We start from the raw sequence: 57,671 nt of genomic DNA on the forward strand, positions 1-57,671 counted from the left end.
ATGTGCTTCTCCGGTTAAAAATTTCCCCGTTAAAGTTCCAAATGCCAAAGGAGAATACGCCAATAATCCAACATTTTCGTGTTTAGAAACTTCAGCCGAATTCACTTCAAATAATCGGTTTAATAAATTATACGGATTTTGAACGGTTTTAATTCTTGGCAGGTTTTGATATTTACTTTCTTCTAAAAGACGCATCATTCCCCATGAATTTTCGTTTGAAACTCCAACATGTTTGATCTTTCCTTCTTTAATTAATCCGTCGAATGTTTCCAGAATTTCTCTAAAGTTGTCTTCCCAGGCATCTTCATAACCCGTAAAAGCACGGTGTCCGAAATTGTTTGTTTTACGTTCCGGCCAATGCATTTGATACAAATCGATATAATCTGTTTGAAGACGTTTTAAACTGTTTTCTAAAGCATATTTAATACTTGCCGGAGAGAAATCTCCTTTTTCACGCATATAGGTAAAATTCGGGTTTGGACCTGCGATTTTAGACGCTAAAACTACTTTGTCGCGATTTCCTGATTTTTTAAACCAGGTTCCAATAATTTTTTCTGTGCTTCCGTACGTTTCTTCACGTGCTGGAACCGAATACATTTCGGCCGTGTCAAAAAAGTTCACACCTTGATCAAGTGCATAATCCATTTGTTCGTGACCTTCAGCCTCAGTATTCTGCTGACCAAAAGTCATCGTTCCAAGATTGATTTTACTAACTTTTATATCTGTGTGGGGAATTGTAGTGTATTTCATTTTTTTCTTTAAGGTTCAAAGTTGCAAAGTGACAAAGGTACAAAGGGATTCTGCAAATCTAAATCTGACAAAGGTTAAAAAAATTACAAGATTTTCTTTTGAGGTACTAAGGTTCTAAGTTGCTAAGATTCTAAGTTAAATTACAGATAATAAAAAAGGCTCAAAGCATAAACTTTGAACCTTTCCTATATTTAAAAAATCTCAGTACCTTAGTTCCTCAGAACCTCAGCCCCTTAATTAATACTATTAAGCATTTCAGCGATTTCATCTAATCTTGGTGTTAAGATGATTTCTATTCTACGGTTTTTCGCTTTTCCTTCCGGAGTAGCGTTGCTTGCTAAAGGAGAAAACTCGCTTCGGCCAGCTGCAGTAAGTTTTTGTTTGTTGATTTTACTGTTTTCACTCAAAATAGCTACAATTGCTGTTGCTCTTTTAGTCGATAAATCCCAGTTGTTTGCAATTGGTCCAGAACCTGCATACGGATCATCATCAGTATGTCCTTCAATTAGAACCGAAAGATCCGGATTGTCGCCTAAAACTTTTCCAAGTTCTACAACCGCTCTTCTACCTTCTGTTCCAACAGCCCAGCTTCCAGAATTGAAAAGTAATTTGTTTTCCATAGAAACATATACTTTTCCGTTTTTCTGTTCTACCGTTAAACCTTTGCCTTCAAAACCATTTAAAGCTTTAGATAAAGTTTCTTTAAGCTTAAGCATTGCAGCTTCTTTGGCAGCAATCATATCTTCAAGTTCTTTTAAACGATTGGCTGTTTTGTCTAAACGTGCTTGTTCGTCGGCTAACTTTTTAGATTTGGCTTCTAATTGTGCCAATAAATCACGATTTTTGGCCATATTACTTTCTAATGCATCGTTGCTGTTTTTCTCTAATGCATTATAAGAATCTTGAAGCACTTTGTATTTCTTTTGCTCCGCAGCTAAATCGGCTTTTTGTTTTGTAAGTTCGTCTTTAGTTGCTGATAAATCTTTCGTTAATTTATCACGATCTAATTCTAACTGATTTTTTGACTTTTTCAAGTCGGCATTTTCATCAGCTATTGAACGGTTTTCTTTTTTAAGATCTGAATATTTAGTTTCAAGATCGTTGTAAATCTTTTTGGATACACATGAAGTTGCAGACAATGCTAAAACTACTAATCCAATGGAGGCTTTTTTAATCATTTTACTTTTTGCTTTTTATTTGGGAGCGATTAATAAATTTAAATTCCAAAACTTAAAATTCCAAAATCGTTTCATAGTTTTAATCGGAATGTATATTTAAATTTTCGAACCGCTTTTTTCTCAACAAGAACAATACCAAACTTTATTCTATTTCGACTAAAACAGGGCAGTGATCTGAATGAACAGCATCTGGAAGGATTACGGCACGTTTTAATCTGTGCTGCAGTGAATCGCTTACCAAATTATAATCAATACGCCAGCCTTTGTTATTTCCTCTTGCTCCGGCGCGGTAACTCCACCACGAATAATGATGCGGATCTTTATTAAAATGACGGAAACTGTCGATAAAACCAGATTTCATAAATCCATCAAGCCAGGCACGTTCTGCCGGTAAAAAACCCGAAACAGTTTTGTTACGAACAGGATCGTGAATATCAATTGCTTCGTGGCAAATATTATAATCTCCGCAAATAATCAAATTTGGGATCGTAAGTTTCAACTCATTAATATAAGTTTGAAAATCATCCATAAACATAAATTTATGATCTAATCTGTCAATATTAGTTCCAGACGGAAGGTATAAACTCATTACAGAACAATCTTCAAAATCAACACGAAGATTACGTCCTTCAAAATCCATATGGTGAATTCCAGTACCGTATACTACTTTTTGAGGTTCAATTTTAGATAATATTGCAACACCGCTATATCCTTTTTTTGTTGCCGGATAATAATATTGATACGGATAGCCGGCTGCAGTTATAGCTTCTACAGGAATTTGATCCTGAGTCGCTTTGATTTCCTGAAGGCAGATAACATCCGGACTCGCCGCTTGCAGCCATTCTATAAAACCTTTAGTAATTGCAGCACGAATTCCGTTTACATTATAAGAAATAATTTTCATCGAGGTAATTTTTTTAGGATTCCAAATGTAATAAAAAAGTGGAAAGTTTGTGATTGAAACAACGAAAAGTAGAGTTTTTTGTTATCTTTGTTCGCTGCTCTAATAATTTAACAATAGTACATGGGTTTAGTTACCGCGAAAGAAGTTGCAAAGGCAATAAATGTTGAGAAGTACGGGGTTCTTGGTACTTTTTCAGGCTGGATTCTTATGAAGGTTCTTAAGATCTCTACCCTTAATAAAATTTACGATCATAATAAACATTTAGAGGATGTTGCGTTTTTAAATGGAATTTTGGATGAAATGGAAATCAAATTCGAAATTCCGGAAGAAGATTTAAAACGTCTGCCTAAAGAAGGTCCGTATATTACCATTTCAAATCATCCTCTTGGAGGAATTGATGGCATTTTGCTTTTGAAATTAATGCTTGAAAGAGAGCCAAATTTCAAAATCATTGCCAATTTCTTATTACACAGAATTGTACCGCTTAAAAAATACATCATGCCGGTTAATCCTTTTGAAAATCATAAGGATGCTAAATCGAGCGTGGTAGGAATTAAAGAAACGTTACGTCATTTAAGCGACGGAAAACCACTAGGTATTTTCCCTGCCGGGGAAGTTTCGACTTATAAAGACGGAAAATTAGTAGTTGATAAACCTTGGGAAGAAGGCGCTCTGAAATTAATCAGAAAAGCAAAAGTTCCGGTTGTACCTATTTATTTTCACGCCAAAAACAGTAAATTATTCTATTGGCTTTCTAAAATTGACGATACTTTACGTACTGCCAAATTACCATCTGAACTGCTTACGCAAAAAGACCGTGTAATTAAAGTTCGTATTGGTAAACCAATTTCGGTTAACGAACAAAACGAAATCGAATCGTTTGAAGAATATTCAGAGTTTTTAAGAAAGAAAACGTACATGCTGGCCAATCCGTTTGAGAAAGACACCAAATTGATTGACACTGCAAGTCTTAAAATACCAAAAGCGCCTAAAAAAATCGTAACGCCGGCCAACGAATCAAAAATGATTGATGAAGTTCAGGCGTTAAGAAACAATGACAGCAGATTGCTGCAAAGTAAAAACTACGAAGTATTTTTTGCCAGAGCAAAATCAATTCCGAATATTATTCATGAAATAGGACGTCTTCGCGAAATCACTTTCCGTGAAGTTGGAGAAGGAACTAATGAATCTATAGACTTAGACGAATACGATCAATATTATCACCATATGTTTTTATGGGATGATGAAACCAAAAAAATCGCCGGAGCTTATAGAATGGGATTAGGTTCTGAGATTTATCCGAAATACGGCATCGAAGGCTTCTACCTAACAGATTTGTTTAGATTCGAGCCGGAATTGCACGATATGATGCATAAATCGATCGAAATGGGACGTGCCTTTATCATTCGCGAATATCAGCAAAAACCAATGCCTTTATTCTTGCTTTGGAAAGGGATTATTCACACCACATTACGTCATCCGGAACACAAATATTTATTGGGCGGCGTAAGTATCAGTAATCAGTTCTCCGATTTCTCTAAATCGTTAATGATTGAGTTTATGAAATCGAACTATTACGATCCGTATATTGCACAATACATTCATCCGAAAAAAGCATACAAAGTAAAACTGAAAGATGCCGATAAAGATTTTATCTTCGATGAAGCCGAATCTGATTTGAACAAATTCGACAAAATTATTGATGAACTGGAACCAGGAAATTTACGTCTGCCTGTTTTAATTAAAAAGTACATCAAACAAAATGCACGCGTAGTTGCTTTTAACGTCGATCCTTTGTTTAATAATGCCGTAGACGGTTTAATGTACATTAGAATCGCCGATATTCCAGAAAGCACCATGAAACCCGTTATCGAAGAGTTTCAAATAGAATTGGAGCGTAAATTATCTGAAAAAGAAGATTAATACTAATCTCTCGAAATAAAGAAATCCCATTCGCCGCGGCGAATGGGATTTTTTAGTTTCAACGTTTAGATATTAAAACCAAGGTTTTCTGCCAACCTGATATGTTTGATAAAAATCTTCGTCGGTTTTAGTTAGGTAGATTATTCCTTCTATAAGTCCTATTAAACTGCCAAGTCCACACAAAAGATTAAGAAGTATTTGAATGATTCCTTCTTTTGTGTAACCCAAATAGAATTTATGAATTCCTAAAGCTCCAATTAAAATTCCTAAAATTCCAGCAACAACTTTTTTGTTCTCTGGTCTAGGACCTCCAAACTCTGATTGTGTATTTTCCATATTGTTATTTTTAAAAAATTAAATTTGTTAATGTAATGGGCAAAAAAAATCCCATTCGTTTATACAAATGGGACTAAATATGTTTTTTTTTAGAACCAGCCCTTTTTACCTACTTGGTACGTTTGGTAGAATTCTTCGTCTGTTTTAGTCAGGTAAATAATTCCTTCTATAAGACCTATTAAGCTTCCAGCTCCACAAGTAACTATAGTGATTACAATTTGAATGATTCCTTCCTGAGTATATCCTAAGATAAACTTATGAATTCCAAATCCTCCTAATAAGATCCCTAGAATTCCGGCAACAACTTTTTTGTTTTCTGGTCTAGGCTCTGATGGCGTATTCCATGATTCTGGTTTTGTAGTCTCCATTTTTATATATTTAGTTAATTATTGTAATTCAACGTTACCAATTTGATTGATTTCTTCTACTTCATTTTTCGGGTCATTACCGTATTGGTTTGGTCCGTAGTTACCTTCTGTACAGAACAAAATCAAAATCCAGATTGGGCCAACAAATGGAATAAGAGCAACAAAATAAAACCACCCGCTTTTTCCAACATCATGTAATCTTCTAACTACTACCCCTAATCCTGGAAGAAGTGTTGCAAGTGAATAAAGCATCACAAGACCATATCCGATAATTACTCCTGTAACAACATCACCAAGTATTGCCCCAACTATTAATCCAATAATTATTAATAAAAATGAAATTATACCATTTGCAAGTGCAAAATACCAATATTCACTTCTTCTTGCACGACCTTTAAAGTTTGCATAGTTTTCAAAAACCACTTTCTTGTAATATTCAATCATAATTAATAATTAGTTACTGTTAATACCTACTCTTTTTTAGGATTTTCGGTTTCTCCAAAAAAATTAAGAAAAAGTTATTTAGACTGATTCTTTAAAATTCGGAAACAATATTATTAAAAATTAACAAATAAAACTAATTGGCAGCAAAAAATTTACAAGAAAAGACTCGTTATTTAAGATTAAGGAAATAAAACCCGCTCTAAGCGTATACTGCCTTAATTTTATCTACAATAACTTGAGCCAAACGCTCGTGGCTTTCAAAAGTCCAGCCGGCAATATGAGGCGTTAAAAGTGCATTTTTAGCTTCGAGTAAATACTGAAATGCTTCGGGCGTGTTTTTATCCTGAAAAAGCGTTTCAAACGATAATTTTTCATATTCCAGAACATCAAGCCCGGCCCCTAAAACTTTTTTAGTTTTCATTGCCTCTACTAAATCTGCTGTTACTATATTTTTTCCTCTCGAAGTATTGATAACCCAAAATGGTTTTTCGAAAGCATTTATAAAAGCGGTATCCACCATTTTATCCGTTTCTGGAGTCCACGGAAGATGAAGGCTCAATACATCTGCTCTTTTTTGTAATTCCTGTAACGAAACCTGTTTAGCACTTTCATCACCAATATTCTCTAAAATATCATGAAAGATAACATCGACTTCAAAACCGCGAAGTTTTTTTGCAAAAGCCTTGCCCATATTTCCGTAGCCAATAATTCCCACCGTTTTTCCATCAAGTTCATGACCACGATTACTTTCACGATTCCATTGTCCGGCTTTCACTTCGGCGTCGGCCTTATTTAAATTATTAAAAAGAGATAAAATTACGCCAAGCGAATGTTCTGCCACTGCATTTCTATTTCCTTCGGGCGCGGCAATTAAATGAATTCCTTTAGTTTCGGCATAATCGCAGTCGATACTTTCTAAACCTGCACCAACTCTGGCAATAAACTGAAGATTAGCTGCTTTGTCCAGGAAGGTTTTATCGATTTTAAATCGGCTTCGAATTACGATTCCGTTATAATCCTGAATTTTAGCTTCAATTTCTTCTTTAGAAGATTTAAAATCGGCATGGTTTTCGAAACCTGCTTCTTCCAGCTGATTCCAAAGCACCGGATGATTGCTGTCGATATGTAGAATTTTTATGCTCATTATTTATTGAATTTTATTAAAACAAAAATACAGTAATTCTTTAAAAGTTACTTTAAATATTAATCTTGCCGCAACTTGCCTTTTGCTTATTTCGGGCAACAGATTAAACAATTAAAAATGACAAAGCAAATCGTCAATATAGCACACAGATGACACAGATTCGCTTCGCGAAACCACGGATTAAAACGGATTTTTCTCATTTTGTCATTTCGACCGAAGGGAGAAATGACATAAACTTTGTCCCTTTGTCCCTTTGCACCTTTGTCCCTTTGCACCTCTTACTCCCCCTAAACTTTTTTATTGGGCAGATTTTTTTTAACTTTGAAAATATAAGCTTCAAAGAAATTCTGTTTCTTCTAAATCATTACAAAAATTCCAAAATGAAATTAACCAAGACTTTTAAAGCCTTTTTTGAAAACGAAAAATCAGGCGGATTACTTTTATTATTCGTCACTATAATTTCGTTATATGCTGCAAACTCGGCTTACTCGGCTGAGTATATTTCTTTTTGGGAAAAAGATTTAGGAGGACATTCTATTACACACTGGATCAATGACGGATTAATGACCATTTTCTTTTTGCTGATTGGTTTAGAATTAGAACGCGAAATTTATCATGGCGAATTATCGAATATAAAAAATGCTTCGCTCCCAATTATGGCCGCTTTTGGCGGCATGCTGGTTCCGGCTGCAGTCTTTTTGGCTTTAAATTTTGGAACAACCACTCAAAATGGAGCAGGAATTCCGATGGCTACAGATATTGCTTTTGCGATTGGAATTTTATCGCTTTTAGGCAGTAAAGTTCCTTCTTCGCTGAAAGTCTTTTTAACCGCACTGGCCGTTATTGACGATCTTGGCGCTATTATCGTTATTGCGATATTTTACACCACGTCAATTTCGTTTGTAAATCTGGGAATTGCTTTAGGAATCTGGGGGCTTTTATTTGTTTTAAACCGAATGAAGGTTTATAACCTCATTCCGTATTTAATTGGGGGTATCATAATGTGGTATTTTATGCTGAACTCTGGTGTTCATGCTACCATTACTGGTGTTATTCTGGCTTTTGTAATTCCGTTTGGCGATGGCGGAGAAAAGTCTACTTCATACAAATTGCAGCATTTTCTTCATCAACCTGTTGCCTTTTTCATTTTGCCTTTGTTTGCTATTGCAAATACATGTATTGCCATAGAATCAAATTGGCATGAGGGTTTAAATCATCCCAATGCATTCGGAATTATTTTAGGACTGGTAGTGGGAAAACCTTTAGGAATTGCGCTATTTTCTTCTATTGGAGTTAGTGCCGGTTTATGCGCCTTACCTAAGAATCTAAAATGGGCTCATATTTTAGGTGCGGGAATGCTGGGCGGTATTGGTTTTACAATGTCTATATTCATTACACTTTTAGCTTTTAATGATCCCGAAACTATTCTTTATTCTAAAATATCAATTCTAATAGCGTCTGTACTTTCCGGAGTTTTTGGTTTTGCTTATCTAAAGTATATTTTGACGAAAAAGCAAGAGGTTTGATTTTGAAAGTTGCTCTAATAGCACGCAGATGACGCAGATTAAATAGATTTTTTTATTTTATAATTGTCCAAAGATGCAGTTCGTCATTGCGAGGAATGACGCTGAAAATGTAAATATTTAAAAACAAAAAATCCCAAACCCCAACAAAAATTGGAATTTGGAATTTTAATATTTGAAATTTAAAAAACTTTAACCTTTGATTTGTTTCAAAGAAGTTTTGATTCCTTTTATTAAAGACGAACTGAAACCGTTGTGTTCCATTTCATTTAAACCGACAATTGTACAGCCTTGTGGCGTGGTTACACGATCGATTAATTGTTCCGGATGTACTTTTTCTTCTAACAACATTTTTGCTGCTCCTTTTACTGTTTGTGCGGCAATTGCAAGAGCGGTGTTTGAATCAAACCCAATTTCGATTCCTGCCTGCATAGAAGCACGAATATAACGTAAAGCATACGCAGTACCACATGCGCCTAAAACGGTCGCTGCATCCATTAATTTTTCGTCGATAACCGGAGCGGTTCCTAAATCCTGGAATAGATCTACAATTGGCAGTGCTTTTTCGCGATCTTTCTCCGGAAAAGAAATACAGGTTGCCGATTCTCCAAACTGCGCTGCAATATTGGGCATAATGCGCACTACCGGAAATTCGTTATTTGTTTTAGATTGAAGAACATCCAAAGACAAACCGCTTACTGCCGAAGCAATGGTTTTATTTTGAATAACCGGCAGAATCTCGGCCAAAACAGTATCAACCTGATACGGTTTTATGGTTAAGATCACCACATCGGCTTCCTGAATATTGTGTTTATTGTCGTTAGAAACGGTAATTCCGTATTCCGTTAAATACTGAATACTGCCAATGTTTCTTCTTGTTACGGTAACTTGATTGTTTTTCGAAAATTTTGCAATTCCCAAGGCAATAGAAACTCCAAGGTTTCCTCCCCCTATAATGTGTACTTTCATCCTGCTTGGTTTTAATTTATTTTTGGCTGCTGAACAGCAGATTTTTCAGCGTGTAAATTACGCAGATTTTAAGGATTTTAAATCACTGTAATCTATTAATTTGTGGCAAAAATTAAAACCCAAGAATCAGTTTGGCAACTCCAAAATAGAGCATAATTCCAAATACATCATTGGTTGTAGTGATAAACGGACCTGTTGCAATTGCGGGGTCTATTTTATTTTTATGCAGAAAAAGCGGCACTAAAGTTCCTAAAGTTGCGGCAAACATAATAACCACAATCATAGAAATCGAAATGGCTATTCCCACTAAATATTGTCCGTACATAAGAGAATGATACCCTAGTAAAAGCAGGGAAATGATGCTTCCGGAAATCATCGAAACGGTAATTTCTTTGCTGAAATAGCTTCGGCTGAATTCTTTCAAAGTTCCGTTTGCTAAACCCTGCACCACAATCGCCGATGCCTGAACTCCAATATTTCCGGCTGTAGCCGAAAGCAAAGGAACGAAAATAATTAAGGTTGAATATTTTTGGAAAGCGGTTTCATTGTCTTTTAAAACAAAAGAAGCCACAATCTCGATCACCATCCCTATTAAAAGCCAAGGCAAACGTGCTTTTGTTAGTTCCAAAACGCTGTCATTCGTTTCGATATCTTGTGTAATACCCGCTGCTAATTGGTAATCTTTGTCGGCTTCTTCCTTGATTACGTCTACGATATCATCAATAGTAATTCTTCCAACCAAACGACCTAATTCATCCACAACCGGAATTGCCTCTAAGTCGTACTTCTGCATGATACGGGCAACCTCAACATCTTCGGTATCGACTCTTACGAAATTTAATTTTCGGATATAAACATCGCCAATTTGCGTTTTGGTAGAAGAAGTCAATAAATCTTTAAGGGATAATCGGCCTTTCAAACGGTTTTCATCGTCAACAACGTAAATAGAATGTACCCTTGAAACATTTTCTGCCTGAATTCGCATTTCTTTTACGCAGGTTAAAACGTTCCAGTTTTCATTGACTTTTACAAGCTCTTTTCCCATCAAACCACCCGCCGTGTTTTCGTCGTAACGAAGTAACTCGACAATGTCTTTTGCGTGCTCAACATCGACTAATTCCGAGATAACTTCTGCTTTGATTTCCTGCGAAAGTTCTGCGATAATATCGGCCGCATCATTGGTTTCCAGCTCGTCAAGCTCCTCTGCAATCTCTTTAGGCGATAGTCGGCTTAAGATATTCTCACGAAGATCTTCTTCTAATTCAAGAAGAATTTCGGCTGTTTTATCACTATCTAAAACTTTGAAAATGTAGGTTGCTTCGTCGAAATCTAATTCATCTAAGATTTCGGCGATATCGGCGTGATGCAGGTCGTTAAGTAAAACTTCAAGTTCATTGTCATTTTTATTAACGATATGCTCCTCTAATTGGTGGATAAATTCTTTGCTAACTTTGAACTCCATCGGCTTCTATTTTTTGAGTCAAAACAATAAATTCGTCAACGCTAAGCTGTTCCGGACGTTTATCAAAGATAGTGTCTTCTCGCAGTTTATCTGATAAATTTAATGTTTTCAAACTGTTACGTAATGTTTTTCGTCTTTGCTGAAAAGCCGTTTTTACAACCGTAAAAAACAACTTCTCACCACACGGAAGGCTGTAATCTTCCTTTCGGGTCATTTTCATCACACCCGACTTGACCTTGGGCGGAGGAATGAAAACATTTTCGTCTACAGTAAACAAATACTCAGTATCATAGAAGGCCTGGGCTAATACGGATAAGATTCCGTAAGCTTTTGATCCTTTTTTCTCGCAGATTCGCTCTGCAACTTCTTTTTGAAACATTCCGGAAAATTCCGGAATCTGATCTCTAAACTCTAATGTTCTAAAAACAATTTGAGTCGAAATATTGTAGGGGAAATTTCCAATTATAGCAAATTGCTTGTCTTTGTAAACTTCATTAATATTGTATTTCAGAAAATCCTGAGAGATAATCTGGTCTTTTAATTTTGGATAATTTTCGCCTAAATACACCACAGATTCTGTGTCAATTTCAATAACGTGTGTATTTATCGGCTTCTCAAGCAAATACTTAGTCAACACACCCATCCCTGGTCCTATTTCTAAAACCTCATCATATCCCTCTAAGCTTAAAGTATCTGCAATTGCTTTGGCGATACTTTCGTCTTTAAGAAAATGTTGTCCTAAATGTTTTTTGGCTTTTACTTTTTCCATTTTATCTTTCTTGTTTTGCCGCGAGGGCGCAAAAGTATTCTTTTTGCTGTGAAGGGTCAAAGACTCAAGGATTTATTTTTGCTTTTTATGCTTTTTTTTGCCACAAAGGCGCAAAGACACAATGCTTATTTTTTTCTTGGCTCAATGACAATCTGGAAATTATCCTTATTTTTATCTATTTTGTTCTTTACTGGAAACCTGCTGATACGTTCGCTTAAGCGCAAAAAACTATAAAATCTTTCCACTTTTGACAACTTCAGAAAATCTTCCTGCTGTTGTTTATTGCTTTCTTCTTTAGTTTGAAATCGAATTTCCATAATAGCCTTTTTAAGTAAAAACTGAGACTGAAAACCGAGACTGGAAACTAATTAATGATCTGAAATAACCTCCAGTTCGGTTCTAAAAGAAAGCATTTTATCAGCAAATAATTCCAATGCTTCTCTGTCAAACTGCGGCTGGTCTTCGATGTAATATTTTTCTAAAGTCTCTTTGCTGTCGGTTGTATATTGAACAGAATAAGTAATTCCGCCCATTTCTTCCTCTATCAAAACTTTTACAATTCGTGCCGAAGAAAATTTCTGCGTAGACAAAATTTCCGGAATATGTTTTTCCTGCATCCATTTTAACCATTGATCATGAACGCTTTCGTGTATATTGGTAGTAATATTGTAAATAATCATTTTTTTCTAAGCTTCTAAGATGCTGAGATTCTAAGGTTCTGAGTTTTATTTACTAGACTCTTAAAAGCAACATCGTATTATTAATTCTTTGTTTACTCGTTAATTCGGTTAAACGGTTAAACAAATAACCAGTTAAACCAAACTACAAATTCTTATCTCCTCTCAATTCCCGGTATTTTTTTCTGGCATCAACAAAGTAAATACTATCCTGATGGTTAAAAATTACCTTTTCATATAAAGGCTTGGCCTTTTCTACGTCTTTTAATTCGTCGTTGTAAATTTCTGCCGAAAAAAACAGCGCTTCATCTATATAAATTCCATCGCTGTGATTGTCGATGATTTGCTGGTATTGGCTTAAAGCCGAAGCAAAATCCTTCTGACTTTCATATATTTTACCTAAACGCAACAATGTTACAGCTTCAATTTCCTGCCCTTTGAAGGTCTTTAAAACATACTGAAACTGTGTAATGGCTTCTTGTTTTTTATTTTGATAAAGTAAAAAATCGCCTTTTGCAAATTGCTTCAATGCAGTTTGTGTCGAATCGGCAGCCGTATTATCATTTATTAGTAAAAAGTATTCAAGAGCGTCGTTGGCAATTAATTGCGTGTTTGCCGATTTTAATTCTTTAAATTGTTTTAAAGCCCATTCAAAATCACCTTTGTAATAGCTTGTTTTTGCGGCTTTTAAACTGGCTTCATGTGCCATGACATCATTTTTTAAATCCAGCTGAATCTGCGAATAATAAATCAGTGCCTGGTTGAATTTTTCTTCTAAAAGTAAAATATCGGCCAGTTCCATCTTTGCATCGGCTTGCTGATAGGCATTTAAATTTAATTCTAATGCTCTTTTTACAACTGCCTTGCCTTCTTCTGTCTTTTTTAAATTAAAGGCCAGAAAATGTGCCTGAATTAATTGCAAAGATAAGGTAAAAGGATTGATTTCGTAAGTAACCAGTAACTGCTGCAATTCATTTGCAATGGCTGGATAATCTTTTTCCTGCGCTTTATCAATTTTAATCTGCATTAAACTGGCGTTGCTGTGAATCAGCAAATCAACATCTTTCGTATTTTGAAGAATGAAGTTTAAAATCTCGGCTGCAGTTTCAGTATCATCTTCGTTTAAAGCAAACTGACTTAGATTTACAATACTGATTAAAGATTCTGGTTCGCGTTTATAAATGGCTTTTTCCTGAATGAATGCTTTTCCAAATTCTTTTTGCTGTACATAAAACCAGCTCAGATAATGGTTCCAAAAAACGTCCTGATCTTTCTGGGTTCTTAAAATCAATGCTTTTCGCATCGCATCTTTAAAAGCCGTATTGTCTGTTTCGCCGTTCATGAAACGAGCAAGCTGCATCTGGATTAAATTGGCATTCTGCTGATTGTTATAGGATTCTGTCAGCAAAAGATCGATCATTAAATCGGTTTTTCCTAATTGACCGTACAACATTCCAACTTGGAAATTGAAATTGTAATTCGGCTGTACCTGCATTGCAGTCTGATAAGATTTTAAGGCATATTCCAGTAAAACCTTTTTTTCGAAAGCATTTCCAACTCCGTAAACATCATTTGGATTGGTTTTGATTTTTTCGATTGCCTGTTCGTAGTAACTTTTGGCTTTCGATTCGTTTTTCTGTAATTGATAATTGTATCCCAATTCAACTAAAAAAACGCCTTGTTTGTAGCGATTGTAACGTTCCAGAATTGTTTTTTCGGCAATATCAAATTGCTGTAACTGCTGATAACAATCTATAGTTCGTAAAAAATATTGTGTATTAGACGGTGAACCTTTTAAAAGGTCTTCGTAAATGATTTTAGCTTTTTCGAAATCGCCTTTATCGTAGTAATTATTCGCTAACTGCTCGTTTTGCGAGAACGCAAGACCAGACCACAACAAAACGATATAGATAAAGATATTTTTCATATTTCTGTTTTTAGCGTGGTATTATTTAGTCTCAGTGTTCAGTATTCAGTCACAGTTTACAGTCGCAGTATGCAGTCTCTGTCAAACTGAATACTGCGACTGAACACTGTAAACTATATACTAAAGTTAGTCAATTATATCAAATCCGCAGTAAGGACGTAAAACTTCTGGAATTACGATTCCTTCCGGCGTTTGGTAATTTTCTAAAATTCCGGCTAAAACTCTAGGCAATGCTAATGAACTTCCGTTTAATGTATGTGCCAGTTGGTTTTTTCCGTCTTTGTCTTTGAAACGTAATTTCAATCGGTTTGCCTGAAAAGTTTCGAAGTTAGATACAGAACTAATTTCTAACCAACGATCCTGCGCTGTTGAAAACACTTCAAAATCGTAAGTCAAAGCCGATGTGAAACCCATATCGCCACCACAAAGACGTAAAATTCTGTATGGTAATTTTAATTCCTGCAGAATGTTTTTAACATGTTCTACCATTCCGTCAAGCGCTTCGTATGATTTATCAGGATGCTCAACACGTACGATTTCTACTTTGTCAAACTGATGCAAACGATTTAATCCGCGAACGTGTGCTCCGTAAGATCCCGCTTCACGACGGAAACATGGTGTATAAGCTGTATGTAAAACCGGTAAGTCGCTTTCGTTTAAAATAACATCGCGGAACAAATTTGTAACTGGAACCTCAGCAGTTGGAATCAGATATAAATCGTCAACTCCTGCGTGGTACATCTGTCCTTCTTTATCCGGCAATTGTCCTGTTCCGTAACCTGAAGCTTCGTTTACCAAATGAGGCACCTGAACTTCGTTGTATCCTGCTGCTGCATTTTTATCTAAAAAATAATTGATTAAGGCACGTTGTAAACGAGCTCCTTTTCCTTTATAAACAGGGAAACCGGCACCCGTAATTTTTACACCCAATTCAAAATCGATAATATCGTATTTCTTTACCAATTCCCAGTGAGGCTCTGCACCTTCGTGTAAAACCGGAATATCTCCTTCTTCAAAAACATTCAAATTGTCGTCTGGTGTTTTTCCTTCAGGAACAATATCAGCCGGAAGATTTGGAAGCGTGTATAATTTATTCGTTAACTCAACAGCCAAAGCTTCTGCTTTTTCTCCAAGTTCTTTGCTTTTTTCTTTTAATGAAACCGTTTTTTCTTTTAAGATTGCTGCTTTAGCTTTCTCTCCCGCTTTCATTAACTCGCCTATATCTTTGGACAATTTATTAGATTCGGCTAAAGTATTATCTAATTCCACCTGAGCTGCACGACGGTTTTCGTCTAATTGCACCACCTCTTCAACAACGCTTTTAGCATCGATATTTCGTTTTGCTAAAGCCTTGATTACTTTCTCCTGATTTTCTCTAATAAATGCGATTTGTAACATAGCTTGATTTTTATAACTATTGTATTTTTTTATAACGGAAGCAAATTTAAGGAAATGTTTGCTAAGATTACCTACAAATTGTTACCAACATTTTGCTGATGCGGAGCATTTACCTGCTTTTATCTATTCTTTTATAATTTTAAAAGTTTCTGCCCTTTCGCCAATAGTAGTTTTTAAAATATAAAATCCCGAATCTAATCTAATGATGTTTATGGTTCCGTCGCTTGTTTTTCCTTTTAAAACGGACTTCGATTCGAAATTGAACAACTCAAAATCAAAGTTTTTTGAACCAATGTTTTCTACCGAAACACTTTCTTTTGCTGGATTTGGGAAAACGAAAGGCTTGTTTTTAAGTACTTTTTCAGGCTGATGTTTGCTGCAGGCATCTTCTAAAAGTGAATCTAAATCGAATTCATCGTACACTAAGGTATAATTGAGTTCTTTTGCTTTTTGAAACAGCTGGCAGGCGTCGTCATATTTTTTCTGATCGAGATAAATAATTCCGAGATTTTTCATTGCATACGAATTGTTTTTATCCATTTCTAATGCTGCTTTCAAATCGGCGATTCCTTTTTTAGATTCGCCCATTTTATGATAAATTAATCCACGGGTTGTTCTTAAATCTCGTCCGCCATAAGCGGTTATTTTTTCTATTTGTTTCTCGTATTGAAAAGCTTTCTGAATATTTTCGAATGCTTTTTCATATTCGCCCATATCACTCAATAACCTGGCGAGTGCCCAGTATGCTTGGGCATGATCTGGTTTTTCGATTACAATTTTCTCTAAATAATAACGCGCCAAATCATACACTTTTCTTTGTTGCAACAAAGTTGCAAAATTAAATAAAATGCGATAATCATTGGGCGCGTTCTTAATTGCTTTATAATAATAGTTCATAGCAAAAGCTTCCATTTCAAGTGAAGCATAAATGCTTGCCAAACGATCATAAAGCTTACTTCTAAAAACAGCCGTTTTCCTTTTTACCGAATCCGACAAAACCAAATCTTTGTTTTTTGGATCTTTATCAATCGAATATTCAACCTTTTTTAAATCCTCAATCGCCAATGTATTATTGCCAAGGCTGACACTTAAAACACCACGATTATAGAGATCATTAATTTTGGTTGGATTATAATTGGTTCTTGTGTTGATATCCGTCAGCATTTTTAATGCTTTTTTGACGGTTTCTTCGCGATCTTTATTAAACGGAAGTTTATAATCTGTCCTTCCGGTCATTTTTCCGTGGGCAAAATTCCAGGTTACCAGTTTTTCACCTTGTCTATTGTACTGAAAACCATCACCGTCTTTCAACCCATCTTTATCAAAGTAGAAAACTTCGTTTAGTTTTCCGTTAGAATAATAGGTTTTAGAACTATCCGGCTTTTTATCTGCGCTGTACCAAATGGCAACCGAAACAACCTGATTATCATAAAAATATCGGGTCACATTATCAGATACTTCTTTTTCTTTTTCCTGAGCCAGCAAGAAAACAGGCAAAATCAATAAAACAAAAAGTATCTTTTTATGCATTTTTTTAAGTTTCAATTAGCCGCGAAATTATAAAAATCGGTTACGATCGTCTTTTTTAAACGAATAGGTTTTTCCGTCGAACCTTAATCTTTGGAATTCTTTTTTGACTTTTAAATCGTTTTTTTGCTGAATATTATTTTCTAAATCTTCTTCGGCTGATTCTTCATAAGAGAAAATTTTAGAAACCAGTAAATCATTAAAACCGTTTGTCTGCATATCCGAAATGCTGATTCCGGTTTCTAAAGTTTCTATTTGATAGGTTCCGCCTCCGTTCGAATCTCCATTTGAAGATCGAATTGGATATTCGTATAAAATTTTATTCATTTTATTTCCGTCAAAAGTCACAATCGTAAATTTTTCTTCGGAATACATTACCACTCTGCTGCTCGAATATACTTCTGTACTAAAAGCAATGGCAGGAGTTTTATCGTTTAACTGAAGTAGATCTTTTAAAATATAAGTCTTTGCAACTCTTAAACCGTCATTTTCGTAATAACCAAGACTGGCATCTGTTTCTTCTGCCAGAATTTTTCCGTCTTCATTATTTACAAAAACGTATTTCCTTTCATAATAATTGCCTAAATCTTCTTCCGTAGATTTTGTTTTGGGCTTTTTGTTAGTAACCGAAATCACGAAAAAAGTTACTTTGTTATTGTACCGAATCGAACTTACATCTTCGGTTTTAATCGCACTATATTTGATTTTGAGATTTTCAGCCGTTTTCTTGAGCAGACTCAAATTCAATTCGTCTGACGGAATTATATATTCGCTTTTTTTAAAGATTAGTCTTTCGACCATTTTAGGAGTTTCTGTCTGCACAGCTAACGATGGGGCGTTTTCGTCAATGAGCTGTTTTTCATTTTTTCCACAGGAGGATAAAAATAGAAAAATGCCACTGAGAATTAAGTAGGATTTAATTTTCATTGGTGTTGATTTTAAAATTAGGGGCTTTCAAATATAAAATATTCTTAGAAAGCTTTTTAAATAAAATCAAAATTTTAAGAAAGTTCTTAATTTATTTATATTTCACTAACAATTCTCTTATTCATTTGTTTTCAAAAACACCACAAATCTGCCAGACAAAAGCAAAATATCTCCAGCTTTACGGCATTTGTTAGTGTGATTGCTTCGTTCCTCGCAATGACAAAAATACTTTGAACCTCTGCTTCTTTGAACCTTTGAACCTCCAGAAAAACTACGCTCTTTTAATTTCATGCCCAACAAATTCCTCCAAAACAGCAAACATATCGTCTACAGAAAGTACTTCAAAATCGGGATGGTTTTTTAAAAAATCAGCATTTAACTGTGCTAAGTTTTCTTCTAATTCAAAAAAAGTGTCATTATTTAACGAATCGCGAACCGGATTTACACCTTCTAATTTCCCTTTCAAGAATTTTCCCAGCTTTATATTACTCATTAATCGAACTTTTTTGCTTTGTTCCTGAAACAATTCTAAATGTTTTTCGGCACCAATTAAAGCCAGACCTTCTTCGATAAGCTCGTTTAGTTCTTTATTCCAACCTGATTTATAGACAAACTGAGAAAAATTTCCTTCGGTATATTGCGAATAGTAATAATCGAGATAGTAACTCGTAAATGCATCTTCGTGAATAAACTCATCGTCTACACCTTCTTCGCGCATTAAGTTGATTACCGAAATATTTGAGTGAATAACATCCTGAGGATTTTCACTTTTCATTGCCGTTTCAGAAACTATTATTCTGCCAAATTCCTCCATTTTAGTTTTGTTTTGAGATTTGATTTGCAAAGTTGAGGGAAAAAATGATACGATTTTAAAATTGTTTTCATATTTACCGGTTTTCAAAACCCGTGTAAATACTTAGTAATTAGTTTCATTTTATTTATATACTTGTTTGCCAAATTATTAGACTTGAAATAATAAAAACTAATCTTTTAAAATATAAAAACTATGAAAATCAAAGAGCTGAAAAAAGATCTTTTATATAACGATATTGAAGAAAGAATTGATAGTATTAAAAGAAAAAAAGACGTTTACTTATTTCTTTATCGAGCAACAAAAATTATAGTTTTTATTGCCGGCGCAACTGTTACGGTACTTACAGGCTGGGAAATATTTAACAAAAAAGAAGAGTTCCATCCCGAAAATTATGTTTTAGTTATTAGTGCGTCTATTACTGTTTTGGCTGCCATAGAAGGATTGTTCAGTTTTAAAGACAAAGGAAAAAGCAATGACCTTTTGTTATTTGAATTGCGAAGACTTAGAGACAGAATATGCTATGACTATACAAAAGGAGAATTAATCTATAAAGGAAATAGAGATCAGCATTTTTTAAAATATCAGGAGATTTTAGAATCTCAAAAGGCAATCATAGAAGATTCAAATGGCGGCGAGGATTAAACGCTATTTTGCGATATTATTTTTAAAAAGAAAAAAGATTATTTTAGCAAAATATGAGATAAACTTTACACATTAAATTATGGCTGTTGAATCGGAACAAAAAGATATAGATAATGAAAATGAATATATAGAAACGGACATTTTAATTAATTTATACTTTAAAAAAATATTAAAGTCAAATGAAAAGAGAAGCAAATATCTAGACTTGCTCAATCAACGAATTGATGAAAATAAAAAGTCTCTTAATAGATTATTACTGATTATACTTTTTTTAATTATTGCATTTCCATTAATCTTAGAGACAAAAATCAGCGAAATATCTGTTGGTCCATTTAAACTTCAAGAAAACACAATTGCCTTATACATAATACCTTCTATTTTTGCATTTTGCCATTATAAAACCATTCAAATTTATCTTGTTATAAGTAAACAAAGTAAATATTATACAGGTTTAGCATCAGTATTTTTTAAACACAGTCAATTTTCAGTTGCGAGCAATATTATAAAGCCTTACTTATTTTTAGAATCTACAGCTTATCATCATCTTACAGAAGATTCAAAACTGCTAAAAAAAATTTTAGATTTTCTTTGGATTTTAATATTGTTAGGCATTGTTCTTTTTCCTTATTGGTTTGTTTATTATGCTTTAAAATCATTATTTACCAAATATGGTTTAAATAATATTCAAGATTTAATGTTTTTTCTTGCTCCCATACTAATCAATTGTTTCACATTTATTTTAACCGTTCAACATGTAAAAAGAAAAAACATTACTGATGAGGAAGAAAAAAAAGAATAGTCTATTTTTTAATAAATTTTAATTTACAACTCTGCAATATCAACTCAAACATAAATTTAAAATTAACCACGCAACCATTTAAAAAAACCACATCTGTTTAGTAAATAGCGTTTTACAATAAATTCTAATTAACTAAAACCAAAAACCATGAAACAGATTATTTTTATTTTCAGCATTTTGTTTGTGTTCGTAAGCTGCAACAGCGACGATTCAGACAATAACTCATCAAATGTAACCTATTCCGAAATTATTAAGGGTGATAATTACAATGGAAAAGACAGCAATCCAAAAGGTAATTTAGTTATAAAAGACCAAACGACCTGGAACGATGTGCTTTCTAAAATGAACCTTATTTTGCCTGCAAATATGATTTTTCCTGATACCAACATCGATTTTACCAAATATCAGGTTATTGCTGTTTTTGATCAGGTGCGTAATTACGGCGGATATTCTATTGATATTACAAAAATTACCGAAACTCGTAATCGAATAATCGTTAAAGTAGAACAGCTAAAACCAGGAGGCATTGCTACTGTAATAACACAGCCATACCATATCGTTAAAATACCTGCAAGCAATAAAAAAGTAGTCTTTGACTAAAACCTGTCTCATAACCACCATCGCTATAAAATTTGTTTTAATATTGATAATGGCATGGTGGTCACATTTTTCAATTTCCCTTTTTACTTTCTCATAATCGCTATGATTCCAATTTTTGGATCTAGCAGAAAGGCTTAAAAATGTTTTTTATCTTTTTCACTCTCTTTATCTCTTAATTGTATATTTTGGCAGTTTATTTTACAAAAGAACAAAACTAAGCCAGCAAACAAATGGAACTTTCTAAAGGAAATAAAAGCGAATCTGCAAACATAGAATTTGAAGAGGCTTTCTCTGATTTAAAAAGAATGGGAGAAATTGTTCCGAGTGCAAAAAGGACTTTTGAATTACTATCTGAATTAAATTCAAAAACGACAGATTCAGAATCGGATAATTTGATTGCTGTATTACATCAAATACAATATCACTCAAACACCAACAGTTTTTTCTATTTCTATTTTCCAATAGTTACGTATATTTTGTACTTTAAACCAAAATATGAAAGTGAACTTTTAAAATTTCTAATTGAACCCAATTTTGCCAACGGAACATCAGAAACCAATGAAATGATTGAGGAAATTATTGGCGCCATGAAATACAAACTCGGCCAAAATCAATATTATTTAACGAAAGAAAGCCAGCATTGGATTGTAAACGAGCTTCCGAAATTGCATAAAGAAGTTCAAAGGGAAATAGAAGTTTGCTGGAAAGAATTGAAAAACTAATAAGCTATGAAAACAAAAATTGTATTGATTCTTTTATTTTCAGCTTTTATATCTTGTTCAAAAAAAGAAAAAGACAATAATCAATTTAAATATTTTGATTTTTCTTTTAGTAATACTTTCGAAACGTGTTTTTCTATAAAGGTTTCTCCAAATGACAGTGTTTATATTCGGGAACATTGGAATGTTCATGATATTTGGGACAGTACTAATGTTAATATTCCAAAAGGTGAAACAAATTATATAGCTTTAATAAGCAAAAATGACAGAAAAACACTAAGTGAATTAATTTCTAAAACACAGCTTAAAAAATACGATTACATTTATAGCGAAAATTATAGTGATGGTCAATTTTATAGATTCTATTTTGACAAAGATTCAATCAAAAAATCAATATTTATACATAGCTATAAAAATGATGTCCCAAAAGAATTAGATTCTTTAGCGAAATGGATTTATACATGGAAGAAGAGAGTAAGATTAATCAAGACAAATAAAAAATTAGATTTTTTTAGTTCCCAATATGTTCTTCCACCACCCCCGCCACCTTCTAAAACAATAATTAAAGAATAAATGACTCCAACATTCTTCTCAACACAAGAAAAATTTAGAGAATGGCTAGAAAAGCATTACACAAAAGAAACCGAACTTTTAGTGGGTTTCTATAAAGTGAGTACTAAAAAGCCTTGTATGTCCTGGTCAGAATCTGTAGATCAGGCGCTTTGTTTTGGATGGATCGATGGTATTCGAAAATCAATTGACGAAGAAAGTTATACGATACGCTTTACACCAAGAAAAAAATCAAGTATTTGGAGTGCCATCAATATTAAAAAAGTAGAAGCACTCACAAAAGCCGGTTTAATGAAAGAAGAAGGCATAAAAGCTTTTGAATTAAGATCTGAAGAAAGATCCAAAATTTACTCGCATGAAAATGAAGCTTACATTCTGGATCCCGAACTTGAAAAACAATTTAAAGCCCATAAAACAGCTTGGGAATATTTTAGCAATCAAGCGCCATCCTACAGAAAGGTTATAATACATGTAATTATGAGCGCCAAACAAGAAAAAACCAGACTTGCGAGATTGGAAAAAGCAATAAAATTTAGCGCTGAGGGAAAACGAATGTTGTAAAGGTTGTTGCTTTGATATTTTATAAACTGTAACTTTATTCCGTCTAAACAAGCTCAGCTATAAAAAAGGAAAATATGGAGGGAAGAACAGCATTAGAATATTACGTTTTAGATGTGTTTTCAAACGAAAGTTACAAAGGAAACCCTCTTTCTGTAGTTTTTACTAATGGAAATCTAAAATTAGAAACCTATCAGGATATTTCTAAAGAATTTGGCTATTCTGAAACCTCTTTTATCTATTATTCTACAAGAGAAAAAGCTCTCGTAGTTCGTTCCTTTACCCCAACGGGAATCGAAATCGACGGCGCAGGACATAATTTATTAGGTGCAGTCTGCGGTGCTTTGCTAAAAGGAATGCCCATTTTTGAGGAACAAAACGAAAGCGAACCTTTTGTAATCATGAAACATTCGGCAATACCTGTAACAGTAAGTTTTGATCCGGTTACTTTTTATCCGCTTGTTCAAATGCATCAAAAATCGGCGGTAATCAAACAAGAAATTCCAACTTATAGAATTGCAGTAGCTCTGGGTTTAAAAATTGAAGATTTAGATGTGAATGCTTTTGTTCCAACAATAGTTAAAACAGAAGTCGCACATACAATGGTTCCTATAAAAAACAGTCAATTACTCAACAGCTGTGTTCCAGATAATCAACTCTTAATTGAAATCTCAAAAGAATATAATTTTGAAGGCTTTTATTGTTTCGCCATTGCCGAAGAAGGCCAGGAACATATAGTCGAAACGAGATTTTTTAACCCAATAATCGGGATATATGAAGATCCGGCTACAGGAACGGCTGCAGGTCCTTTAATTGGTTTTTTAACGCAAAAGAAATTTACTAAATCGGATAAGGAATATAAAATTCTTCAAGGTGTAAAATTAAAACAGGCATCGATGATTGAAGTTATGAATCGTGAAGAAGATATTTTAGTAGGCGGTTCATCTATTATTACAATGAAAGGGGAACTTTACATCTAAAAATAAAAAAAGCTGCATCTAGAAAATGCAGCTTTTTTTATATCTAAACCTAGAAATAGAATTTCTTAGTTTGTTTTCATTGGAGGTAAATCGAATGCAACAGAATCGTGTTCGAAGTTATTTCTGTGTCCGCCATCGCAAAATGGTTTGTTTGCAGATAATCCGCAACGGCAAAGCCCAAGTGCAGATCTTCCTTGTAATCCGTATACAGTTCCTTCTGGATCCATGATTTCAAAATCGCCTTCAATTTTTATCGATCCGTTTTTGTTGATGATTAGTTTTGTCTTGCTCATAAAATTTGTTTTTTCGGTTGCAAAGATTGCGAAATATATTCTGAAGATTTCGCTTGTAGTGCTAGTTTAAACTGGTTCTATTTTAATGGAGATTTACCACCGAGATTCGAAGGTGTTATACTTTTGTCAGACTGAGCGAAGTCGAAGTCCTGCAAAGATTTTTAATTTTAGCCACAGATTAAAAGGATTACAATGATTTTTGAATTGCGTCCAGCTTTAGCTCGATGTAATTGTAAATGATGATCAAATATTGGCTTTAGCCAAAACATATACGTTTGGCTAAAGCCCCTAAAACTAAACCTTACATAAACTCCAGCTAAAGCTGGAGGCAATTCATATTTAAAAATCTTTTTAATCTGTGACATAAAAAAACTTTGCAACTCTGTGCCTTTGCGAGATTATTTCGCCACAATAACAAAAATCTTTGTTAATCTCTGCGAAAACTCTCTGCGAATCTTTGCGTAATAACAAAATCTCAATTCTATTGCTTATTTTTGCACTCAATAAAATTGAAATATGATACAGAATCCAAAGAGATATACGATCACGGCAGCATTACCTTACACTAATGGACCAATCCACATTGGGCATTTGGCGGGGGTTTACGTGCCTGCAGATATATATTCGAGATATTTAAGATTGCAAGGAAAAGATGTAGCATTTATCTGCGGAAGCGATGAACACGGAGTTGCAATTTCGATGAAAGCCAAAAAAGAAGGAGTTACGCCACAAGAAGTTATTGATAAATATGATGGAATTATCCGTAAATCGTTTGCTGATTTCGGAATTTCATTCAACAATTATTCTAGGACTTCGGCAAAAGTTCATCATGACACGGCTTCGGAATTCTTTAGGACTTTGTATGATAAAGGCGATTTTATTGAAGAAGTTACCGAGCAATTGTACGATGCAAAGGCAAATCAGTTTTTAGCAGACCGTTTTGTTGTGGGAACTTGCCCAAAATGTGACAATCCGGAAGCTTATGGCGATCAGTGCGAAAAATGCGGATCGACTTTAAATGCGACTGATTTGATCAACCCAAAATCGACTATTACGGGAGAAACTCCAATTTTAAAAGAAACAAAACACTGGTTTTTACCTTTAGACCGTTATTCTGATTTCTTGACTGAATGGATTTTAGTTGGACATAAAAACGACTGGAAGCCTAACGTTTACGGACAAGTAAAATCTTGGATCGACGGCGGATTAGAGCCTCGTGCCGTAACGCGCGACCTTGATTGGGGAATTGATGTTCCGGTTGAAGGTGCCGAAGGAAAAAAATTATACGTTTGGTTTGATGCGCCTATTGGCTACATTTCGTCTACAAAAGAATGGGCAGCGCGCGAAGGAAAAGACTGGGAACCATATTGGAAAGATGAAGAAACCAAATTGGTTCACTTTATTGGGAAAGACAATATCGTTTTTCACTGTATCATTTTCCCAGCGATGCTAAAAGCCGAAGGAAGTTATATTTTGCCAGACAATGTTCCAGCAAATGAGTTTTTGAATTTAGAAGGAAACAAGCTTTCGACTTCTAAAAACTGGGCAGTTTGGTTACACGAATATTTAGAAGAATTTCCGGAGAAACAAGATGTTTTGCGTTACGCTCTAACATCTAACGCGCCGGAAACAAAAGATAACGATTTTACATGGAAAGATTTCCAGGCGAGAAATAACAACGAATTGGTTGCTATTTTTGGAAACTTCATTAATCGTGTTGTGGTTTTAACCAACAAATATTACGATGGTATTATCCCAACGCCAAACGAATTTACAGAAGTTGACGAACAAACTTTAGCTGAATTAAAAGCCTATCCAGCCGTGATTTCAAGTTCGGTAGAGCGTTACCGATTCCGTGAAGCTTTGGGCGAATTAATGAACGTTGCCCGTTTAGGAAATAAATACCTTGCTGACGAAGAGCCTTGGAAAGTAATGAAAGACGATCCAGAGCGTGTAAAAACACAAATGTATGTAGCATTGCAAATTGCTGCTGCTTTGAGCGTTTTGGCAGAACCGTTTTTACCTTTTACATCGGCTAAACTTTCTAAGATATTGAATTTAGCTGATCTTAAAGAACATTTTGAAGGATTCAGCAAATTCTTAAAAGAGAAAGATCGTGATGCAAAAGACATCATTATTGACAAAACATTAGGTTGGAATGATATTGCTGAAAATTCAGATTTAATTCCGGCAGGACATAAAATTGGCGAAGCTGAGTTGCTTTTTGCTAAAATCGAAGACGAAGAAATACAAAAACAAATAGATAAATTGGAAGCGACAAAAACCGCAAATATTGCCGAAAACAAACAAGCAGAACCACAAAAAGATTTAATTCAGTTTGAGGATTTTGCCAAAATGGACATTCGTATTGGAACTATTTTAGAGGCCGAAAAAATGCCAAAAGCAAACAAACTTTTAGTTCTTAAAGTAGATACAGGAATTGATGTTCGTACTATTGTTTCGGGAATTGCAGAAAGCTTTTCTCCAGAAGAAATCATTGGGAAACGTGTTTCTGTATTAGCAAACCTTGCTCCAAGAGCTTTGCGCGGTGTTGAAAGCCAGGGAATGATCTTAATGACAACAAACGCTGAAGGAAAACTGGTATTTGTAAACCCAGATGCTGATGCACCAAATGGAGCTACAGTAAACTAAAGTTTTATAATTTTATATAATAGCGTGAATCGATTAATCCTTAATTGATTCACGCTTTTTCTTTTTTGCATAGCCACAACATCGATTTTTAATCGAAATTAGTTTTGTTTCGCAAAAAGTAAGATATTAGCGCCAAAAGTTATTCGAAAAACTGAAAATTATGGAGCTATTAGAAAGTTTACCGGTTTTACTTAAGTCGTTTTGGTATATCGCTATTCCAACAAGCTTAATTTTTATTATTCAAACCATTATTACCTTTTCGGGTCTTGATGTTGCTGATGGTTTTGATACTGATTTTCATGCAGATGCACATGACGGGGATTTCCAGCTTTTTTCATTGCGAAACCTTATTAATTTTCTTTTAGGATTCAGCTGGACCGGAATTTCTTTTTACTCCACTATTGGCGACAAACCTCTATTTCTTATAATCGCTTCATTTGTTGTTGGCGTTTTGTTTGTTCTTTTATTCTTCTTTGTCATCAAACAAGTGCAAAAATTAGCCGAAGACAATTCATTTAAAATAACCAATACGCTAAACAAAACAGCCGAAGTTTACCTTACCATTCCTGAAAACAAAAAAGGAAAAGGTAAAATTATGATTAGCGTAAACGGTGCTTTTCATGAACTGGAAGCCATGACCGAAAATGATCGAATTCCGTCAGGAATGGCCGTTAAAGTTGTGAAAATAGAAAACAACAACATCTTAATCGTAGAAACCATTTAACATACATTATAATGAACCCAATTATTTTAATTGCAGTTGCGGCAATCGTTTTATTCGTAACAATTTCGGCATTAATTTCCAGGTACAAACGTTGTCCATCTGATAAAATCTTAGTCATTTACGGACGCACCGGAGGTACATCTGCAAAATGTGTACATGGCGGAGGTGCTTTTATCTGGCCGGTAATTCAGGATTATTCATTTTTAGATTTAAAACCGCTTTCTATCGAAGCCAATTTAACGAATGCATTAAGCCGACAAAACATTAGAGTCGATGTTCCGTGCCGATTTACCATTGCAATTTCTACAGAAACAGATAGTATGAATACGGCTGCCGAAAGACTTTTAGGTTTATCATCAGAACAAATTCAGGAGCTGGCAAAAGATATTTTATTTGGTCAATTACGTTTGGTAATTGCAACGATGACAATTGAAGAAATCAACTCAGATCGTGATAAATTCCTAGACAATATTTCGAAAAACGTTGACAGCGAATTAAAGAAAATTGGTTTAAAATTAATAAACGTAAACGTTACGGATATTAAAGACGAATCTGGTTACATTGAAGCTCTAGGAAAAGAAGCTGCAGCAAAAGCAATTAACGAAGCAAAAATAAGCGTTGCTGAGCAGGAAAAAATTGGAGAAACCGGTAAAGCTCTTGCTGATAGAGAAAAAGACACTCAAATTGCCGAAACACATAGAGATCGTGACGTAAAAATCGCGATTACACAAAAAGACAGAGAAATTAGTATTGCAACTGCTTCTAAAGATGAAACAATTGGAAAAGCAGAAGCAGCAAGAGATACAAGGGTAAAAACTTCTGAGGCAAATGCAATTGCAATTCAGGGAGAAAACGAGGCAAAGATTGCGATTGCAAATTCTGAAGCTTTGCGTAGAGAAAAAGAAGCAGAATCGCTGCGTATTGCTATAACAGCTGAGAAAGTACAACAGGCAAAAGCCTTAGAAGAATCGTATGTTGCCGAGCAAAAAGCCGAGCTTGCACGTTCTGAAAGAGAGCGTTCTACACAAATTGCCAACATTGTAATTCCTGCCGAAATTGCCAAACAAAGAGCAATTATTGAAGCTCAGGCCGCTGCCGAAACTATTAGAGAAAATGCAAAAGGAGAAGCCGATGCAATTTTTGCTAAAATGGAAGCAGAAGCAAAAGGTCTTTTGGAAATTTTAACGAAACAAGCCGAAGGTTATAAAGAAGTCGTTGCTGCAGCTGGAGGAGATCCAAGCAAAGCTTTCCAGCTTTTATTATTAGAAAAACTTCCTGAATTGGTTAAAACTCAGGTTGAAGCTGTTAAAAATATCAAAATCGACAAAATTACCGTTTGGGATTCTGGAAATGGTCAGGGCGAAAGCGGTTCAACAGCCAATTTTGTTTCTGGAATGATGAAAACGGTACCGCCGTTGAATGACTTATTTAACATGGCCGGATTAAATCTGCCAAATTATTTAAAAGGAGAAGACACTCCCGATGTTCCGCCAACTATTGAAGTTGTAGAAAAAGAAGAATAACAATTAAATTCTATCATAAAAAAGCGCGAACCGATTAACATTTTTAATTGATTCGCGCTTTTTGCTTTCAAAGTAGTTACTTTGTAGAGTATCTTTGAAAAATAATACACTTTTACAATGAAAATCACCAAACCAAGATTAGCTTTAATCTGCGGTATACTCTGCATCTCCATTTTCCCTATATTGGTTAAATTACGTTTGGCGCCAGGATTAATTTCGGCTTTTTACCGAATGTTCTTTGCTGTCGTTCTGCTTTTACCGTATGTTTTATTGAGCGGCAATTTTAAAATCCCAACATTAAAATTTACTCTTTTGGCAGTGCTTTGCGGGATATTATTCTCTTCGGATGTGGCCGTTTGGAATATCGCCATTCAGGAATCAAGCGCGACTCAGGCTTCGCTGCTGACGAATTTATCTCCGGTTTGGGTTGGAGTTGGTTCTTTTCTTTTTTTAAAATCAAAACCCGCGACAAACTTCTGGATAGGTACAATTGTATCTTTATTCGGGATGATAACTTTGGTTGGTTTTGAGTTTTTTATCGACTTGAATTTCGATCAGGCTTTTCTGTTTGCCGTTTTATCCGGAATCTTGTATTCGATTTATCTTTTGGTGAGTAAAAATGTACTTTCAGAAGTCGATGTTTTATCGTTTATGACCATTAGTTTATTTGCCTCTAGTATTTATTTAGGAATTCTTTGCTATAGTTTAAACGAGCCATTTACTGGATTTTCAAATACAGGATGGTTTGTATTAGTACTTCAAGCCGTAATATGTCAATTGTGTGCTTGGCTTTCTATTAGTTATGCAACGCAGCACATGCGCGCAACCAGAGTTTCGCTGAGTTTATTGAGTCAGGCAGTAATTACCTCAATTTTAGCTTGGTTGTTTTTAGAAGAAAAAATAACTTTACAGATGGTTTTTGGCGGTATCGTTTTGCTTTTCGGAATCCGAATTACATTTTACGATAAAACGATTTCTTTGAAAAGGCTTTTTTCTAAATAGTTTGCCCGCAGATTTTACGGATGAAACTGGTTTACACTGATAGTTTATGAAATTCGAGGTTTCACGCAGATTCAGCAGATTTAAGCAGATAAAAATCTTTTTAATCTTAATAATCTGTGGCTAAAAATTAATGCAATTCGTGAATTGCTTCGCCTTTTCGCTATCGCTCGGGTCGTGGCAAAAAACCTAAAACCTGAAACAAATAAAACTTGAAACAAAAAACTTATGCTGCATAAAAGTAAAATACCAAACTTAAAAGTAATCGCATTTGATGCCGATGATACATTATTTGTAAACGAACCTTATTTTCAGGAAACCGAACATAAATTTTGCGCTTTGATGGAAGATTATCTTTCGCATCAAGGCATTTCGCAGGAATTATTCAAAATTGAAATTGCCAATCTGTCTTTGTATGGCTACGGAATTAAAGGTTATATCCTTTCGATGATCGAAGCGGCAATGAACATTTCCAGCAATACAATTCCGATAGAAGTAATTGGAAAGATAATTCAATACGGAAAAGAACTGCTTGAAAAACCAATCGAACTGCTTGATGGAGTTGAAGAAACTTTACAATCCTTACACGGAAAATACAAATTGGTCGTGGCTACAAAAGGCGATTTAAAAGACCAGCACAGCAAATTGCACCGTTCTGGTTTAGGCCATTATTTTCACCATATCGAAGTAATGTCAGACAAACAAGAAATCGATTATCAAAAATTACTGGGTCGTTTAGACATTCAGGCCAATGAGTTTTTAATGATAGGCAACTCATTAAAATCTGATGTGCTGCCTGTTTTAGGAATTGGCGGTTATGCCGTTCACATTCCGTTTCACACTACTTGGGAACATGAAAAAATTAATCACAAAGTTGAACACAAACACTTTAGTTCATTTGAAAAAATCACTGAAGTAGTTCATAATTTATTATAATGAAAACACTTTTAGACTTAGAAAACTGGAACAGAAAAGAACATTTTGCACATTTCAGACAAATGGAAGAACCCTTTTTTGGTGTCACTGTCGAAATAGATTGTACGCAAGCTTATCAAACGGCCAAAGAACTAAATGTTTCTTTTTTCATTTTCTATCTGCACAAAACATTAACTGCCGTAAATGCAATTGAAAATTTCAAGTACAGAATAGCAGAAGACAAAATATACATTAACGATCGTATCGATGCATCGGCAACAATTGGACGCGAAGATGGAACTTTTGGATTTTCTTTAATTGAATACCATCCTGATCTTAATATCTTTAAAGAAAATGCATTAGCAGAAATCGAACGCATTCAAAATACAACCGGACTTTTTACAAGATCTTTTGACAATGACAATCTGATTCACTTTTCGGCAATACCCTGGTTGAATTTCACTTCACTTTCGCATGCCAGAAGTTATACATTTCCAGATAGCTGCCCTAAAATCTCTTTTGGAAAAATGATTACATCCGAAACCGGAAAGCGAACCATTGCAATGTCTGTACATGTACATCACGGTCTGGCAGATGGTCTTCATGTGGGACAATTTGTAGATTACTTTCAAAATCAGATGAATACAAAATAATCTTTATCTTACAAACTTGTCTTATTTTGATACTTTAATAACTTATAGTGGCTAAGCCGAGCGGCAATAAATTCGTTTGTTTGAGGAAAATTTTAAAACTCAATTACAATGAAAAAAATTGTCATGACTCTGGCATTTGCATTAGGGTTAATTCATGTAAATGCACAAACAGAAAATACTGCAAACAACTATAACAAGTGGTCTGTTGAATTAGCCGGAGGAGTAAACAAACCTCAACGCCCAATGACTTCAGGTTATTTTACAAGCACACCTAGTCCATGGGTAGGCGATTTAGGAGTTCGCTATATGTTTAACAACAAATTTGGTTTAAAAGCTGATTTTGGGTACAACAGTTTTACAGGTAAAAACAACTCAATCGATTTTGATTCAAAATACTATAGAGTAGATTTACAAGCGGTTGCTAATCTAGGTCGTATTATGAATTTTGAAACATGGACTAAAACGATTGGTTTATTAGGACATGCTGGTTTTGGTGTTGCTCAATTAGAGAACAAAGATGTACATGTAAAAGACAGAATGGGTAATTTTATTGCCGGTATTACAGGTCAAATTAGATTATCAGACCGTTTTGCTTTAACTGGAGATTTTTCTACCATTTTAAATGCCAGACAAGACTATACTTTTGACTGTGGATGTCCTATAGAATCAAGAGGTTTTACCGGAGTGCTTTTTAACGGAACTGTTGGTTTAAATGTTTACCTGGGTAAAAACACAAAACATGCTGACTGGACTGTAATTTCTGAAACTGTTGATCTTTCTGCTTACGATAATAAGCTTGCCGAACTTGAGAATCAGATAAAGAACATTCCATCTAAACAAGTTATTGTAGAAAAACCTGTTACAAACACTGTTGTTGAGAATAAAGATGTTATGAAAGAAATGATAAACGATAAATATTACAGCGTTTATTTTGATTTCAACAAAGCGACTCCAATTGAAAATTCAACTGCGGCAATTGATGTTATTTTAACTTATTTGAGAAAAACCCCATCTGCATCTCTAGATATCATTGGTTATGCTGACCAAGTTGGAAAGTCTGAGTACAATGAGAAACTATCAAATACAAGAGCAACTAACGTTAAAACAATTTTTGAAAAAGCAGGAATCGAATCTTCAAGATTAAATGTTGTTACCGGAGGTGCTGATACATCAATCCAAAAAGACTCAGAAGAAGCTAGAAGATTAGCTAGAAGAGTTACTTTTAGAGTAAAATAATTTCTACTCGACAAAATTTAAAACAAAAGCCCTGAAGAAATTCTTCAGGGCTTTTTTGTGTTTTGTCTCGTCGTGAAAAAAGCTGACTATAATTTATCTAATTATTTGATCAACAACAGAAAAATTTAAACGACTTATACCTGTAATTATAATAAGACTTCTAATAATGAAATAACATGGTGCAAAAACATCATTAATAGAATATCAAAGCAAATTATACAAATACACCAAAACAACTGCATCATATTACTAACTTGAAATTAGGATTAAAGAAAAACTTTCCATCAATTAGGCTGAAACAATACTTTTTTTGAATCCAATTGACGCTTGATTAGCCAACTACTCCTTGTAAATTTAATAGACGCAGTAGTTACAAACAAACAAGACGATTTTGATCGCTAAGACGGTCTATTTAAAAGTATAGATGTCAATTATTCATTTCAGATAAAAAAATAGCAAACAAGCTATAAAAAATAGTATCAGGATTTAAAAGTAGGTCTTATTAAATTTTACTAAACGGAAAAACTCAAATACATTGTAAAAACTCAAACTAGAGTTAGAAAACAAAAAAAGCTGCAAGAACGTTCTTGCAGCTTTTTGTTGTTTATGACAATTCTGGCAACACCATTATTGTCAACAAACAGATTCTTTATATAAATTAATAAGTATAAGTAGTGGTTTCTGTAGTAGTTTTAGTTCCAGATTGCGTTACTTCAGTTCTCTTTGTAGGATAACCATTTGCATCGTATTCATAAGTATAAACAACTGTCTCTACCGATGTGTCAACATTATTGCTCGTTGTTTTCTTAACTACATTATTCTTAACAGCAAATCCCTGATTATTATCTATTAACGCACCAAAGCCTAAAACATTAACTCTAGGGTTATTTTTAGAATCGTATACATATGTAGTCAAACTTTCAAAAGTACCACTATAGAATTGATGCGTAATTAAATTACCTCCAGAGAAAGTATATCTTCCGCTTATTGGTGTATACTCATTTTCATTTTTTGAACTGTCACTGTTTATTTTGCTGTAGAACACACTTCCATCGCTATTATAAGTGTATTTTGTGATATAATAATTCCCAAACTCTTTACTAAAAATATAGTCTAATTTTCCATTTGCATAAAAATATTCATTTGTAATATAAACACCTTCAGAATCGTCAGCTTTTTCAATTTTTTTAATTACATCACCCTCATAAGTATAATTGGTAACGTTAGGTCCCTCTCTGTCTGATATTATTTTAGTATCATTGTACAATAACTCGACTGTGATTACATCTCCGTTTGCATAAGTATGAACCTGTTTTTTTACCAAAATTGGCTCTACAACTACTACAGGTATCGAATCTGTTTTTGGCGGTGAAATTGTATCATTTTTAATAGGGTTTGAATCATTTTTCTTGATACAATAATCTCCATAATCATCTGTACAAGAAGCAAATACTATTAATACAGCACTAAATAAATAAAGTAATTTTTTCATAATTTCATTTTTTTTACGAAAATACCCCCATAAAGCATTTTTGATTTCCTCTAAAAGTTATATTTATACAAGAATAAGACTACAATTATTTTGTTACTTAACAAATAAAAACAATATAAAACTTATAAAAAATACATTTAAGAAAGTCGTTTTATATGTTTAACTATTCAAAATTCTTTAGTAATTCTCAATTAAAATTCATACATTCAGCCTTAAATTTGGAATGATATTTGACGATTGAAAATTCATGAAAAAACTATTTCTTTTCTCTCTTTTGCTTTGTAAATCGGCATTGATTGGTCAAACGGTATTGAACTCTCTTCCCTTAAATTTAGACAGTTCTTCAGAAAATGCCCAAACCCTGAATGTCGAAGATGTAAAAACGCATGATATTTATGTTTTTGCGGCAGACGACAGAAACATCAATATTTTAAAATATAATAAATTATTGTTTCTGACTAATCAGTTTACTGATACTATACGAAATCCGGAACACAGATCTTTAAGCGGCTACAGCATTAGCGAAGACGGAAATCCTTTATTATACTGGACCTCCCAAAACACAAGAAATATCAAAATCATTAAGTACTTTTTAGATTTAAAAACGTCAAGAGTCTTAAATTTTGATTTTCCCGAAGAAAATGAATACATCATAAGCACTTTTCAGAAAAACAATGCTTTTTATGTTCTTGGAAAAGAAAAAGGTCAAAAGCATCTTCTTTTATATGAATTTCAAAATGGGAAATGCGAAATAAAAATGTTCGATTTTTCGGCCTTTAACTTCCAAACAGAAAGAGGCCAGAATTTTACATTCAATGCGCTTATTCGAAATTATCCAATTCAAAAAATGGACCTGGCTGATTTTAATCCTTTAGAAAAAGCATCGGGCATAAACAAAATGTACGTTCTGGATGATCATATCCTTTTAACATTTGACTATAACACCCAGAAAACACAAGTTTTTGATCTTAATTTACAAACTCTTGATATTAAGGAGAAAATATTTAATCAGCCCGCAACAAAGAAACTGGCCTTAAGTGCCAATTCATTTTACAGCGACGGCAGATTATTTCAGGTAAAAGCGAATAGTGATGAGTTTTTGTATACTATAAAAGATTTTGATTCGGGACAGACTTTAAAAAATGTTTCGGTTTCAAAAAATGACACAATACGTTTTAAGAATTCTCCTTTATTCCTTCGAGCAAACAACGATAAACCTGTAGAATTAAAAAACACGGCTAAGTTTCTTAAACAACTTTCAAATTTAAGTGCAGGAGTTTCTGTGTTTAAAAACAAGAAAAACAGCTATGTAACATTTGGAGGCTTTGTAGAATACGTGGTTTCTAATTTCCAATATGGGCAGGCTGATTTCTTCAATGATTATGGAAATCAATCGTATTACATCCAAAATAAAATGGTGTTTTTTGATTCAATGTTCGACTCTAATCTCGACTTTGTAAGCAATAAACAAGCAGAACCACTGGCAATTGACAACGCCTATTATTATTTGAGTACTAATAAAAATGCGGTGCTTCAAAACATCTTAAAACTAAAAGATTACTATATTTTGAGCTATTATGATACCGCGCTAAGGCAATTTATCCTTAGAAAATTTACAGATGGTTTTATTAGAGAAAGCGATGGAAATCCAATTATGAACAAATCTCAGTTCTCTAAACCGTTTAATTTTGAGCCTATTAAAACGCATTAATTTTCTTGAGAGTTAATCCAATTGTGTAATGTTTTCGCGGTTTCAAAAAAAGGGAATGGATTATTTTTTCTAACTTTACCAAAAAGAGACAAATTTCCATCCAAAAGACACGTATTATGTTATCAAAAAATATTGAAACGGCTTTAAATAAGCAAATCCGCATAGAAGCAGAATCTTCGCAAACTTATCTTTCTATGGCTTGTTGGGCTGAAGTACACGGATTAGAGGGAATCGCTCAATTTATGTACACACAATCAGATGAAGAGCGTGCACACATGCTTAAATTAATCAAGTATGTAAACGAACGCGGAGGCCACGCTCATATTACAGATCTAAAAGCACCAAAAACATCTTATTCTACTTTTAAAGAAATGTTTGAGGAACTTTATAACCATGAACTTTTTGTTTCGAAATCGATCAACGAATTAGTACACATTACTTTTGAAGAGAAAGATTATGCAACTCATAATTTCTTACAATGGTACGTTTCTGAACAAATCGAGGAAGAAGCTACAGCTAAATCTATTTTGGATAAAATCAACTTAATTGGTGATGACAAAGGCGGACTTTACTTGTTCGACCGTGATATTCAGCAATTAACAGTTACAAGTTCAATTGCTATCAATCCAAAATAAAAAAGTTAAAGTTTATTTAGAACGCTTAAAAATAACTTTTTTCATTTATATTTGTCTCTGTTTTTATAATACAGAGGAAAATTGGGCAAGAAAGAGAAAGACAAGGACAAAAAAAAGGATAAAAAGAAAAAGAAAAACGCTGTTATCCTTGATAAAATTAAGAAGATTGAAAATTGTAAATCTTCTTGTTGTGAGAAATACAAAAAAAGTGAAAAGAAACGTTGTTCACGTTGTCCTATGTTTGATTTATTCAAAAAAACTGCTTAACGATATATAGAAAACCCACCAAGAAATCTGGTGGGTTTTTAATTTTACTTAAATTCGTGTTCTGATTTTTAAAAAAGTCTCCTCTTAATTATGAAAAACGACATTATTATACCTCAATCCAGCCTTGATTTTTTAACGCAGCTAAAAGAGAACAATAACAAACCTTGGTTTGAGGAACATAAACCTGAATATTTAAACGAACTAAATCACATTCAAAACTTTGCAGACGCTTTACTAAAAGAGCTTTCTAAAACCGATGTTCTGGAAACACAGTCAGGTAAAAAAAGTGTGTACCGAATTTACCGCGACATTCGTTTTGCTAAAGACAAAACTCCTTTTAAAACGTATTGGGGCGGAAGTTATACCCGCGCCACAAGTGCAAGACGCGGCGGTTATTATTTTCATCTGGAAAAAGGAAACAGCTTTTTCGCCGGTGGTTTTTGGGGACCAAATGCTGCCGACCTTAAACGCATAAGAAGCGAATTTGCTCACGATCCTGAATCATTTAGAAAAATCTTAAAGTCAAAATCCTTTACCAGCACATTTGGAACTTTACAGGGCGAACAGCTTAAAACAACACCAAAAGGTTTTGATCCGGATCATGAAGCTATTGATTTACTGCGCTATAAACAGTTTTTAATCATTAAACGTTTTACCGATGAAGAAGTATTAAGTCCGCTTTTTTTGGAGCAGGCTTTAGAAACATGCCTAAACATGCGCCCTTTTTTTGATTATATGAGCGAAGTACTTTCTACAGATATAAATGGAGCTTCAGTTTTATAAATTGATTTCAATATAAAAGTTAAACCCGAAAGGTTTTTAAAACCTGTCGGGTTTGTTTCATTCAATCAAAGATTACTTACTAAGCAATAAAATCTCGTTTACAACAACTTCGGTTATATATTTTCTCTCACCGTTTTTATCATCGTAACTTCTGTGGGTTAACTTTCCGTCAATCGCTACCTCTTTCCCTTTTGCAACAAATTTTTCTATAATTTCTGCTGTTTTGCCCCAAGCGGTTACCCGGTGCCATTCTGTTTGTTCTACTTTTTCACCTCTCTCATTTCGGTAAATTTCGTTTGTTGCGATTGTTAGGTGTGCCAGCTTTTTACCGCTTTCTAATGTTTTAACTTCTGGATCGTTTCCTACGTTACCAATTAATTGTACTCTGTTTTTCATTGCATTCATGGCGTATACTATTTAAATGTTCATATAAAATCGTTGATCAAATTCAACAGGGCAAAGATGCGGCTGGATTAGTAAAATATTCGGTTACAAACTATTTACTTTCGGTTGTAAATAATTGTAAGCGTTTGTAAATGGAATTTATTTTTGCTATATTTGAGATAAATCGTACATATATGCAGACAGAAATTAAAAAAGTAGAGTTACGAAACCTTGCGTTTGAAGATTACAAACAATTGAAAAATTCAATGGTAGAATCTTATCCGGAAATGGCCAACTCTTATTGGAGATCAAATGATATAAAAAAATTACTTTCTATATTTCCCGAAGGACAATTGGTAATCTTAGTCGACGGCGTCGTTGTCGGCTCGGCATTATCGCTTATTGTCGATGAAAAACTGGTAGACAAAAGACACAATTACAGACAAATTGTGGGCGATTATACTTTCTCGACCCATAATCCAGACGGCGAAATTTTATACGGAATTGATGTTTTCATTCATCCGAACTATCGCGGTCTTCGTTTGGGCCGACGCCTTTATGATGCCAGAAAAGAACTTTGCGAACAATTAAACTTAAAGGCTATTGTTTTTGCCGGGCGAATTCCGAATTACAATCAATATTCTAAAAAGTTCAGCCCAAGAACTTACATTGACAAAGTCAAAGACAAGGAACTTCATGATCCGGTTCTTTCCTTTCAGTTGAGCAATGATTTTCACGTATTGAGAATCATCAAAAATTATCTTGAAGGCGACGAAGAGTCAAAAGAATTTGCCGTTTTATTAGAATGGAACAATGTTTATTACGACGAAAGTCCGAAATTGATTAATTCTGAAAAAAGTATCATTCGATTAGGCTTAATTCAATGGCAGATGCGTCAGCTTAATAATGTTGAAGCTCTTTTTGAACAGGCAGAATTTTTTATTGATGTCGTTTCCGGCTACGGAAGCGATTTTGCGCTATTCCCGGAACTTTTTATTGCGCCTTTAATGGCCGATTATAATCATTTATCCGAAGCCGAAGCCATTCGGGAACTGGCAAGACATTCAGATCCTATTAGAAAACGTTTCCAGGAGTTTGCCATTTCATACAACATCAACATTATTACCGGAAGTATGCCGCATCTGGAAAATGGTAATTTATACAATGTTGGTTTTTTATGCAAAAGAGACGGAACTTCAGAAATGTATTCGAAAATACACATAACGCCAAATGAAGTGCAGCATTGGGGAATGAAAGGCGGATCTCAGTTTAAAACCTACGACACAGACTGTGGTAAAATTGGAATTCTAATTTGTTACGATGTTGAGTTTCCTGAACTTTCGAGATTATTGGCCGATGAAGGAATGAATATTTTATTCGTTCCGTTTTTAACCGATACTCAAAATGCTTACACTCGTGTTAAACACTGCTCTCAGGCGCGTGCGATCGAAAACGAATGTTATGTCGCCATTGCGGGCTGTGTGGGAAATCTTCCGAAAGTAAACAATATGGATATTCAATATGCGCAGGCCTCAGTTTTTACACCTTCTGATTTTGCTTTCCCAAGTAATGGAATTAAAGCAGAAGCAACTCCAAATACTGAAATGACACTGATTGTTGATGTCGATTTAAATTTATTGAAACATCTTCATGAACATGGAAGTGTGCGAATTTTAAAAGACAGACGAACAGATTTATATCAAATAAATAAATTGTAATCGATGAGAACATGTCTTGAATGCTCCGAAAAGCTTGTAGGCCGGGAAGATAAGAAGTTTTGTTCAGACAATTGCCGAAATGCTTACAACAACAAAATAAACAAAGACAGTAACAATTTCATGCGAAATGTAAATAACAAACTACGAAAAAACTATCGTATTTTGTCTGAGCTGAATGTGGATGGAAAATCAAAAGCAACCAGAGATAAAATGATTAACAAAGGCTTTGATTTTGATTTCTTTACTAATATCTTGCACACCAAAACAGGCAATACCTACTATTTCCTGTATGACCAAGGATACAGATCTTTGGACAATGATTATTATATGCTAGTTAAAAAAGAAATTTAGATTTATTCATCATGAGAAAAAACCCCACCTCAATTCTGGCAATACTCTGCATTCTCGCCATTTTAGGTATCATTTATGCGACAATGATGCCGCAATGGATTTCAAAAACAGACGAAGCTCTGGCCGAATTTTCTACTGACAGGGCATTAAATCAGGTTGAAATTATAGCTCAAAAACCACATTATGTTGGCTCTACTAATCACGAATTAGTAGCTAATTATCTTAAACTTGAGCTTAATAGAATTGGATTAGAAACCAGTATTCAGGAAGGTTTTACACTTAACGACAAGGGACTTCTTGTAAAATCTAAAAATATTCTGGCCCGAATTAAGGGAACAAACAGCTCAAAGGCGCTTTTACTTCTTTCTCATTATGACAGTGCTCCGCATTCTTTTTCAAAAGGTGCAAGCGATGATGCCTCTGGAGTTGCTACGATTCTTGAAGGAATCAGAGCATTTTTATATTCCAAACACCCACAGAAAAACGATATTATTATTCTTTTTTCGGATGCCGAAGAATTAGGCCTAAACGGCGCCGCTCTTTTTGTAAACAAACATCCATGGGCAAAAGACGTTGGTTTAGTTTTAAACTTCGAAGCCAGAGGAAGTTCCGGACCAAGTTATATGCTGATGGAAACCAACAAAGGAAACCAGGCGCTTGTTCAGGAATTTACAAAAGCAAAAGCAGCTTATCCGGTATCAAACTCATTAATGTACAGTATTTACAAAATGCTGCCAAACGATACTGATTTAACCGTTTTTAGAGAGCAGGGAAATATTCAGGGGTTTAATTTCGCTTTTATCGACGGGCATTATAACTATCATACACAGCAGGACGACGTTCAGCATTTAAACAAAACTACATTGGCGCATCAAGGTTCTTATTTGATGCCTTTATTAAAATACTTCGCTAATGCCGATTTAAACCAAACGGCTTCAACCGAAGATGATGTTTACTTCAACATCCCATTCTCTTTCATTAGTTATCCGTTTACCTGGGTAATGCCAATGACAATTATTGCTTTAGGCTTACTTATCATTTTTATTTTTATTGGAAAAGCAAAGCGAATGATCTCTTTTAGAGAAATATTCAAAGGATTTGTACCCCTTTTAGGATCTGTAATCGTCGCCGGCTTAGTAACCTTTTTAGGCTGGAAAATCATTTTAGAAATTTATCCGCAGTATTCTGATTTACTAAACGGATTCACTTATAACGGTCATGCTTATATCGGCGCGTTTGTAACTCTAAGTATTGCAATTTGTTTCGCCTTTTACCATCATTTTTCTGATGCTAAAATAACAATGAACCATTATGCAGCGCCTTTGCTGCTTTGGATTATCATCAATGGCTTTTTGGCCAACAGCTTAACCGGAGCAGGATTTTTAATTATTCCGGTTTATTTCGGGATTCTTTTATTTGGAGTTTTTGTTTTGACGCAGCATTATAGTTTAGGACTGAATTTACTTTTTAGTATTCCGGCTTTAGCCATTGTTGCGCCGTTTATTGTAATGTTTCCAATTGGTCTGGGCTTAAAAATATTATACGGAAGTGCGATCTTAACCGTTTTGCTTTTCGGATTATTGCTTCCAATATTTAATACTTTCTTCAAAAAAGGAGCGTGGATTATGGTTTTCTTTGCCGTATCTATCGGATTCTTTGTTTATGCTGGATATCATTCAGGCTACGAACACGGAAAAGCAAAATCAAACAGCTTGTTATACATTTACAACGCCAACACAAATTCGGCAGTTTGGGCAACTTATGATACAAATCTTGATGATTGGACTAAAACTTATTTAGGAGAGAAAAATCAAAAAGCCGTTGGATTAAACAATCTTCCTATTTCAAGCAAATATAATACTGGTTTTACCTACAGCGCAATTGCGCCAGTTGTAGATGTGCCAAAACCAACTATTTCTTTCTTAAAAGACAGTGTTGTGGGCAATAACAGATATTTAAAAATCAGAATTACGCCAAACCGAAAAGTAAACCGTTACGACATTTACGCCAATCCAAAAATGACGTTTTACAACTTTAAGGCAAACGGTGTTTCGTCTTCGGGAGAAAAAGGAAACCGATTGGAAAGAGAGGGAATGCGTTTATTATGCTATTATGTTGTAGGTAATGAACCGCTTGAAATGGATTTCTACATCAACAAATCGTCTATTTTTGATATGGATTTAATCGAGAGTTCTTTCGATTTAATGACAAATCCTCTGTTAAAAGTAAATCCAAGAAGCGATTGGATGATGCCGACTCCATTTGTTTTAAATGATGCTGTACTAATTCAGCAGAAAATAAAAAGATACACCCCGCCGGTAAGTCCGCCAATACAAACGGCACCAGTTAAAGACAGCGCCGTAATTGTAAAAGACAGTTTACAGCCCGTGGTTAAACCATAATAAATATATTTTTCAAAATAATAAAAAAGCAGACTTTCTAATCAAAGTCTGCTTTTGTTTTTAGCAGGCGCATTCAATTTTCAAGCCCTCCTTTACTCCTTTTGTTCCCTCGGTTGCATAACCGTCAAACTTCCACCACTCAATCCCGCCAATTAGTTCTTTTACTTTAAATCCTAATTTGGCCATATTTAAAGCGCCTTTTGTTGAGGCATTACACCCAATTCCGTCACAATACGTTACATACAAAACATCTTTATCTAAATGTTTGGTTGTTGCTGCAGACATTTCGCGATGCGGTATATTAATCGCACCCGGAATATGTTCAGCTTCATATCCAAAAGCTTTTCTGGCATCTAATGCCACTACCTTTTCACTATTATTTAAAGCATCGAATAAATCTGAAGGATCCATTTCGAATGCTAATTTTTGCTCATAAAATTTAATTTGATCTTCCATTGTAATATCGTTTTATTGATTTTGTTTTTTCAAAAGTAACCGAAGAATCAATGCTGGAAAAACGAAAAGAATTAATGAACGGCATTAGTTTTTTTCATACCAAAGCGATTCTAAAATTTTGTTCCTTTGTATATAAATCTCAAAAAATGGAAATACGTCATTTAAAATTGATAAAAGCAATTGTTGAAGAAGGAAGCATAACAAAAGCAATTGACAAACTTCATTTAACACAATCGGCTTTGAGTCATCAGCTCAAAGAAGCAGAATATCAATTGGGTACGCCTATTTTTTTGAGAACCAATAAAAAACTGGTGCTTACAAAAGCGGGAGAAAAAATCTATGAACTTGCCAATGATATTCTGAATAAACTCAGCGAAGCACAAACTCAGATCAAACAAATGGTATATGGAGAATATGGCGAAATCAGAATCAGCACTGAATGTTTCTCGAGTTACCATTGGCTGCCGCCGGTATTAAAACAATTTCATCTTTTATACCCGAATGTGGAATTGAAAATAATAACCGAAGCAACCCATATTCCTCTTCAAAAACTTTTAGAAAATTCCGTTGACATTGCTATTGTAAGCGATACCATTAAGGACAATCATATAAAATATACAGAGCTTTTTCAGGACGAAGTCGTTATGGCGGTTTCTGAAAATCATCCTTGGGCGAATAAAAAGTATGTTGTTGCCGAAGATTTCGTAAATGAACATTTAATAATTCATTCTCTCCCAATGGAAACCGTTACGATTCATCAGTTTATTTTGGCTCCAGCCAAAGTAACGCCAAAAAAAGTAACACCGCTTCCGTTAACTGAAGCTTCTTTGGAAATGGTAAAGGCCGATATGGGCGTTATGTCGATGGCAAAATGGGCACTGCTTCCACATTTAAAGAATAATCCAATTAAAGCCATAAAAGTGGGCAAAAACGGCTTAAAACGAAAACATTTTATCGCCACAAGAGCAAACGAAACTTATCCGGATTATTTTCAGCACTTTATTAATTTTTTACAAAACGAAATTAACCTGCAATGGAATATTCAATAAGAAACTGCGAAATCGCCGATTTACCCAAATTGGTTATTTTATGCCAAAAACATGCCGAGTTTGAAAAAGCAGATTATTCTGCAGAAGGAAAAGAAGAAAGTTTGAGAGAAGCTATATTCGGCGAAAAGCCAAAACTATTTTGTTTAGCAGTTGCCACAAAAGAAACGATTGTAGGCTATGTATCGTACACTTTTGATTTCTCGACTTGGGACGCCCAGACTTTTATGTACATGGATTGTTTGTTTCTGGAAGAAGAAGCGCGCAGTTTTGGTATTGGAGAAGTTTTAATTGATAAGCTCAAAGAAATAGCCATTCAAAATAACTGCATTAATATTCAATGGCAAACGCCTCAGTTTAATGAAAGAGCCATTAAGTTTTATAACCGAATTGGTGCCAAAGCAAAAGACAAAGCCCGATTTACACTAAACTTGGCTTAATCGCGCAAAGTTTTTTAATTTATAGCCACAGATTAAAGGATTAAAATGATTTTGGAATCTGCTGAAATTTGTGTGAGGCAAAACCTTTGTACCTTTGCCACTCTGAATCTTTGAACCTCAAAAAAAGAAATGAAACAAATAAGCATATTAGGCTGTGGCTGGCTGGGACTTCCTTTAGCGAAAAGATTAATAGAAAAAGAATATGCCGTAAAAGGATCTACAACTTCTGAGAGTAAACTTTATATTTTAGAAAATGCTGGCATAAATCCGTTTTTGGTTGAAGTTGAAGAAAAAGAAGTTTCTCAAAACATCGATTCTTTTTTAGCAGAAAGCGAAATCTTAATTATTGACATTCCGCCAAAATTAAGATCAGCCGATCCTAATTCTGAAAAGAAAGCTTTTGTAGAAAAAATCAAAAATTTAATTCCGTTTATAGAAAAATCAACGATTAAGAAAGTTCTTTTTGTGAGTTCAACTTCTGTTTACGGAGACGATAATGATTGTATTACAGAAGAAACTAATCCAAATCCTGAAACAGAAAGTGGTAAACAATTGCTTTTAGCAGAAGATATTCTCCAAAAAAACCACAATTTCGAAACCACAATTCTGCGTTTTGGCGGTTTAATTGGTGAAGACCGACATCCGGTTAAGTTTTTAGCAGGAAAAGAAAACCTCGAAAATCCCGATGCACCAATAAATCTAATTCATCAAAACGATTGTATCTTCATCATTGAAGAAATCATAAGCCAGTCAAAATGGAATGTCGTTTTGAATGCCGTTGCGCCTTTTCACCCAACCCGAGAGGAATATTATACTCAAAAAGCAAAAGAGCAAAACTTGATTGCACCAAAATTCAGTTCTGAAAAATCGAATATCAAAAAGACCATTTCAAGCGATAAAATCCAAAATATTTTAAACTATAAGTTTAATTTAGAAGATTATTAGAATTTCAAATGTCAGGCTGAGCGAAGTCGAAGCCCCTTTTCGTTTTCACTAGCCTTCGACTCCGCTCAGGATGACAATCGTTAAAACAGGACACAAAATCTTTAAATTACTTACATAACTTACATGGTTTAAAAAAACTTTGCGAACTTTGCGAGAAACCTTTGCTCCTTTGCGGTTAAAAAATTGCAGTTAAACTATGGAAACAGTCTATATCAATTCACCTCTAGGAATCACCAAAATTATTGGAGACGAGAATGGTATTGCCGTTATTTCTGTTTCTGATGTTGGTACAAACGAAGTTTCGGAGACAATCCCGGAAGTTTTACAAGATGCTGTTTCCCAATTAAATGAATATTTTGAAGGCAAAAGAACCGATTTCGATTTAAAACTAAATCCGCAAGGCACTGAATTCCAACAGAAGGTTTGGAAAGCTTTATTGGAAATTCCGTACGGAAAAACAGTAAGCTATATGGACCAAACCAAAAAACTGGGTGATATAAAAGCAATTCGTGCTGTGGCTTCGGCAAATGGTAAAAACCCGCTTTGGATTGTAGTTCCTTGTCATCGTGTTATTGGCACGAATGGTTCTTTAACCGGTTACGCCGGAGGATTGTCACGCAAAAAATGGCTTTTGGAACACGAAAACCCATCTGCGCAGCAAAGCTTATTTTAGTTTTTTTCGCCACGAATTTCACAAATTACGCTAATTTTTTCTCTTTTAATTTTATTTGTCATTTATATTTATTTAAGAAAATTCACTCATTTAATAAATCATAAATAGATTAAAAATCAAATTTGTGTATATTTATAACGGCAGAGAATTAGTGTAATCTGTGAAATTCGTGGCAAAACCACCATAAATGATTATGATTGAAAAAATAAACCTCAACAACATTCTCTTTCTTGATATAGAAACCGTTCCGGAAGAAGAGAACTTCAATGCGCTTGATGCAGAAATGCAGACACTTTGGGATTTAAAAACACAATACCAGAGAAAAGACGATTTCACTCCCGAAGAATTCTACGACCGAGCCGGAATTTGGGCCGAGTTTGGAAAGATAATCTGTATTTCGGTTGGTTATTTTACGATTAAAGGCGACGTTCGTAATTTTAGAGTGACTTCTTTTTTTGGAGAGGAGAAAAAGATACTGAAAGACTTTAATAATCTGCTGAACAATCATTTTAATCAGCCTCAGCATCTTTTATGCGGCCATAATGCCAAGGAATTTGATATTCCGTTTTTGGCTCGCCGAATGATCATCAACCAAATTGCCATTCCGGATAAACTAAACTTATTTGGCAAAAAACCCTGGGAAATTGCCCATTTAGATACTTTAGAATTGTGGAAGTTTGGCGATTATAAGCATTTCACTTCTTTGAAACTTTTGACTAAGATTCTCGGTGTTCCATCGCCAAAAGGCGATATTGACGGAAGTCAGGTAGCGCATGTTTTTTATGTTGAAAAAGATATCGACCGAATTATAACGTATTGTGAAAAAGATACGATCGCTGTTGCTCAGATTTTCCTTCGTTTACGCCGGGAAGATTTGCTGATTGAAGATGAAATTATTCATGTATAGTTTTTTTTAGAGGCTAAGGTTCTGAGTTGCTAAGATACTAAGTTTCTTTGCTATGAACTTATATCACTTATATGGTTTAAACATTTAATAGAATGACATATCAGGAAATTTCACATTACCGACTTGTTTCACAAAAATTATACAAAACAAGTCCCACTACGCCTCAGGAAATAGTACGTCATTTAGGTGCTATGCAGGCGCAGGATTATGCTATGGCAAAATGGGCAATTGGTTCTCGATGTGATGCATCTGAAAAAGAAATTGAAGAAGCTGTAAACTCGGCACAAATCATTCGAACTCATATTTTAAGACCAACCTGGCATTTTGTTTCGGCTGATGATATTTACTGGATGTTGGATGTTTCTGGTCCTCAAGTACAAAAAATGACGATTTCTGCAGTTAAAAAATATGGTTTTGATATCAAAAAATTAGATCAGACTCTCAATACGATTGAAAAGCTATTAGTTGGAAACAATCATTTAACCCGAGATGAGATTATGCAGGAACTCGGCATCAAAAAAACTTCTAAAGAAGATTTTCTGGCAGCCGCAATTATGATGCACGCAGAATTGGACGGTTTGGTTTGTAACGGAAAAATGAAAGGCAGACAAATTACTTATGCCTTACTTGAAGAACGGGTTAAAAAGCCAAAAACCAAATTAACGAAAGAAGAAGGTTTAGCAAAACTGACCAAACGTTATTTTGAAAGTCACGGTCCTGCAACGTTACTCGATTTTTCGTGGTGGTCCGGTTTTTCGCCTACAACTTGCAAGAATATCATTAATGCAATTGAGTTGCAATTGAATTCAATCGAGATTGAGAATCAGACCTATCACTATGTAAATCAAGAATATAACGAAAATAACTTCCGCGAAAGCGTACATTTTCTTCCTGCTTTTGATGAAATTTTAATTGCCTATAAAACCAGAGAAGCTTCTATTTTATCGGTACATCAGCCTAAGACTTTTACCAATAATGGCATTTTTAAACCCATAATTATGGAAAACGGAAAGGTAATTGGAACCTGGAAAAGAACCATTAAAAAAGATCATGCCGCAATAGAAACGCAATTTTTTAATGAACCGGAGACTTCGAAAAAAGAAATTCTGTTTGATGGTCTTAAGGCTTTTGAAAATTATCTCGGAACCAAAATCATAATTGAATAATGCTTTCGCAAAATAAAATCTTATGCATTTTATCTCTAAATAATTACATTTACAAAAAAAATTAGCATTATGGTATTAAGCAGATTCTGGTTAGTCATTTTTATTTCTTCAATTTTCTTTATTGTTGTCAGTTTATTTACAGCCAACACTTACACTATTGATTCTGTATTGAATGGAAAAAAAGACGATCCTGTTTTAGTATCTGAAAAATACATTGATCAGCTTCCTGTTTTCATCAAAGACAGCATTAAAAAGGCGCCAGATCAAACGATGATCATCAATCGTGATACGCTTAATGCCGACACAATCTACGTTTACAAAAACAAAACCGTAAAAATTTACAGCGGACTTCAAAAATCTGATGGTTTATTTCCAACTTGTAAAAGCACTCTGGTCGATTTAATTCTGCCGCTTATTGCCTACTTGGCTTTTTTCTGTGGATTAATGGAGCTTTTAATCGTTTCCGGAGCATCTGGAAATTTAGCTAAATTATTGAGTCCGGTATTTGTAAAGGTGTTTCCGAGTATTCCTAAAAACCACCCGTCGATATCCTACATGACTTTAAACTTTGCTGCTAATTTCTTGGGATTAGATTCGGCTGCAACGCCATTTGGACTTAAAGCCATGGAAAGTTTACAGGAAATAAATCCCGATAAAGACAAAGCCAGTGACGCACAAATTATGTTCATGTGTCTTCATGCTTCGGGGTTAACGCTAATCGCAACTTCAATTATCGGATACCGCGCTGCAGCCAACGCAAGTAATCCGGCCGATGTTATGCTGCCTTGTATTATTACTTCTTTCATTGGTACGATTGCTGCTTTTTTAATTGTTGGAGTAAAACAGAAAATCAATTTTAAAAGTGCTTCTCTTTTAATCGCCTTAATAGGATTAATCGCTGCTATTGTTGGTTTACTGATGTATGTAAATCACTTGGATTTAATTGGAAAAAATTATTTTACTTCTAATCTTTCCGGATTGATATTAATTGCAATTATTGCTTTTACCTTGATTTTCTCTTTCAAAAATGAAAAGAAATTCAGCGATGCTAATACCACAGTTTTCGACACTTTTGTGGTTGGTGCCAATAATGGTGTTAAAACTGGAGTTACTATTTTCCCTTATGTATTGGGAATGCTGGTTGCGATTTCTCTATTCAGAAACAGCGGTTTATTTGAAATTATCAGTGATGCCATTGCTTTTGTTTTCTCAAACATGGGTGTAAGCAAAGAAATTACCAATGCTTTACCGGTTGCAATGCTTCGTCCATTTAGTTCTGCAGGATCACGCGGATTTCTTATTGATTCGATGAATACTTTTGGTGCCGATTCCTTAACAGCAAGATTGAGCAGCATTTTTCAATGCAGTGCCGAAAGTACTTTTTATGTAATTGCGGTTTATTTTGGTTCGGTTAATATCAAAAACACGCGTTATGCTTTAGGAACTATGCTTTTAGTAGATCTTATTTGTGTGATTACGGCGATTTTTGTAGCGACTTGGTTTTTTTAAAAAACAAAAAAATCTGAAAAATGGTTTGTTCTCCATCGCAATTGATTATAAATCCTACCCTTTAATATTTTTAAACTGGATTAAAATCCAGCCCTACAATATGGGTCGAGCCAAAGGCTCTTTTTATATTCGAAATCAAAAAATTCCGGAGGAATGATTCATTTTGTAGCAACGGATTTTAATCCGTTGGTTATAAATATTGTCTCCTTTTTTGAAGTTCCGTAGGAACGGTACATTTTGGTAAATTAAAAAATCTAAAATCAATCGTGTAATATTGGTCGATTCTATGGATCTTTTTAACATTCCTCATTTCAAAATAACCGGATTGAAATCCGGCCCTACAATATGGGTCGAGCCAAGGGCTCTTTTTATTTGAAATCAAAAAATTCCGAAGGAATGATCCATTCTGTAGCAACGGATTTTAATCCGTTGATCATAAATATTGTCATCCCCTTTTTTAAGTTCCGTAGGAACGAATCATCAAAAAAAGAAAGTTAAATATTACAAAAAAATATTTCTCAAACATAAGAATGATTTATTTTGCAAAAAACATTCTTATGGCAAACACCTATCATCAAATCTACATACAAGTTGTTTTTGCAGTAAAACACAGAGAAGCTTTAATTACAAAAGAATGGAGATCAAAATTATTTAGCGTTATTGGAAATTTAATTAATGAAACCGGATGTAAAACAATAATTGTCAATGGCATTGAAGATCATGTTCACTGTTTTTTGGCTTTAAAACCAACTGTTTCTATTTCTGAATTAATGAAAACGATAAAAGCAAAATCCTCCAAATACATAAACGATCATAAATTGACAAAAGCAAGATTTGAATGGCAAGAAGGTTATGGAGCGTTTTCATACAGTCAATCACATATCAGTGCGGTTTATAAATATATCGAAAATCAAGAAGAGCATCACAAAAAGCAAACATTCAATGAAGAATATCTAAATTTTCTGAACAAATTCAATATTAAATACGAAGAAAAATATATTTTTGAGGAACTAAAATAACCTCATGAAACTAAAATACCTTTTCATCATACTGATTTTGGCTGGTTGTCAAAAAGATCAGAAAAAAGCGCAAACCGCAGATTTTAATCCGATTGAAATTCCGGAAGTTGCTGAAAACGACGGAAAAAAAACGGAAAAAAGTCCGTTAGAGATTGACACGATCATTCTTTCTGACGATAAAAATGCTAAAATCAGTCATATTTTGGCCAACTTAATTGAAAAAGAAGTAGATAAAGACAGCATTGTAACTTCTAAATTCAGACTTGATTTTTATCAGAATAAAACAAAAGTTACTTCTTCAAATGTGGCCATCAAGCATTATGAAAAAGGAACGGAATGGTATGGATCGTTTGGTTTAACCGATTCTGGAGATAAAAATTCCTCTTTCATAAAAATCTCCTCGGGATATCCTGCCTGCGGTTATACACACGACAATTATCTGTATTACTTAAAAAACAATGAACTTCAGCTTGTACACCAATGGTATTCAATGTCAGATAGCGGTTGGGGAAGCTGGACTGAGTTTGTAAATGACAACCCAGTTTCTGGCAAAGATCCTGAAAAGTTCTATTGCAAAACGGTTTCTTTTGAGCCTGGCGATGATGATTCTGAAGATTCTGGAATTGTAAGCTACTCAGACTCTATTTCATTTTCTCTAAAAGGAAACCAATGGAAAAAGAAATTACTTTCGGCAAAAGAGAAGCCTTATTTCGAAAAGAAAATGAGTTTTAACGATTTTCATAAACAAGAGTAAACTTGCTTACAGACCCCTTATTCAAATTCTTTCTTAGGTAAATAATTTCTAACTTTGTAAAAAAACAAAGAAATGATTGATTTTATATACCAAGATCCTTATCCAATTTTAAAGGATGATACGCAGTACCGCAAAATCACCTCTGATTTTGTAAAAGTAGAACAATTTGGAGAACGCGAAGTTTTAACCGTTGATCCAAAAGGTTTAGAATTATTAGCTGAAGAAGCTTTAACGGATGTTTCGTTCATGCTTAGAACGTCGCATTTGCAAAAACTAAGAAACATTCTTGACGACCCTGAAGCGACAGATAACGATCGTTTTGTGGCATACAATTTACTTCAAAATGCTTCGGTTGCTGCCGAAGGTCAATTACCAAGCTGTCAGGATACCGGAACGGCTATTGTAATGGCTAAAAAAGGCGAAAGCATCTTTACGGGTGTTGATGATGCCGAATGGTTAAGCCGTGGTATTTTTAATACATATCAAAAACGTAATTTACGTTATTCTCAAATTGTGCCGATTTCGATGTTTGAAGAGAAAAATTCAGGATCAAATCTTCCGGCGCAAATTGATATTTATGCTAAAAAAGGAACTTCTTACGATTTCCTTTTTATGGCAAAAGGCGGTGGATCTGCAAATAAAACCTACTTATACCAACAGACCAAATCGCTTTTAAACGATAAATCTATGGATGCTTTTGTTAGAGCAAAAATTAAAGATTTAGGAACTTCGGCTTGTCCGCCTTATCACTTGGCTTTGGTTATTGGTGGGACTTCTGCGGAAGCGAACCTAAGTGCCGTTAAAAAAGCATCTGCCGGATATTATGATCACTTACCAACTTCAGGAAACATGGCCGGTCAGGCGTTTCGTGATTTAGAATGGGAAGCACGTGTTCAGAAAATCTGTCAAGAGAGTGAAATTGGAGCTCAGTTTGGAGGAAAGTATTTCACACATGACGTTCGTGTAATTCGTTTGCCGCGTCATGCTGCTTCTTGTCCGGTTGGATTAGGGGTTTCATGCTCTGCTGATAGAAATATCAAAGGAAAAATTACAAAAGACGGAATATTCGTGGAGCAGTTAGAAGTAAATCCAAAACAGTTTTTACCAGAAACAGCACCTCATTTAGAAGCTCCAGTTGAAATTGACTTAGATCAGCCAATGGAAGCTATTTTGGCTAAATTGTCTCAATATCCTATTAAAACACGTTTAAAACTAAACGGAACTGTAATTGTGGCCCGAGATATTGCTCATGCAAAAATCAAAGAATTATTAGATGCCGGAAAACCAATGCCGGATTATTTTAAAAATCACCCTATTTATTACGCTGGACCAGCAAAAACACCGGAAGGAATGGCTTCAGGAAGTTTTGGACCAACAACGGCTGGTCGTATGGACGTTTATGTAGATGAATTTCAAAAACACGGCGGAAGCATGGTTATGCTGGCTAAAGGAAATCGTACTAAACAAGTTACAGATGCCTGCAACAAATATGGTGGATTCTATCTTGGTTCTATTGGAGGTCCTGCTGCCATTTTAGCGCAAGACAACATTTTAAAAGTAGAAGTGGTTGATTTTGAAGAATTAGGAATGGAAGCAGTTCGTAAAATTACTGTTAAAGACTTCCCTGCTTTCATTATCACGGATGATAAAGGAAATGATTTCTTTGAGAATTTATAGTTTTTTTTTAGTGGCTAAGGTACTAAGGTTCTGAGTGACTAAGTTTAAAATACAAAACCGCCTTTTTGGGCGGTTTTTTTATTCTTATAAAACATTTTCTTTGTGACTTCGGGACTTTTCGAGATTAAAAACTGCGTGCTTTCCGAGAAACCTTTGCGTGCTTTGCGGTTAAATTTTAGGCGCTTTTGTCTTCTTTTTCAAATGCTATAAAATGCGAGATCTTGCCTTTTAAATTATATACTGGCGTTGCGTCTACACTGCATTTGTAGGTTCTGCCGTCTTTTTTATAGTTTTCGATTGTTTTTTTAAAGGGAATCTTCAGTTTTATGGCTTCTTTTATTTCTTCTAAAACTGCTAGAGAAGTTGCCGGACCCTGAAACATTTTAGGCGTTTTTCCTAAAACTTCTTCTTCCTGATAGCCTGTCATTCTTTTAATTCCTTTTGAGGCAAAAACGATTTTCAGGTCTAAATCGGTAATAAGGACGACTTCATCTTTGATTCTTTCTTCAATTTTGAGGTCTTTTTCGTTCCAGGTAAATTGGGCCGAGATTTTGTTGACCTTTTTCATATCGGCAAAAACAGCCTTCAATTCATTTAAATACTCATAATGAAGATCTAAGGCCAAAATTGGCACCCAAGTGCGGTTTACAGTTTCTTCAGAGCTATTCTTTTTCATTTTAAATGAATTTTAGAAGTACTTTTCCCTCAAAGGTAGCATTAAAATTGTGAAATAAATGAGGTAAAACCTTATTTAGACGGATTAAAAAGCAAATTTTAACTGTACTACAACCGCCTTTTTTTCTTCGGTATTTAAATTGTTGAGCGAAATTCCGAGCAAACGAACAGAATCTTTCATTTTTTCCTGATAAAGTAATTCTTCTACGATTTCCATAATCAAACTTTTATCCGAAATAAAATAAGGCAGTGTTTTACTTCTTGTTTGTTGTGTAAAATCGCTGTATTTAATTTTAAGCGTAACTGTTTTACCCGAGATGTTGTGCTTTTTTAATCGTTTTTCTAATGAAACGGCAATTCTCTCCAGTTGTTCGAGCATGAAAATTTCCGAAGAAAGATTGACATCAAAAGTATGTTCTGCTGCGACTGATTTCGTGATTCGGTGTGATTTAACTTCACTGTTGTGAATGCCCCGCACTACTTTATAATAAAAACCACCAGACTTCCCGAAGTGCTTTTCCAAAAACTCCAATGATTTCCCCTTAAGATCTAAACCCGTAAAGATTCCGAGCTGGTACATTTTCTCAGTCGTAACTTTTCCAACCCCGTAAAACTTCCTGATAGGCAGTTCTTCCAGAAAAGGTATAATTTCGTCAGGATTAACCGTTTTTTGTCCGTTTGGTTTATTGACATCGCTGGCAATTTTAGCCACAAATTTATTGACAGATATTCCTGCAGAAGCAGTTAATCCGACTTCGTTTAAAATTCGGGCTCTAATTTCCTGTGCCAATAAGCTGGCGCTTGGATTTCCTTTTTTGTTTTGGGTTACATCGAGATAGGCTTCATCCAGCGAAAGCGGTTCAACCAGATCCGTATATTCATGAAAGATGCTGTGAATTTTAGAAGAAATCTCTTTATAGCGATCAAATCTCGGTCGGACAAAAATAATTTCCGGACAATATTTTTTAGCCAAAACACCACTGATTGCGCTTCGAACACCAAATTTTCTGGCCTCATAACTTGCGGCCGAAACTACTCCTCTATTTTCAGATCCGCCCACAGCAACCGGTTTTCCGCGCAAAGCAGGATTATCCATCTGCTCTACCGAAGCATAAAAAGCATCCATATCAATATGGATAATCTTTCGATATGTTGGCACATCTGACATTATGCAAATTTAAACAGTAAAGCATTAATAAGAACGCTGTTAATAGTTATAAATAGTATCAATTTTTAAAGATTAACAACTAAATGGTCTTAAACAAATCATTTTATTTATTTTTGTAGTTACTACCCGAAATATTTAAAAATGCGAACATTTGTTATAGGCGACATACACGGAGGATTACTCGCACTTGAGCAAGTGTTAGAGAGAGCCAAAGTTACTACACAAGATACTCTTATATTTTTAGGCGATTATGTTGATGGCTGGAGCCAATCGGCAGAAGTTATTGATTTTTTAATCGACCTGAAAACCAAACAAAACTGCATTTGCATTAGAGGAAATCATGATCAGCTGGCTTTAGACTGGCTGGAAAACAGACATGAGGATTTTGATGAAGAAATGTGGTACAAACATGGCGGAAAAGCTACTGTTGAAGGATATTCTAAAATCTCTCCTGAAAGAAAAAAAGAACATATTGCGTTTTTTGAATCGCTGAAAGATTATTATCTCGATAACGAAAACAGACTTTTTGTTCATGCCGGATTTACCAATTTAAATGGCGTAGTCTGGGAATACTTTCCGAAATTATTTTATTGGGACAGAACACTTTGGGAATCGGCATTGGCATTAAATCCTGCTTTAAAACCAGACGACTTGTATTATCCAAAGCGTTTTACGGTTTATAAGGAAATTTACATAGGCCATACTCCTGTTACCAGAATTGGAGAAACGGTTCCGGTAAACAAAGCCTGCGTTTGGAATGTTGATACCGGTGCTGCTTTTAAAGGTCCGCTTACGATTATGAACGTGGATACCAAGGAATTCTGGCAAAGCGAACCGTTAAATGAATTGTATTCTAATGAAAAAGGTAGGAATTAATCTCTAAAAAACTAAATTTGCACTAGCAAAATAATTAATATTTAAATTTATGAAAAAGGTTATCACATTTTTGTTTTTAGTATCATTCGGGTTTATTCAAGCGCAGCAGGCATTTAATGGAAAAGGCGACATCAAAGTAAACGTAGGTGCTAATCTTCAAGATGGAGGTTCAGGAATTCAGGGATCTGTAGATTTTGGTTTGGGAGAAAATTTCTCTTTTGGTTTTGTTGCAAATTATTTACTTGGAGTAGATAATTTTAATGGATTCTACCATGGTTCGAATTATTACAACGATTATAAGCCAGAGTTTAAAGATCGTTTTGATGCAAAAGCTAGAATTAATGCTAATTTGAGCAGTGTTATTGGAGTAAAACAATTAGATGTTTATCCAGGTTTAAGTTTAGGTTTACGCAACTTTGGCGGACATGTTGGAGGCCGTTATTTCTTTACTGACGGATTTGGTGTTTTCACAGAACTTGGTTTTCCAATTGCGAAATACAGCAGCGACAAAGACGTATTCGATCACTTAAACAATCAGGTTACTTTTAGTTTAGGAGCTTCTTTTAACTTGAACTAATATTTTATACCAAACGGTACAAAATAATTATTTTTTCAATATTGCAACATTATTGCTTTTTATAGAAAAACTGCTCTTTGGGCGGTTTTTCTGGTTTTATGAAGGCTTACAAACATTATTTTTTGTACCGAAAAGGGTTTATACAAAGATTTATTTTCACGCAGATTTGGCAGATTTAGCAGATTTTTTTAATAGCTAGATACTTTCAAATCTGCGTGAAAAAACAAAAAGGAGTTGTCTCCAATTGGAGAAATAAAATTCATATTGAAAAAGGCTTTACCTACTTTTTCATCCTCCTAAAGCTGGATGCTATTGAATATTAAACTTTGCGTCTTTGCGAAATTAAAAACCCCTTGCACTCTTAGCGGTTAAAAAACAAAAAAGCCTCGCAAACTGGCGAGGCTTTTCATCTTTATACTAATTCAATCCATTTATTTTTTAGCGAATTTCTTCACTATTTTCTTTTCGCCATTCTTCAATTCGATCAGATAAATTCCTGTGCTTAATCTGCTTACATCAATCGATCCGGCAACTTGGCCAGAACCAAGCTGTTGTCCTAATGTATTGATTATTCTATACGAATACCCATTACCTTCTGAAACAGAAACATTTAATTCACTTTCAACCGGATTTGGATATAAAGCAAAACCTGCTGTTTCTGTAGTTTCGACCACACCTAACGCAATTTGTTCTACTTCAACTGTACCCGAAGCTGTAATATTGATGGTATAATCTTCTACCTGTCCATAAGAGAATCCTTCACAAGCCGTTGGAATAGCGTTGTATTTCATAGAAACTCTTAATCTTGTTGTTCCTAAAGCTGCAGTAGCCGGAATTGTAATTGTTCCGGTAACCGGAGTTGTTTTAGATGCTGCTTTTGTCCACACGGTTTCTCCAGAATCTGAAAAATCACCATCTTGGTTGTAATCGATAAATACCGCATAACCTTCGTTGTAAGTTGTTGATGTCCAAACCGGAGTTATGGTTATTGTATAAGCACTTCCTCTTGCTGCATTAGTAGAAATTGCGGTATAATTTTCATAACCTGCTGTTCCTGTTGATGTATTATTAATAGTTCCAAAAACAACTTTGCTTATTCTTTCATCTGCAGTGCTGTTTCCTTGAGAAGCACAATAC

The 57,671-nt window shown here is 34.5% G+C and carries 58 protein-coding genes (2 of these 58 only partly in view); 34 read left to right on the plus strand and 24 right to left on the minus strand.

Annotation, left to right across the window (positions count from 1 at the left end):
• From AC1RRQ_RS18140 to AC1RRQ_RS18150, 3 genes are all read right to left on the minus strand, one after another.
• On the minus strand, positions 1 to 750 hold the 5' portion of the coding sequence (locus tag AC1RRQ_RS18140) for an aldo/keto reductase (RefSeq protein WP_493024428.1). The gene continues 288 nt to the left of window position 1, outside the view; the window shows 750 of its 1,038 coding nt (coding positions 1–750); the start codon lies at positions 748 to 750; its stop codon lies beyond the left edge, outside the window.
• Between the two features lie 233 nt (positions 751 to 983).
• Positions 984 to 1,928, minus strand: coding sequence for an OmpA/MotB family protein (locus AC1RRQ_RS18145; RefSeq protein ID WP_493024429.1), 945 nt, complete (start codon positions 1,926 to 1,928; stop codon positions 984 to 986).
• A gap of 142 nt (positions 1,929 to 2,070) precedes the next feature.
• Positions 2,071 to 2,832 (minus strand): exodeoxyribonuclease III, encoded by a 762-nt coding sequence (locus AC1RRQ_RS18150; RefSeq protein WP_493024430.1) that lies wholly within the window; start codon positions 2,830 to 2,832, stop codon positions 2,071 to 2,073.
• A gap of 120 nt (positions 2,833 to 2,952) precedes the next feature.
• On the opposite strand from AC1RRQ_RS18150, the gene AC1RRQ_RS18155 reads away from it, so the two are divergent.
• Positions 2,953 to 4,755, plus strand: a complete 1,803-nt coding sequence (locus AC1RRQ_RS18155) for a GNAT family N-acyltransferase (protein WP_493024431.1) — start codon at positions 2,953 to 2,955, stop codon at positions 4,753 to 4,755.
• 72 nt (positions 4,756 to 4,827) lie between these two features.
• On the opposite strand, the gene AC1RRQ_RS18160 is transcribed toward AC1RRQ_RS18155, so the two are convergent.
• The 4 genes from AC1RRQ_RS18160 to AC1RRQ_RS18175 all read right to left on the minus strand — a co-directional run bounded on the left by AC1RRQ_RS18160 (position 4,828) and on the right by AC1RRQ_RS18175 (position 7,047).
• Entirely contained in the window at positions 4,828 to 5,091 is a 264-nt protein-coding gene (locus AC1RRQ_RS18160) for a TM2 domain-containing protein (protein ID WP_493024432.1), read from the minus strand.
• Between the two features lie 89 nt (positions 5,092 to 5,180).
• Complete coding sequence (locus tag AC1RRQ_RS18165; RefSeq protein ID WP_493024433.1) at positions 5,181 to 5,459, minus strand: TM2 domain-containing protein; 279 nt, start codon at positions 5,457 to 5,459, stop codon at positions 5,181 to 5,183.
• Positions 5,460 to 5,477: 18 nt separating this feature from the next.
• On the minus strand, positions 5,478 to 5,903 hold the full coding sequence (locus AC1RRQ_RS18170) for a DUF805 domain-containing protein (RefSeq protein ID WP_493024434.1): 426 nt from the start codon (positions 5,901 to 5,903) through the stop codon (positions 5,478 to 5,480).
• A gap of 199 nt (positions 5,904 to 6,102) precedes the next feature.
• Positions 6,103 to 7,047 (minus strand): 2-hydroxyacid dehydrogenase, encoded by a 945-nt coding sequence (locus AC1RRQ_RS18175; RefSeq protein ID WP_493024435.1) that lies wholly within the window; start codon positions 7,045 to 7,047, stop codon positions 6,103 to 6,105.
• A 380-nt stretch (positions 7,048 to 7,427) separates the two neighbouring features.
• On the opposite strand from AC1RRQ_RS18175, the gene nhaA reads away from it, so the two are divergent.
• Positions 7,428 to 8,573: a Na+/H+ antiporter NhaA gene (gene nhaA, locus AC1RRQ_RS18180; RefSeq protein ID WP_493024436.1), complete on the plus strand. Its 1,146-nt coding sequence runs from the start codon at positions 7,428 to 7,430 to the stop codon at positions 8,571 to 8,573.
• 189 nt (positions 8,574 to 8,762) lie between these two features.
• Here the strand turns inward: nhaA and proC are convergent, their stop codons facing one another.
• From proC to AC1RRQ_RS18230, 10 genes are all read right to left on the minus strand, one after another.
• The gene (gene proC, locus AC1RRQ_RS18185) at positions 8,763 to 9,539 is read right to left on the minus strand and encodes a pyrroline-5-carboxylate reductase (RefSeq protein WP_493024437.1); all 777 of its coding nucleotides are present in this window, start codon (positions 9,537 to 9,539) and stop codon (positions 8,763 to 8,765) included.
• A 112-nt stretch (positions 9,540 to 9,651) separates the two neighbouring features.
• Positions 9,652 to 11,001: a magnesium transporter gene (gene mgtE / locus AC1RRQ_RS18190; protein ID WP_493024438.1), complete on the minus strand. Its 1,350-nt coding sequence runs from the start codon at positions 10,999 to 11,001 to the stop codon at positions 9,652 to 9,654.
• Positions 10,985 to 11,770 (minus strand): 16S rRNA (adenine(1518)-N(6)/adenine(1519)-N(6))-dimethyltransferase RsmA, encoded by a 786-nt coding sequence (gene rsmA, locus AC1RRQ_RS18195; RefSeq protein WP_493024439.1) that lies wholly within the window; start codon positions 11,768 to 11,770, stop codon positions 10,985 to 10,987. Before rsmA ends, mgtE begins: the two co-directional genes overlap by 17 nt.
• Before the next feature lie 125 nt (positions 11,771 to 11,895).
• Entirely contained in the window at positions 11,896 to 12,087 is a 192-nt protein-coding gene (locus tag AC1RRQ_RS18200) for a hypothetical protein (protein WP_493024440.1), read from the minus strand.
• 51 nt (positions 12,088 to 12,138) lie between these two features.
• Positions 12,139 to 12,450 (minus strand): DUF4286 family protein, encoded by a 312-nt coding sequence (locus AC1RRQ_RS18205; protein WP_493024441.1) that lies wholly within the window; start codon positions 12,448 to 12,450, stop codon positions 12,139 to 12,141.
• A 142-nt stretch (positions 12,451 to 12,592) separates the two neighbouring features.
• A complete protein-coding gene (locus AC1RRQ_RS18210) occupies positions 12,593 to 14,374 on the minus strand; it encodes a tetratricopeptide repeat protein (RefSeq protein ID WP_493024442.1) in 1,782 nt (593 codons plus the stop codon).
• Positions 14,375 to 14,500: 126 nt separating this feature from the next.
• Positions 14,501 to 15,772: a serine--tRNA ligase gene (gene serS / locus AC1RRQ_RS18215; protein WP_493024443.1), complete on the minus strand. Its 1,272-nt coding sequence runs from the start codon at positions 15,770 to 15,772 to the stop codon at positions 14,501 to 14,503.
• 123 nt (positions 15,773 to 15,895) lie between these two features.
• Positions 15,896 to 17,302, minus strand: coding sequence for a tetratricopeptide repeat protein (locus tag AC1RRQ_RS18220; RefSeq protein ID WP_493024444.1), 1,407 nt, complete (start codon positions 17,300 to 17,302; stop codon positions 15,896 to 15,898).
• 27 nt (positions 17,303 to 17,329) lie between these two features.
• On the minus strand, positions 17,330 to 18,226 hold the full coding sequence (locus AC1RRQ_RS18225) for a hypothetical protein (RefSeq protein WP_493024445.1): 897 nt from the start codon (positions 18,224 to 18,226) through the stop codon (positions 17,330 to 17,332).
• A gap of 271 nt (positions 18,227 to 18,497) precedes the next feature.
• Positions 18,498 to 19,040, minus strand: coding sequence for a DMP19 family protein (locus AC1RRQ_RS18230; RefSeq protein ID WP_493024446.1), 543 nt, complete (start codon positions 19,038 to 19,040; stop codon positions 18,498 to 18,500).
• 192 nt (positions 19,041 to 19,232) lie between these two features.
• Between AC1RRQ_RS18230 and AC1RRQ_RS18235 the strand changes: the two genes are divergently transcribed.
• From AC1RRQ_RS18235 to AC1RRQ_RS18265, 7 genes are all read left to right on the plus strand, one after another.
• Positions 19,233 to 19,682 (plus strand): SLATT domain-containing protein, encoded by a 450-nt coding sequence (locus AC1RRQ_RS18235; protein WP_493024447.1) that lies wholly within the window; start codon positions 19,233 to 19,235, stop codon positions 19,680 to 19,682.
• A 79-nt stretch (positions 19,683 to 19,761) separates the two neighbouring features.
• A complete protein-coding gene (locus AC1RRQ_RS18240; protein WP_493024448.1) occupies positions 19,762 to 20,481 on the plus strand; it encodes a hypothetical protein in 720 nt (239 codons plus the stop codon).
• Between the two features lie 147 nt (positions 20,482 to 20,628).
• Entirely contained in the window at positions 20,629 to 21,081 is a 453-nt protein-coding gene (locus tag AC1RRQ_RS18245; RefSeq protein ID WP_493024449.1) for a protease complex subunit PrcB family protein, read from the plus strand.
• 230 nt (positions 21,082 to 21,311) lie between these two features.
• On the plus strand, positions 21,312 to 21,803 hold the full coding sequence (locus AC1RRQ_RS18250; RefSeq protein WP_493024450.1) for a hypothetical protein: 492 nt from the start codon (positions 21,312 to 21,314) through the stop codon (positions 21,801 to 21,803).
• 6 nt (positions 21,804 to 21,809) lie between these two features.
• Positions 21,810 to 22,373 (plus strand): hypothetical protein, encoded by a 564-nt coding sequence (locus tag AC1RRQ_RS18255; protein WP_493024451.1) that lies wholly within the window; start codon positions 21,810 to 21,812, stop codon positions 22,371 to 22,373.
• Positions 22,374 to 22,931: a YdeI/OmpD-associated family protein gene (locus tag AC1RRQ_RS18260; protein ID WP_493024452.1), complete on the plus strand. Its 558-nt coding sequence runs from the start codon at positions 22,374 to 22,376 to the stop codon at positions 22,929 to 22,931.
• Between the two features lie 74 nt (positions 22,932 to 23,005).
• A complete protein-coding gene (locus tag AC1RRQ_RS18265; protein ID WP_493024453.1) occupies positions 23,006 to 23,908 on the plus strand; it encodes a PhzF family phenazine biosynthesis protein in 903 nt (300 codons plus the stop codon).
• A 65-nt stretch (positions 23,909 to 23,973) separates the two neighbouring features.
• Here the strand turns inward: AC1RRQ_RS18265 and AC1RRQ_RS18270 are convergent, their stop codons facing one another.
• A complete protein-coding gene (locus tag AC1RRQ_RS18270; RefSeq protein ID WP_315247872.1) occupies positions 23,974 to 24,201 on the minus strand; it encodes a CDGSH iron-sulfur domain-containing protein in 228 nt (75 codons plus the stop codon).
• Between the two features lie 516 nt (positions 24,202 to 24,717).
• Between AC1RRQ_RS18270 and metG the strand changes: the two genes are divergently transcribed.
• The 7 genes from metG to AC1RRQ_RS18305 all read left to right on the plus strand — a co-directional run bounded on the left by metG (position 24,718) and on the right by AC1RRQ_RS18305 (position 32,903).
• Complete coding sequence (metG, locus tag AC1RRQ_RS18275) at positions 24,718 to 26,853, plus strand: methionine--tRNA ligase (RefSeq protein WP_493024454.1); 2,136 nt, start codon at positions 24,718 to 24,720, stop codon at positions 26,851 to 26,853.
• 160 nt (positions 26,854 to 27,013) lie between these two features.
• Positions 27,014 to 27,577, plus strand: coding sequence for an NfeD family protein (locus AC1RRQ_RS18280; protein WP_493024455.1), 564 nt, complete (start codon positions 27,014 to 27,016; stop codon positions 27,575 to 27,577).
• Positions 27,578 to 27,588: 11 nt separating this feature from the next.
• The gene (locus AC1RRQ_RS18285) at positions 27,589 to 29,100 is read left to right on the plus strand and encodes a flotillin family protein (RefSeq protein WP_493024456.1); all 1,512 of its coding nucleotides are present in this window, start codon (positions 27,589 to 27,591) and stop codon (positions 29,098 to 29,100) included.
• Positions 29,101 to 29,217: 117 nt separating this feature from the next.
• Positions 29,218 to 30,102 (plus strand): DMT family transporter, encoded by an 885-nt coding sequence (locus AC1RRQ_RS18290; RefSeq protein ID WP_493024457.1) that lies wholly within the window; start codon positions 29,218 to 29,220, stop codon positions 30,100 to 30,102.
• Positions 30,103 to 30,327: 225 nt separating this feature from the next.
• The gene (locus tag AC1RRQ_RS18295; protein WP_493024458.1) at positions 30,328 to 31,035 is read left to right on the plus strand and encodes an HAD family hydrolase; all 708 of its coding nucleotides are present in this window, start codon (positions 30,328 to 30,330) and stop codon (positions 31,033 to 31,035) included.
• A complete protein-coding gene (locus AC1RRQ_RS18300) occupies positions 31,035 to 31,667 on the plus strand; it encodes a CatA-like O-acetyltransferase (RefSeq protein ID WP_493024459.1) in 633 nt (210 codons plus the stop codon). Before AC1RRQ_RS18295 ends, AC1RRQ_RS18300 begins: the two co-directional genes overlap by 1 nt.
• A 108-nt stretch (positions 31,668 to 31,775) precedes the next feature.
• Positions 31,776 to 32,903, plus strand: a complete 1,128-nt coding sequence (locus AC1RRQ_RS18305) for an OmpA family protein (protein WP_493024460.1) — start codon at positions 31,776 to 31,778, stop codon at positions 32,901 to 32,903.
• 658 nt (positions 32,904 to 33,561) lie between these two features.
• Here the strand turns inward: AC1RRQ_RS18305 and AC1RRQ_RS18310 are convergent.
• Entirely contained in the window at positions 33,562 to 34,395 is an 834-nt protein-coding gene (locus AC1RRQ_RS18310) for a hypothetical protein (RefSeq protein WP_493024461.1), read from the minus strand.
• A gap of 247 nt (positions 34,396 to 34,642) precedes the next feature.
• Between AC1RRQ_RS18310 and AC1RRQ_RS18315 the strand changes: the two genes are divergently transcribed.
• From AC1RRQ_RS18315 to AC1RRQ_RS18325, 3 genes are all read left to right on the plus strand, one after another.
• A complete protein-coding gene (locus AC1RRQ_RS18315) occupies positions 34,643 to 36,106 on the plus strand; it encodes a hypothetical protein (protein WP_493024462.1) in 1,464 nt (487 codons plus the stop codon).
• A 116-nt stretch (positions 36,107 to 36,222) separates the two neighbouring features.
• Positions 36,223 to 36,741 carry a ferritin gene (locus AC1RRQ_RS18320; RefSeq protein ID WP_017495882.1) on the plus strand — a complete coding sequence of 173 codons (519 nt, stop codon included), beginning with the start codon at positions 36,223 to 36,225 and terminating at the stop codon, positions 36,739 to 36,741.
• A gap of 357 nt (positions 36,742 to 37,098) precedes the next feature.
• On the plus strand, positions 37,099 to 37,791 hold the full coding sequence (locus AC1RRQ_RS18325; RefSeq protein WP_493024463.1) for a DUF2461 domain-containing protein: 693 nt from the start codon (positions 37,099 to 37,101) through the stop codon (positions 37,789 to 37,791).
• A gap of 72 nt (positions 37,792 to 37,863) precedes the next feature.
• Here the strand turns inward: AC1RRQ_RS18325 and AC1RRQ_RS18330 are convergent, their stop codons facing one another.
• A complete protein-coding gene (locus AC1RRQ_RS18330) occupies positions 37,864 to 38,196 on the minus strand; it encodes a single-stranded DNA-binding protein (RefSeq protein WP_493024464.1) in 333 nt (110 codons plus the stop codon).
• A gap of 173 nt (positions 38,197 to 38,369) precedes the next feature.
• Here AC1RRQ_RS18330 and AC1RRQ_RS18335 point away from each other — a divergent pair, with 173 nt between their 5' ends.
• The 3 genes from AC1RRQ_RS18335 to AC1RRQ_RS18345 are packed head-to-tail and all read left to right on the plus strand — an operon-like array spanning position 38,370 to position 42,646.
• Positions 38,370 to 39,893, plus strand: a complete 1,524-nt coding sequence (locus tag AC1RRQ_RS18335; protein WP_493024465.1) for a carbon-nitrogen hydrolase family protein — start codon at positions 38,370 to 38,372, stop codon at positions 39,891 to 39,893.
• 3 nt (positions 39,894 to 39,896) lie between these two features.
• Positions 39,897 to 40,244, plus strand: coding sequence for a hypothetical protein (locus AC1RRQ_RS18340; RefSeq protein WP_493024466.1), 348 nt, complete (start codon positions 39,897 to 39,899; stop codon positions 40,242 to 40,244).
• A gap of 11 nt (positions 40,245 to 40,255) precedes the next feature.
• A complete protein-coding gene (locus AC1RRQ_RS18345) occupies positions 40,256 to 42,646 on the plus strand; it encodes a M28 family peptidase (RefSeq protein WP_493024467.1) in 2,391 nt (796 codons plus the stop codon).
• A gap of 60 nt (positions 42,647 to 42,706) precedes the next feature.
• Here the strand turns inward: AC1RRQ_RS18345 and AC1RRQ_RS18350 are convergent, their stop codons facing one another.
• The gene (locus AC1RRQ_RS18350) at positions 42,707 to 43,102 is read right to left on the minus strand and encodes a rhodanese-like domain-containing protein (protein WP_493024468.1); all 396 of its coding nucleotides are present in this window, start codon (positions 43,100 to 43,102) and stop codon (positions 42,707 to 42,709) included.
• Positions 43,103 to 43,248: 146 nt separating this feature from the next.
• On the opposite strand from AC1RRQ_RS18350, the gene AC1RRQ_RS18355 reads away from it, so the two are divergent.
• From AC1RRQ_RS18355 to AC1RRQ_RS18400, 10 genes are all read left to right on the plus strand, one after another.
• On the plus strand, positions 43,249 to 44,151 hold the full coding sequence (locus AC1RRQ_RS18355; RefSeq protein WP_493024469.1) for a LysR family transcriptional regulator: 903 nt from the start codon (positions 43,249 to 43,251) through the stop codon (positions 44,149 to 44,151).
• The gene (locus AC1RRQ_RS18360; RefSeq protein WP_493024470.1) at positions 44,136 to 44,588 is read left to right on the plus strand and encodes a GNAT family N-acetyltransferase; all 453 of its coding nucleotides are present in this window, start codon (positions 44,136 to 44,138) and stop codon (positions 44,586 to 44,588) included. The genes AC1RRQ_RS18355 and AC1RRQ_RS18360 overlap by 16 nt, the downstream gene beginning before the upstream one ends.
• A gap of 129 nt (positions 44,589 to 44,717) precedes the next feature.
• Positions 44,718 to 45,533: an SDR family oxidoreductase gene (locus AC1RRQ_RS18365; RefSeq protein ID WP_493024471.1), complete on the plus strand. Its 816-nt coding sequence runs from the start codon at positions 44,718 to 44,720 to the stop codon at positions 45,531 to 45,533.
• 196 nt (positions 45,534 to 45,729) lie between these two features.
• Complete coding sequence (locus AC1RRQ_RS18370; protein WP_493024472.1) at positions 45,730 to 46,206, plus strand: methylated-DNA--[protein]-cysteine S-methyltransferase; 477 nt, start codon at positions 45,730 to 45,732, stop codon at positions 46,204 to 46,206.
• A 193-nt stretch (positions 46,207 to 46,399) separates the two neighbouring features.
• Positions 46,400 to 47,113 carry a 3'-5' exonuclease gene (locus AC1RRQ_RS18375; RefSeq protein WP_493024473.1) on the plus strand — a complete coding sequence of 238 codons (714 nt, stop codon included), beginning with the start codon at positions 46,400 to 46,402 and terminating at the stop codon, positions 47,111 to 47,113.
• A gap of 92 nt (positions 47,114 to 47,205) precedes the next feature.
• A complete protein-coding gene (locus AC1RRQ_RS18380) occupies positions 47,206 to 48,279 on the plus strand; it encodes a winged helix DNA-binding domain-containing protein (RefSeq protein ID WP_493024474.1) in 1,074 nt (357 codons plus the stop codon).
• Between the two features lie 69 nt (positions 48,280 to 48,348).
• Positions 48,349 to 49,788, plus strand: a complete 1,440-nt coding sequence (locus tag AC1RRQ_RS18385) for a nucleoside recognition domain-containing protein (RefSeq protein WP_493024475.1) — start codon at positions 48,349 to 48,351, stop codon at positions 49,786 to 49,788.
• Between the two features lie 557 nt (positions 49,789 to 50,345).
• Entirely contained in the window at positions 50,346 to 50,807 is a 462-nt protein-coding gene (gene tnpA, locus AC1RRQ_RS18390; RefSeq protein ID WP_493024476.1) for an IS200/IS605 family transposase, read from the plus strand.
• A gap of 4 nt (positions 50,808 to 50,811) precedes the next feature.
• A complete protein-coding gene (locus AC1RRQ_RS18395) occupies positions 50,812 to 51,561 on the plus strand; it encodes a hypothetical protein (RefSeq protein WP_493024477.1) in 750 nt (249 codons plus the stop codon).
• Between the two features lie 72 nt (positions 51,562 to 51,633).
• Positions 51,634 to 53,238 carry a fumarate hydratase gene (locus AC1RRQ_RS18400; RefSeq protein ID WP_493024478.1) on the plus strand — a complete coding sequence of 535 codons (1,605 nt, stop codon included), beginning with the start codon at positions 51,634 to 51,636 and terminating at the stop codon, positions 53,236 to 53,238.
• A gap of 175 nt (positions 53,239 to 53,413) precedes the next feature.
• On the opposite strand, the gene AC1RRQ_RS18405 is transcribed toward AC1RRQ_RS18400, so the two are convergent.
• Together AC1RRQ_RS18405 and dinB are read right to left on the minus strand one after the other, a co-directional pair.
• Entirely contained in the window at positions 53,414 to 53,914 is a 501-nt protein-coding gene (locus tag AC1RRQ_RS18405) for a PAS domain-containing protein (RefSeq protein WP_493024479.1), read from the minus strand.
• 84 nt (positions 53,915 to 53,998) lie between these two features.
• Positions 53,999 to 55,081 (minus strand): DNA polymerase IV, encoded by a 1,083-nt coding sequence (gene dinB / locus AC1RRQ_RS18410; protein WP_493024480.1) that lies wholly within the window; start codon positions 55,079 to 55,081, stop codon positions 53,999 to 54,001.
• Between the two features lie 141 nt (positions 55,082 to 55,222).
• Between dinB and AC1RRQ_RS18415 the strand changes: the two genes are divergently transcribed.
• The gene (locus AC1RRQ_RS18415) at positions 55,223 to 55,957 is read left to right on the plus strand and encodes a metallophosphoesterase family protein (RefSeq protein ID WP_493024481.1); all 735 of its coding nucleotides are present in this window, start codon (positions 55,223 to 55,225) and stop codon (positions 55,955 to 55,957) included.
• Positions 55,958 to 56,006: 49 nt separating this feature from the next.
• The gene (locus AC1RRQ_RS18420; RefSeq protein ID WP_493024482.1) at positions 56,007 to 56,534 is read left to right on the plus strand and encodes a DUF6646 family protein; all 528 of its coding nucleotides are present in this window, start codon (positions 56,007 to 56,009) and stop codon (positions 56,532 to 56,534) included.
• Between the two features lie 431 nt (positions 56,535 to 56,965).
• Here the strand turns inward: AC1RRQ_RS18420 and AC1RRQ_RS18425 are convergent, their stop codons facing one another.
• Positions 56,966 to 57,671, minus strand: the end of a protein-coding gene (locus AC1RRQ_RS18425; RefSeq protein WP_493024483.1) for a M4 family metallopeptidase. It continues 2,069 nt past the right edge of the window; 706 of the gene's 2,775 nt are visible here — the last part of the coding sequence; its start codon lies off the right edge, out of view; it ends in the stop codon at positions 56,966 to 56,968.

Source organism: Flavobacterium sp. GW821-FHT12A05 (assembly GCF_058807735.1).

Excerpts from the sequence above, each read along its gene's own strand:
- AC1RRQ_RS18170 (WP_493024434.1), bottom strand. The coding sequence starts at position 5,903 with ATGATTGAATATTACAAGAAAGTGGTTTTTGAAAACTATGCAAACTTT.
- AC1RRQ_RS18160 (WP_493024432.1), bottom strand. The coding sequence starts at position 5,091 with ATGGAAAATACACAATCAGAGTTTGGAGGTCCTAGACCAGAGAACAAA.
- mgtE (WP_493024438.1), bottom strand. The coding sequence starts at position 11,001 with ATGGAGTTCAAAGTTAGCAAAGAATTTATCCACCAATTAGAGGAGCAT.
- dinB (WP_493024480.1), bottom strand. The coding sequence starts at position 55,081 with ATGTCAGATGTGCCAACATATCGAAAGATTATCCATATTGATATGGAT.
- metG (WP_493024454.1), top strand. The coding sequence starts at position 24,718 with ATGATACAGAATCCAAAGAGATATACGATCACGGCAGCATTACCTTAC.
- AC1RRQ_RS18415 (WP_493024481.1), top strand. The coding sequence starts at position 55,223 with ATGCGAACATTTGTTATAGGCGACATACACGGAGGATTACTCGCACTT.
- AC1RRQ_RS18365 (WP_493024471.1), top strand. The coding sequence starts at position 44,718 with ATGAAACAAATAAGCATATTAGGCTGTGGCTGGCTGGGACTTCCTTTA.
- AC1RRQ_RS18375 (WP_493024473.1), top strand. The coding sequence starts at position 46,400 with ATGATTGAAAAAATAAACCTCAACAACATTCTCTTTCTTGATATAGAA.
- AC1RRQ_RS18420 (WP_493024482.1), top strand. The coding sequence starts at position 56,007 with ATGAAAAAGGTTATCACATTTTTGTTTTTAGTATCATTCGGGTTTATT.
- AC1RRQ_RS18270 (WP_315247872.1), bottom strand. The coding sequence starts at position 24,201 with ATGAGCAAGACAAAACTAATCATCAACAAAAACGGATCGATAAAAATT.
- AC1RRQ_RS18210 (WP_493024442.1), bottom strand. The coding sequence starts at position 14,374 with ATGAAAAATATCTTTATCTATATCGTTTTGTTGTGGTCTGGTCTTGCG.
- AC1RRQ_RS18305 (WP_493024460.1), top strand. The coding sequence starts at position 31,776 with ATGAAAAAAATTGTCATGACTCTGGCATTTGCATTAGGGTTAATTCAT.
- AC1RRQ_RS18320 (WP_017495882.1), top strand. The coding sequence starts at position 36,223 with ATGTTATCAAAAAATATTGAAACGGCTTTAAATAAGCAAATCCGCATA.
- AC1RRQ_RS18240 (WP_493024448.1), top strand. The coding sequence starts at position 19,762 with ATGGCTGTTGAATCGGAACAAAAAGATATAGATAATGAAAATGAATAT.
- AC1RRQ_RS18315 (WP_493024462.1), top strand. The coding sequence starts at position 34,643 with ATGAAAAAACTATTTCTTTTCTCTCTTTTGCTTTGTAAATCGGCATTG.
- AC1RRQ_RS18220 (WP_493024444.1), bottom strand. The coding sequence starts at position 17,302 with ATGCATAAAAAGATACTTTTTGTTTTATTGATTTTGCCTGTTTTCTTG.
- AC1RRQ_RS18155 (WP_493024431.1), top strand. The coding sequence starts at position 2,953 with ATGGGTTTAGTTACCGCGAAAGAAGTTGCAAAGGCAATAAATGTTGAG.
- nhaA (WP_493024436.1), top strand. The coding sequence starts at position 7,428 with ATGAAATTAACCAAGACTTTTAAAGCCTTTTTTGAAAACGAAAAATCA.
- AC1RRQ_RS18225 (WP_493024445.1), bottom strand. The coding sequence starts at position 18,226 with ATGAAAATTAAATCCTACTTAATTCTCAGTGGCATTTTTCTATTTTTA.
- serS (WP_493024443.1), bottom strand. The coding sequence starts at position 15,772 with ATGTTACAAATCGCATTTATTAGAGAAAATCAGGAGAAAGTAATCAAG.
- AC1RRQ_RS18360 (WP_493024470.1), top strand. The coding sequence starts at position 44,136 with ATGGAATATTCAATAAGAAACTGCGAAATCGCCGATTTACCCAAATTG.
- tnpA (WP_493024476.1), top strand. The coding sequence starts at position 50,346 with ATGGCAAACACCTATCATCAAATCTACATACAAGTTGTTTTTGCAGTA.
- AC1RRQ_RS18205 (WP_493024441.1), bottom strand. The coding sequence starts at position 12,450 with ATGATTATTTACAATATTACTACCAATATACACGAAAGCGTTCATGAT.
- AC1RRQ_RS18250 (WP_493024450.1), top strand. The coding sequence starts at position 21,312 with ATGGAACTTTCTAAAGGAAATAAAAGCGAATCTGCAAACATAGAATTT.
- AC1RRQ_RS18350 (WP_493024468.1), bottom strand. The coding sequence starts at position 43,102 with ATGGAAGATCAAATTAAATTTTATGAGCAAAAATTAGCATTCGAAATG.
- AC1RRQ_RS18370 (WP_493024472.1), top strand. The coding sequence starts at position 45,730 with ATGGAAACAGTCTATATCAATTCACCTCTAGGAATCACCAAAATTATT.
- AC1RRQ_RS18330 (WP_493024464.1), bottom strand. The coding sequence starts at position 38,196 with ATGAATGCAATGAAAAACAGAGTACAATTAATTGGTAACGTAGGAAAC.
- AC1RRQ_RS18400 (WP_493024478.1), top strand. The coding sequence starts at position 51,634 with ATGATTGATTTTATATACCAAGATCCTTATCCAATTTTAAAGGATGAT.
- AC1RRQ_RS18145 (WP_493024429.1), bottom strand. The coding sequence starts at position 1,928 with ATGATTAAAAAAGCCTCCATTGGATTAGTAGTTTTAGCATTGTCTGCA.
- AC1RRQ_RS18255 (WP_493024451.1), top strand. The coding sequence starts at position 21,810 with ATGAAAACAAAAATTGTATTGATTCTTTTATTTTCAGCTTTTATATCT.
- AC1RRQ_RS18260 (WP_493024452.1), top strand. The coding sequence starts at position 22,374 with ATGACTCCAACATTCTTCTCAACACAAGAAAAATTTAGAGAATGGCTA.
- rsmA (WP_493024439.1), bottom strand. The coding sequence starts at position 11,770 with ATGGAAAAAGTAAAAGCCAAAAAACATTTAGGACAACATTTTCTTAAA.
- AC1RRQ_RS18325 (WP_493024463.1), top strand. The coding sequence starts at position 37,099 with ATGAAAAACGACATTATTATACCTCAATCCAGCCTTGATTTTTTAACG.
- AC1RRQ_RS18345 (WP_493024467.1), top strand. The coding sequence starts at position 40,256 with ATGAGAAAAAACCCCACCTCAATTCTGGCAATACTCTGCATTCTCGCC.
- proC (WP_493024437.1), bottom strand. The coding sequence starts at position 9,539 with ATGAAAGTACACATTATAGGGGGAGGAAACCTTGGAGTTTCTATTGCC.
- AC1RRQ_RS18340 (WP_493024466.1), top strand. The coding sequence starts at position 39,897 with ATGAGAACATGTCTTGAATGCTCCGAAAAGCTTGTAGGCCGGGAAGAT.
- AC1RRQ_RS18200 (WP_493024440.1), bottom strand. The coding sequence starts at position 12,087 with ATGGAAATTCGATTTCAAACTAAAGAAGAAAGCAATAAACAACAGCAG.
- AC1RRQ_RS18300 (WP_493024459.1), top strand. The coding sequence starts at position 31,035 with ATGAAAACACTTTTAGACTTAGAAAACTGGAACAGAAAAGAACATTTT.
- AC1RRQ_RS18290 (WP_493024457.1), top strand. The coding sequence starts at position 29,218 with ATGAAAATCACCAAACCAAGATTAGCTTTAATCTGCGGTATACTCTGC.
- AC1RRQ_RS18295 (WP_493024458.1), top strand. The coding sequence starts at position 30,328 with ATGCTGCATAAAAGTAAAATACCAAACTTAAAAGTAATCGCATTTGAT.
- AC1RRQ_RS18150 (WP_493024430.1), bottom strand. The coding sequence starts at position 2,832 with ATGAAAATTATTTCTTATAATGTAAACGGAATTCGTGCTGCAATTACT.
- AC1RRQ_RS18335 (WP_493024465.1), top strand. The coding sequence starts at position 38,370 with ATGCAGACAGAAATTAAAAAAGTAGAGTTACGAAACCTTGCGTTTGAA.
- AC1RRQ_RS18165 (WP_493024433.1), bottom strand. The coding sequence starts at position 5,459 with ATGGAGACTACAAAACCAGAATCATGGAATACGCCATCAGAGCCTAGA.
- AC1RRQ_RS18405 (WP_493024479.1), bottom strand. The coding sequence starts at position 53,914 with ATGAAAAAGAATAGCTCTGAAGAAACTGTAAACCGCACTTGGGTGCCA.
- AC1RRQ_RS18310 (WP_493024461.1), bottom strand. The coding sequence starts at position 34,395 with ATGAAAAAATTACTTTATTTATTTAGTGCTGTATTAATAGTATTTGCT.
- AC1RRQ_RS18280 (WP_493024455.1), top strand. The coding sequence starts at position 27,014 with ATGGAGCTATTAGAAAGTTTACCGGTTTTACTTAAGTCGTTTTGGTAT.
- AC1RRQ_RS18245 (WP_493024449.1), top strand. The coding sequence starts at position 20,629 with ATGAAACAGATTATTTTTATTTTCAGCATTTTGTTTGTGTTCGTAAGC.
- AC1RRQ_RS18380 (WP_493024474.1), top strand. The coding sequence starts at position 47,206 with ATGACATATCAGGAAATTTCACATTACCGACTTGTTTCACAAAAATTA.
- AC1RRQ_RS18235 (WP_493024447.1), top strand. The coding sequence starts at position 19,233 with ATGAAAATCAAAGAGCTGAAAAAAGATCTTTTATATAACGATATTGAA.
- AC1RRQ_RS18175 (WP_493024435.1), bottom strand. The coding sequence starts at position 7,047 with ATGAGCATAAAAATTCTACATATCGACAGCAATCATCCGGTGCTTTGG.
- AC1RRQ_RS18355 (WP_493024469.1), top strand. The coding sequence starts at position 43,249 with ATGGAAATACGTCATTTAAAATTGATAAAAGCAATTGTTGAAGAAGGA.
- AC1RRQ_RS18230 (WP_493024446.1), bottom strand. The coding sequence starts at position 19,040 with ATGGAGGAATTTGGCAGAATAATAGTTTCTGAAACGGCAATGAAAAGT.
- AC1RRQ_RS18265 (WP_493024453.1), top strand. The coding sequence starts at position 23,006 with ATGGAGGGAAGAACAGCATTAGAATATTACGTTTTAGATGTGTTTTCA.
- AC1RRQ_RS18285 (WP_493024456.1), top strand. The coding sequence starts at position 27,589 with ATGAACCCAATTATTTTAATTGCAGTTGCGGCAATCGTTTTATTCGTA.
- AC1RRQ_RS18395 (WP_493024477.1), top strand. The coding sequence starts at position 50,812 with ATGAAACTAAAATACCTTTTCATCATACTGATTTTGGCTGGTTGTCAA.
- AC1RRQ_RS18385 (WP_493024475.1), top strand. The coding sequence starts at position 48,349 with ATGGTATTAAGCAGATTCTGGTTAGTCATTTTTATTTCTTCAATTTTC.